Here is a 54,905-nt window from a genome sequence, read left to right as displayed (position 1 = left end):
CCGCATTGCCTCTACATTCAAGCTCCCGCGAACATGCCCAGCGAAGTGGCGCTTAAAAGGATCCCTTACCGGGCCGCTATATAAAAAATATTTATATTTTTTCTTCACGGCATCAAAGCGGGCATGGAAATCGGAGCTGGCTTCCTCAGCTTTTAAAAAGGAAATGTCGTCCGGAAGGAGGCTGTTAAACGCTTTGATCCACTGATCACCTGAAAGCCTCAGAGGCGAATCAAAATGAATGACCTGGCCGCGGGCATGGACGCCGCTGTCCGTGCGCCCGGAAGCCGTCACACCAACGGCATGGCCTTTATGCAGTTTTTGGAGTACCTGTTCGATTTCTCCTTGGACCGTCCGCCCTTTCGGCTGGATTTGGTAGCCGGAAAAACCGGAGCCGTCGTAGGCGACGGTCGCTTTATAACGCTGCATATTTTTCCCCTCACAAATATCCTTTTTACGTCCTCAACCAGATCAGCACTCCTGTTAAAATGACAAACACGACAGCTGTTGCCGTATCACGGCCTTTCCATTCCAGCAAACGGTATTTCGTCCGCCCTTCTCCTCCGCGGTAGCCTCTCGCTTCCATGGCTGTCGCCAATTCCTCCGCCCGTTTAAAAGAGCTGACAAATAGCGGGATGAGCAAAGGCACGATGGCTTTGATCCGGTCCTTGATGGGACCGCTGGAAAATTCCACGCCCCTTGCCATTTGCGCTTTCATGATTTTATCCGTCTCATCCATCAAGGTAGGAATGAACCGCAAAGAAATGGACATCATGAGCGCCAGCTCATGGACTGGAAAATTGACCCGTTTTAAGGGGTTCATCAGGCTTTCAAGCCCGTCTGTCAATGTGATCGGCGTTGTTGTCAAAGTCATCAGGGTTGTTACAAATACGAGGAGGAAAAACCGTATGGAAATGAATATGGCCATTCGCAGCCCTTCCTCATAAATATGAAACTTGCCGATACTGAAAATGATCTCGCCTTCTTTGTTAAAAAAAAGCTGTAAAATGAAAGTGAAAATAATCAGGTAAATGACCGGCTTCAAACCATTCACCAGGAATTTGATATTCATTTTGGAAAGAAGGATCACCATAATGACAAAGCCTACAAGGATACTATAGGTAAAGACATTATTCGCCAAAAATACAATAAGTATAAAGCCGAATACAAATAATAGTTTTGAACGGGGGTCCATCCGATGAAGGATAGAATCGCCTGGAATGTAACGCCCGAAAATCATTTTTTCCATCATGAGACGCCACCGTCCTGCTCTTTCAATCTTGCCAATGCATCGGTCAGTTCCCCTAATGCCAGGTAAGTCTTTTCAAACTTGATATTCATCCGCTGTTCAAGCTCATATTGAAATTTGACAACCTGGGGAACATCCAGGCCCAATTCCAGCAGTTCTGCAGGATTTGAAAAAATATTTTGCGGATCACCGGTTCTTTGTACCTTCCCTTTATGCATGATGACGATTTGGTCCGCGTATTTCGCCGCATCTTCCATGCTGTGGGTTACTAGAATGGTAGATAGATTCTCTTTTTTGTGCAGACGTTGAAACATGTCCATGATTTCTGTACGTCCTCGAGGATCGAGCCCAGCGGTCGGCTCATCCAACACCAATACATCTGGTTCCATAGCGAGCACTCCGGCAATGGCCACCCTTCTCATCTGGCCGCCTGACAAGTCAAAAGGGGACTTCTGAAGAACGTCCTCCGGCAGTCCGACTTCTTTTATAAGCCTTCTGGCCCTTTGTTTTGCTTCTTCTTCCGAAACGCCAAAGTTCATCGGACCGAAACAAATATCCTTCTCTACCGTTTCATCAAAAAGCTGATGTTCCGGAAACTGGAAGACGATTCCGACCTTTTGGCGGATACCTCGAAGGTTTTTCTCCTTCTTCCCGCCTTCAATCGTTCTGTCGCCTATGATCACCCGGCCTTTTGTCGGCTGCAGCAAGGCATTCAAATGCTGAAGGATCGTCGACTTGCCGGAGCCCGTATGCCCGATCAGCGCCATAAACACACCTTGTTTAATGTTCAAATTGACATCTTGGATGGCCAGCCGCTCAAACGGCGTACCAGCCGAATACCGGTATTCTACTTCTTGAAATGTAATTTCCACAGATCATTCACCAACTCTTCATCTGTCAGGTACATTTTAGGCAAGTCCAGACCTGCGTTTCGCAATAAATGGCTCATTTTTACAGGAAAAGGGATATCCAGTCCCAAAGTGATCAGTTCCTCTTCCAGTTCAAAAATCTCCTCAGGCTTCCCTTCCTTGTACACCTGGCCCTTATTCATGACAATGATTCGGTCCGCCCTTGCCGCTTCTTCCAAATCATGCGTGATTGAAATGACTGTCAACCCCTGTTCCTCTTTCAACTCCCTGATGGTCTGCAGCACTTCCTCACGTCCAAGGGGATCCAGCATGGAAGTCGCTTCATCCAGGATAATGACCTTAGGGCGGAGCGCTATGACCCCAGCAATCGCCACCCTCTGCTTTTGGCCGCCGGAAAGATGGTGTGGCTCTTGGTTGAGAAATTCACCCATATGAACACGCTCCAATGCCTCTTGGACACGGCCGACCATTTCATCGTGCGGCACTCCGTTATTCTCCAACCCAAAAGCCACATCATCTTGTACTGTTGTTCCGACAAACTGGTTGTCCGGATTTTGGAAAACCATCCCTACCATCCGGCGGATATCCCAGATCGCCTCTTCGCTTAAAAGAAGATTCTGAACCTTGACCGTTCCTTGTTCCGGGAACTGCAATCCGTTCAAAATTTTTGCAAGAGTAGATTTTCCTGATCCGTTATGGCCGACCACTGCCAGCCACTCCCCTTCAGCTACTGAAAAAGAAACATCCTTTAAGGCATACGCCTCCTGTCCATTATAGCGGAAGGAAACATCTTCAATGGTAATCACCGGACCGGGCATCCCTTATTCCTCCTCGTTGCTTCGTAGGTTGATTTTAAAAAAATGCCTATAAATAGAAAAAAGCCTGCACCTTCCTCCAGGCGCCGGGCAGCCGGTACCTTGGCCCGGGCAGTTAAGCCGGGGGAGAAGGTGCATGGAGCTAGACAGGATCACTTTCTATTTGTTTGTGCCTATCGTAACGCTCACTGAAGCTTTATCGAAAAGCGGAAGCGCAGATACGCTGACGCTTCGCTATTAACTTTCCTTAAAGAAAAAGGGCGAGACTCGCGCGCCCTGCCCTTTTTCATCGCGAATTAAACTAATTCGATGATAACCATTGGGGCTCCGTCTCCACGGCGAGGTCCCAATTTCATGATTCGAGTGTATCCGCCTTGACGTTCAGCATAACGAGGTGCGATGTCAGAAAACAGTTTTTGCAATGCATCTTGTTTTTCTTCCGCGTTGGCTATCTCTTTGCGGATGAATGCCGCTGCCTGACGTCGCGCATGCAAGTCGCCGCGTTTTCCAAGCGTGATCATTTTCTCAACAACGGAGCGGAGTTCTTTCGCGCGTGCCTCAGTTGTTTCGATTCGTTCACTGATGATTAAATCTGTTGCCAAGTCTCGAAGCATAGCTTTGCGCTGAGAGCTTGTGCGTCCTAATTTACGATAAGACATTCTGGTTTCCCTCCTTCACGGTGACGTGTATTTTCGATTAGTCGTCTTTGCGAAGTTCGAGGCCAAGCTCATCCAGCTTCCCTTTTACTTCCTCCAACGATTTTCTTCCAAGGTTGCGCACTTTCATCATATCTTCTTCCGTTTTGTTGGCCAGCTCCTGGACCGTATTGATTCCTGCACGCTTCAGGCAGTTGTAGGAACGGACAGAAAGGTCCAGCTCTTCAATCGTCATTTCCAGAACCTTTTCCTTTTGGTCTTCCTCTTTTTCCACCATGATTTCAGCATGCTGAGCTTCATCCGTCAAACCGACGAAGATATTTAAGTGCTCTGTTAAAATTTTCGCACCCAAAGAAATGGCTTCTTCCGGGCTGATGCTGCCATTTGTCCAAACATCGAGCGACAGTTTATCGTAGTTCGTCATTTGGCCCACACGAGTATTTTCCACCTGATAGTTTACACGGGATACAGGTGTATAAATAGAGTCGATAGGAATGACGCCGATCGGAAGGTCGTCACGTTTGTTCATATCAGCAGGTGTATAGCCTCTTCCGCGCTGGGCGGTCATGCGGACACGAAAATTCGCATTGGCTGCAAGGTTGGCGATATGAAGTTCAGGATTCAAAATTTCCACATCGCTGTCATGCATGATGTCGGAACCTTTCACTTCCCCTTCGCCCTGCACATCGATTTCCAATGTCTTCTCTTCGTCCGAATATATTTTCAAAGCTAGTTTTTTAAGATTAAGGATGATAGAGGTAACATCTTCGACTACACCTTCAACGGTTGAAAATTCATGTTGTACACCTTCTATTTGAATAGAAGTGATCGCCGCACCCGGGAGTGAAGATAGTAAAATACGACGCAAGGAGTTACCCAAAGTTGTACCATATCCACGCTCAAGCGGTTCAATCACAAATTTTCCGTGTCTGGCGTCTTCGCTGATCTCAATCGTTTCTATTTTTGGTTTTTCAATCTCGATCATTCACATATACCCTCCTTCAAAACGTCGAAACTCCGGTCACTTTCCATAGATACTGACCGAAATTCCCCATGTTACATTTCATCTTTGCAACAACTGGTGAGGAAAAATCGAATTTTCACGATAAATTCATATATTACCCCATTATAGACAAGTAATACAGAATTTATACAAATTCATTATACACGACGACGTTTTGGCGGACGGCATCCGTTGTGAGGTACAGGAGTTACGTCCCTGATGGCTGTTACCTCAAGTCCGGCAGCTTGAAGTGCACGAATGGCAGCTTCACGTCCTGCGCCAGGTCCTTTTACGGTTACTTCAAGAGTCCTCATTCCATGCTCCATGGATGCTTTTGCAGCTGTTTCGGCAGCCATTTGGGCAGCGAATGGAGTGGATTTACGGGAACCTTTGAATCCAAGCGCTCCGGCAGAAGACCAGGATACTGCGTTACCTTGAGAATCAGTGATCGTTACGATTGTATTGTTAAAAGTGGAGCGGATGTGCGCAATACCACTTTCAATATTCTTTTTCACACGACGTTTACGAGTGTTAGTTCTGCGTGCCATTGATTAAAAACCTCCTTTACTGATTATTTTTTCTTACCTGCTACAGTTTTCCGCGGTCCTTTTCGTGTACGCGCGTTGTTCTTCGTGTTTTGTCCACGTACAGGAAGTCCGCGGCGGTGGCGAAGACCACGATAAGAACCGATTTCCATCAAGCGTTTGACGTTCAAAGACACTTCACGGCGAAGGTCACCTTCGACTTTCAATGTGTCAATGATCCCGCGGATTTTATCAAGTTCGTCGTCAGTCAAGTCGCGTACGCGTGTATCCTCGGAAACACCTGCTTCTGCAAGAATTTTGGAAGCTGTGTTTTGACCGATTCCATAAATATATGTCAATGCAATTACTACGCGTTTTTCACGTGGAATATCTACACCAGCAATACGTGCCATGCGTTAGCACCTCCTTCATTATCCTTGTTTTTGCTTATGCTTAGGGTTTTCACAGATCACCATGACTTTGCCTTTTCTACGGATGATTTTGCACTTCTCGCAGATCGGCTTTACTGATGGCCGTACTTTCATTTTTTAAAAACCTCCTTAAGAGCCTGAAGTGCACACTTATTTAAAACGGTAAGTGATTCTTCCTCTGGTTAAATCGTACGGAGAAAGTTCCACGGTTACTCTGTCACCAGGCAAAATTCGAATGAAATGCATGCGGATTTTCCCTGAAACATGTGCAAGCACCGTATGACCATTTTCTAATTCTACCTTAAACATGGCGTTTGGCAAAGTATCAACTACCTTGCCTTCAACTTCAATTACATCTTCCTTCGCCATCAAACTCGTCTCCCTTCTGTAATTCCAGAACATCATCCATGAATTTTCCAAGAGCCCATCGCAACTTCCCGTTAGTGACTTTGCCGGTATCCAGCATACTGCTCCGCACCTCCGGAGAAATATAGTCACAACACTCCAGGTGTTGAATGTTTTTCTTTTTGGGGCGGTCAAATTTTCGCTTGTCGCCATCCGCAATTAAAACAAACCGTTCATCAATGAGTTGAATAACAATCGCGAACTGCCCGGTATCTCGCCCTTTATTAATACTGACCACCTGGCCGATTTGAGGGTTCGAATCAGACTCTTTCAACCCGATCACCTGCGCTCACAATCTTGTTAATATCTCAAAACCTGCATCTGTAATGGCAATTGTATGTTCAAAGTGCGCACACATTTTGCCGTCAACCGTCACGACTGTCCAATTGTCCGCCAATGTTTTTACATAGCGGCTGCCGGCATTCACCATCGGTTCAATGGCTAGCACCATGCCAGGTCGTAAACGAGGCCCTTTATTAGGAGGTCCGTAGTTCGGGATTTGTGGATCTTCGTGTAAGCTTTGACCAATACCATGCCCTACATACTCACGGACTATGGAAAATCCATTGGATTCCACATACGCTTGAACCGCATGGGAAATGTTTGAAAGACGAGCCCCCGGCTTCGCTTCTTCTAAGCCTTTATAGAGGGATTCCTCTGTGACATCAAGCAATTGTTTCGTTTCGTCATCGATTTTGCCTACTGCATACGTCCACGCGGAATCACCATGGTAGCCGTTGTATTCAGCTCCGATGTCCAATGTGATGATGTCGCCATCCTTGAGGACACGTTTGCCGGGTATTCCGTGAACCAGCTCTTCATTTACAGATGCACAGACACTTCCTTTAAATCCGTTATACCCAAGGAAAGATGGATATGCATCATGCTGTTTAATAAATTTTTCGGCAATCGAATCGATTTCTTTTGTTGTGATCCCCGGCTGAATATGCTTTACCAGTTCTTGATGAGTCAGCGCAACAATTCGCCCTGCTTCTCTCATGATTTCTATTTCTCGTGGTGTTTTGCAAATAATCATTATTTCAAATCCCTTAGAAGTGAATCGATATCAGAGAAGACCTGGTCAATATGCTGCTGGCCATTGATGTTTTTCAAATAGCCTTTTTCCTTATAAAAATCAAGAAGCGGCTGGGTCTGTTTCACATTTACTTCCAGTCTGTTCTGAACCGTTTCTTTATTATCATCAGGACGCTGATACAGCTCTCCGCCGCAGCGATCACAAGTGCCTGTTTCGGCAGGCGGGTTGAAGACTAAATGATAAGTGGCACCGCAGCTCTTGCAAATACGACGCCCCGTCAGTCTTTCCATCAAAATTTCCTGGTCTACTTGAATATTGATCACATAATCCATTTTTCTTCCCAGCTCTGCGAGGATATTTTCAAGAGCTTCGGCCTGCGGCACTGTTCTCGGGAAGCCGTCCAGAAGGAATCCGTTGTCGCAATCCGCTTTGCTCAAGCGTTCGCGGACAATTCCGATCGTCACTTCATCCGGAACAAGTTCGCCTTTATCCATGAAGGATTTGGCCTGCATGCCAAGCTCCGTACCTTCGTTCATCGCAGCCCGGAACATATCTCCTGTAGAAATGTGCGGAATCCCGTACTTAGCCACAATTTTTTCAGCTTGTGTACCTTTTCCCGCCCCAGGAAGTCCCATCAATACTAAATTCATTCATACCGCCCCTTGCTTTCATCCGGGTCATTACCCGTCTGTTATTTAATGAAGCCTTTATAGTGGCGCTTGACCAGTTGAGCCTCCAGTTGTTTCATCGTCTCCAGCGCAACACCGACAACAATTAACAATCCTGTTCCACCAATTTGGGCAGCCTGGGGCAATCCTGCGAATTTGATAAAAAATACCGGCAAGATTGAAATGAGTGCCAGAAAAAGTGCCCCGACAAAAGTCAGTCTGTACAAAACGCGTGTCATGTACTCCTGCGTATTTTTGCCTGGCCGTATTCCCGGTATATAACCGCCCTGCTTCTTCAGATTTTCAGCAACCTGTTCAGGATTGACCTGAACAAATGCGTAAAAATAAGTAAAGGCAATAATCAATGCAACATAGATGATCATTCCGACTGGTTTCGTATGGTCAAAAAACGATTGAATCGTGCTTGCCAGTTCACTGGAACCAAAGAATGTCGTAATCGTTTGTGGAGTAACAATAAACGCGCTCGCGAAAATGACTGGAATAACTCCAGCGGCATTCACCTTTAAAGGCAAATGTGTATTTTGTCCTCCGACAGGGCTGCGTCCATCCATACGTTTTGCATATTGGATTGGAATTTTACGCAATGCCTGCTGGACAAATACGACGCCAACAATGATGGCAATAACAGCAAGCAGGATGAGCAGCATGACGACAATTCTAATAAACAATTGGTCTCCTGCACCTTCAAACTGCTGAGCATAGATCTGGTTCACGGCGTTTGGAATCCCAGCGACAATCCCGGCAAAGATGATGATCGAGATGCCGTTTCCGACGCCATGTGATGTGATTTGCTCGCCCAGCCACATCAAGAAAGACGTGCCAGCAGTCAAGACGATGGCAATGGTGATATACGTGCTGAACCCGGGATCTTTGATGAGCTGAAGCTGTGTCATCCGATTGAACCCGAAAGACATGCCCAACGCCTGGATGAAAGCAAGAACAATTGTGAAGTAGCGGGTAAACTGTGCCAGTTTACGCCTTCCCACTTCACCTTGCTTGGACCATTCAGTGAATTTTGGCACGACATCCATTTGCAGCAGTTGGACGATAATGGATGCCGTAATGTATGGCATGATACCCATTGCAAAAATAGAGAAGTTTTGCAGGGCACCGCCGCCAAAAATATTCATAAAGCCAAACAGACTGGCTTGATCTTGCATTTTCAGTACGTTTGCATCAACGTTCGGAACCGGAATGAAAGCCCCGATCCGAAAGACGATCAGCATCAATAGGGTGAAAATAATTTTTCTTCTTATATCCCGCACACGCATAAGGTTGGAGATCGTTTGAAACATTAAACCACCTCAGTTGAACCGCCGGCAGCTTCAATGGCTTCTTTTGCAGCAGACGAGAATTTATTCGCTTTTACAGTCAGCTTTTTCTCGATGTTACCTTTCGCAAGAATTTTGATGCCGGACTTTTCGTTCCGAACAACTCCCGTTTCAATCAAAAGCTCAGGAGTTACTTCAGTTCCGTCTTCAAAGCGGTTTAGTGCGTCCAGGTTCACAACCGCATACTCTTTGCGATTAATGTTTGTGAAACCGCGTTTAGGCAAACGTTGGAATAAAGGCGTTTGGCCACCTTCAAATCCAGGGCGCACGCCGCCGCCTGAGCGGGCATTTTGCCCTTTATGTCCTCTTCCGGCTGTTTTGCCGTTTCCTGAACCGATGCCGCGTCCTACACGGTTGCGCTCCTTACGAGCCCCTTCAGCAGGTTTTAACTCATGAAGTTTCATTTCGCGCACCTCCTTCATTCTTTGGTGATTATTGCTCTTTTACTTCTACAAGATGGGAAACTTTGTTGATCATTCCCCGAATAGCCGGATTGTCATCGTGCTCGACTGTTTGGTGAATCTTGCGCAATCCAAGTGCTTTCACAGTATCACGCTGATCCTGTGTCCGTCCAATCAAGCTGCGTTTGAGGGTGACTGCTAATTTTTGTGACATGATCTTCCCCTCCTTAACCTAACAGTTCTTCTACTGATTTATTGCGAAGCTTCGCTACATCTTCAGCACGTTTTAAGTTTTTGATTCCTTCAACCGTTGCACGAACCATGTTGATCGGTGTGCTGGATCCAAGTGATTTTGATGTGATGTCTGCTACTCCGCCAAGCTCAAGCACCGCACGGACAGGTCCTCCGGCAATAACTCCGGTACCTGCAGAGGCCGGTTTAAGCAATACTTGCCCGCCGCCGTAACGGCCGATGATTTCATGCGGAATGGTTGAGTCGACCAAAGGCACTTCAACCATGTTCTTTTTAGCATCTTCAATGGCTTTGCGGATCGCTTCCGGTACTTCTTGTGCTTTTCCGGTTCCGAAGCCGACATGGCCATTTCTGTCACCTACTACAACCAATGCGGTAAAGCGGAAACGCCGTCCACCTTTCACAACTTTTGCCACACGGTTTACTGTAACTACGCGTTCTTCCAGTTCAAGTTTGTTCGCATCAATTTGACGCATGTAGTCCGTCCCTCCTTTTATTAAAATTCCAGTCCATTTTCACGTGCTGCATCAGCCAATGCTTTTACACGCCCGTGGTAAAGGTATCCGCCGCGGTCAAATACTACTGATTTGATGTTTTTATCCGCTGCTCGCTTTGCGATGAGCTCTCCCACTTTCTGGGCAGCCTCTGCATTGCCGGCAGACTCGATTTCAAGCTCTTTGTCAAGAGTAGAGGCACTTGCCAATGTTACCCCATTTTCATCGTCGATCAATTGAGCGTAAATGTTTTTATTGGAACGGTATACGCTTAGACGCGGACGCGATTCTGTTCCGCTGATTTTCGTACGGACGCGTGCATGTCTTTTCTTGCGCACCTTGTTCTTATCAAGCTTAGTAATCATGCGAGTCACTCCTTTCAATGCCTAGCGGCTTTATTTACCTGTTTTACCTTCTTTGCGGCGTACATATTCGCCTTCGTAGCGAATTCCTTTGCCTTTGTAAGGCTCAGGCGGACGTACAGCACGAATGTCAGAAGCCAATGCTCCGACTCTTTCCTTGTTATAACCTTTAACAATCACTTTTGTGTTGGATGGTACATCGATTTCGATACCGTCCTCCGGTTCAAATTCTACAGGATGGGAATAGCCGACGTTCAGTACAAGCTTCTTGCCCTGTTTTTGCGCACGGTAACCAACACCGACAAGCTCAAGTGATTTTTCAAAGCCTTTAGAGACGCCCTCTACCATGTTTGCGACTAGGGAACGTGTTGTTCCGTGCAGGGAGCGGTGTTCTTTTGCATCGGATGGACGAGTCACGTTGATGACATTGTCTTCGATGCTGATATTGATATCTGAATTGAATGTATTGCTCAGTTCACCTTTTGGCCCTTTGACAGTCACTTTATTACCGTCTTTTGTCACTGTTACACCAGAAGGGATTTCAATTGGTTTATTGCCTATACGGGACATTGTATTGCACCTCCGTTCTTTCTGCTAGATTACCAAACGTATGCGAGTACTTCTCCGCCGACTTGTTTCGCTCTTGCTTCTTTGTCGGTGAGTACTCCCTGAGAAGTTGATACAAGCGCAATTCCAAGACCGTTCAATACTTTTGGAACTTCGTTTGCCTTCGCGTAAACACGCAGACCGGGCTTGCTGATACGCTTTAATCCGGTAATAACGCGCTCGTTATTCGCTCCATATTTAAGAAAAATGCGGATGATACCTTGCTTGTTGTCTTCGATGAATTCTACATCGCGGATGAAACCTTCTTTTTTAAGGATTTCGGCAATGTCCCTCTTGATTTTAGAAGCTGGAATTTCCAATTTCTCGTGGCGGACCATGTTCGCGTTTCGAATTCTTGTAAGCAAGTCTGCAATTGGATCAGTCATAACCATTAATATTTACCTCCTTCCCAATATCGGGCTTACCAGCTGGCTTTTTTGACGCCTGGAATTTGGCCTTTGTAGGCTAATTCACGGAAACAGATACGGCATAATTTGAATTTGCGAAGAACAGAATGCGGACGGCCGCAACGTTCACAGCGTGTATATTCTTGAACTTTATACTTAGGCGTACGCTTCTGCTTGACTACCATTGATTTCTTAGCCACTATTTCGCCTCCCTTTTACGATTACTTTTGAAATGGCATTCCAAATCCAGTTAATAGCTCGCGCGCTTCTTCATCGGTGTTGGCTGTCGTTACGATGACGATGTCCATTCCGCGAACTTTGTTTACTTTATCGTAATCAATTTCTGGGAAAATGAGCTGTTCTTTGATTCCGAGTGTATAGTTGCCGCGTCCGTCAAATGCCTTCTTGGAGATTCCACGGAAGTCACGTACACGTGGCAATGATACAGAAACCAATTTGTCAAAAAACTCATACATGCGCTCGCCGCGAAGTGTCACTTTTGCACCGATCGGCATTCCTTCACGCAGGCGGAATCCCGCAATGGATTTTTTCGCTCTTGTCACAACCGGTTTTTGGCCTGTGATCAAAGAAAGTTCTTCCACTGCATTATCCAGTGCTTTGGCGTTTTGAACAGCGTCGCCGACGCCCATGTTGATTACGATCTTTTCAATTTTTGGTACTTGCATGACAGATTTATAGTTGAACTTGCTCATCAGAGCAGGAGTGATTTCTTTTTGATATTTTTCCTTTAGGCGGTTCATATTGTGTACCTCCCTTCTTCTGCTTACTGGCTAATAATCTTGTCTTTTACGTCTGTGTCTAAAACTTCCCCGGATTTCTTGGATACCCGGACACTTTTCACTTTTTCTATACCATCTTTGCCTTTGATCGTTACTTTTTTATAGCCGATTCTTGTTGGCTCATTTGTTTTTGGATCGATGACCATAACGTTTGAAACATGAATGGCCGCTTCCTTGTCAAAAATTCCGCCTTGCGGATTTTCCTGGGAAGGCTTCGCATGTTTCTTCACGATGTTAACCCCTTCGACAAGCACACGTTCTTTTTTTGGGAATGCAGCAAGCACCGTGCCTGTTTTCCCTTTATCCTTGCCGGTAAGGACCATCACTTTGTCGCCTTTTTTAACGTGCATTTGAGAATCGCACCTCCTTGAGTGACCAAGTCTGATTTATATTAAAGAACCTCTGGAGCCAGAGAAACAATTTTCATGAAGTTTTTATCACGCAGCTCGCGGGCCACTGGTCCGAAGATCCGGGTTCCTCTTGGAGCCTGGTCGTCACGAATAATGACGCATGCATTTTCATCAAATTTAATGTAGGAACCATCCGGACGGCGTGCACCTGTTTTGGAGCGGACGATAACAGCTTTCACAACGTCCCCTTTTTTGACAACGCCACCGGGTGTTGCATTTTTCACCGCACATACAATGACATCACCGATGTTTGCCGTTTTGCGACCGGAACCGCCGAGCACCTTGATCGTCAACACTTCACGTGCTCCGGAGTTGTCAGCTACTTTCAAACGGGATTCTTGTTGGATCATTTGTATTTACCTCCCTTCGGATTTATCTATCCGAAAAAATTAAATGATAACCGCTTTTTCAACTACCTCTACAAGACGGAAGCGTTTTGTAGCCGATAGAGGGCGAGTCTCCATAATACGGACAATGTCCCCAACTTTAGCTTCATTATGCTCATCGTGAGCTTTGAACTTCTTGGAATACTTCACGCGTTTGCCGTACAAACTGTGTTTTTTATAGGTTTCAACCATTACTGTAACAGTTTTATCCATTTTATCGGAAACAACACGACCTGTGTACACTTTGCGCTGATTGCGTTCAGCCATATCCGCAACCTCCTTTCACCTATCGATTGGTTATGCCGATCTCTCTTTCGCGAATGATCGTTTTCATACGGGCGATCCCTTTGCGGACCTCACGGATGCGGGCGGTATTTTCCAATTGCCCTGTAGCTAGCTGGAAGCGAAGGTTAAATAATTCTTCCTTTAAAGACTTGATGTTCTGTTCAATTTCGGCAGTGGTCAAATCACGGATTTCTTTAGCCTTCATTTCGTTCACCACCAATTTCTTCTCGTTTGACAAACTTACATTTTACTGGAAGTTTGTGGGATGCAAGTCGAAGTGCTTCACGAGCCACCTCTTCTGAGACTCCGGCAATTTCAAACATGATCTTGCCCGGTTTTACAACAGCTACCCAGCCTTCAGGCGCCCCTTTACCGGAACCCATCCGTACTTCCAAAGGCTTAGCTGTAAAAGCTTTATGAGGGAAAATTTTGATCCATACTTTACCGCCACGCTTCATGTAGCGCGTCATGGCAATCCTTGCTGCCTCAATTTGGCGGTTTGTGATCCAGGAAGCTTCAAGAGCTTGAAGACCGTACTCACCAAATGCTACTTCAGTGCCGCCTTTTGCTTTGCCGCGCATTTTTCCACGGTGTGGACGGCGGTATTTGACTCTTTTAGGCATTAACATGATTAATTTCCTCCTTCCTCAGACTTTTTCTTTTCTGGAAGGACCTCTCCACGGTAAATCCAGACTTTGACGCCAAGCTTACCGTATGTTGTATCTGCTTCAGCATGTGCATAGTCGATATCTGCGCGAAGTGTATGAAGTGGAACAGTTCCTTCGCTGTAATGTTCCGAACGAGCGATATCCGCTCCGCCAAGCCGGCCGGAAACCATTGTTTTGATACCTTGTGCACCTGCACGCAATGTACGTTGAATCGCCTGCTTTTGCGCACGGCGGAAAGAGATCCGGCTTTCCAATTGACGAGCGATGTTTTCAGCAACAAGCTTCGCGTCCAAATCAGCTTTTTTGATTTCAACGATGTTGATGTGAACCCTTTTGCCTGTAAGCTTGTTCAATGCTTTTCTGAGTGCTTCTACTTCACTTCCACCTTTACCGATAACCATTCCGGGCTTGGCTGTGTGGACAGTGATGTTGATGCGGTTTGCAGCACGCTCGATTTCAATTTTGGAAACCGATGCATCTTTGAGCCGGTTTTCAATATATTCACGAACCTTGATGTCTTCGTGAAGTAAAGTTGCATATTCTTTGTCTGCGTACCATTTTGATTCCCAATCACGGATAATGCCGATACGCATTCCAATAGGGTTTACTTTTTGACCCACGAACTACCCCTCCTTCTGTTCTGATACCACAATCGTAATGTGGCTTGTGCGTTTGTTGATTTGGCTGGCTCTGCCTTGAGCACGCGGTCTGAAACGTTTCATTGTCGGACCTTCATCAACATATACTTTCGATACTAAAAGGTTGTTAACGTCCATATCATAGTTATGCTCTGCATTTGCTACAGCAGACTTCAAAAGCTTTTCTACAATCGGAGAAGCCGCTTTTGGAGTGTGCTTTAAGATGGCAATTGCTTCGCCTACTTGCTTTCCTCGAATAAGATCGACGACCAGGCGTGCTTTACGAGGAGCAATTCTAACTGTTCTGGCAACAGCTTTTGCTTGCATTAGGATGCCCTCCTCTCATTAGCGTCTTGTTTTTTTGTCATCTGCGGCATGACCTCTATAAGTACGAGTTGGCGCAAATTCACCGAGCTTGTGGCCAACCATATCTTCACTGATGTATACAGGAACATGCTTGCGTCCATCGTAGACTGCGATGGTGTGTCCGACAAACGCCGGGAAAATTGTTGAACGGCGAGACCAAGTTTTGATCACTTGCTTTTTGTCAGACTCATTCAAGTTCTCGACTTTTTTCATCAAATGCTCATCTACAAAAGGTCCTTTTTTCAGGCTGCGACCCATGCTGGTACCTCCCTTCGTGATTGTGCTACGGTCCGATAGAAGAACCGTAGGACAACCTCGTTATTTTTTGCGGCGGCGTACGATAAATTTATCCGACTTGTTCGTTTTCTTCCTTGTCTTGTAACCGATTGTCGGTTTACCCCAAGGAGTAACAGGGGATTTAAGACCGATCGGTGCTTTTCCTTCCCCACCACCATGCGGATGGTCGTTAGGGTTCTTAACAGAACCGCGGACGTGAGGGCGTCTGCCCAACCAGCGTGAACGGCCTGCTTTACCAATTGTTACAAGTTCGTGCTGCTCATTGCCCACTTCACCGATTGTTGCACGGCAAGTAGCAAGGATCATGCGCACTTCTCCGGAGTTCAAGCGGACAAGTACATATTTTGTTCCTTCTTTACCAAGAACCTGGGCAGAAGTTCCAGCAGAACGGATGAGTTGCCCGCCTTTGCCCGGTTTCAACTCGATGTTGTGTACGACTGTACCTACTGGAATAGAGGAAAGCGGTAGAGCATTCCCTACTTTGATGTCAGCCTCAGGGCCAGACATGACTTCCATACCTACTTGAAGATTTTTTGGAGCCAGAATATAACGCTTCTCCCCATCTTTATAGTGGATCAAAGCAATGTTTGCGGAACGGTTCGGATCGTATTCGATAGTAGCAACGCGTCCGGGTATACCATCTTTGTTGCGTTTGAAGTCGATAATACGGTATTGACGCTTATGACCGCCTCCGCGATGACGAACTGTGGTCCTACCTTGGCTGTTGCGGCCGCCTTTTCTATTAATAGGCGCAAGCAATGTCTTTTCCGGCTTGTCAGTAGTGATCTCGGAGAAATCCAAGCTTGTCATGTTGCGCCGCCCGTTGGAGGTAGGTTTGTATTTTTTGATCGCCATTTCTTTCCCTCCTCTGCTTTTATTGAAAGATTAAAGATTAAATTTCAAAAATCTCGATTTCTTTGCTGTCTTCGGTCAAAGTGACCACTGCTTTGCGGCGTTTGTTTGTATAGCCCGCAAAACGGCCCATTCGTTTGAATTTACCTTTGTAATTCATGACATTGACTTTTGCAACTTTCACATCGAAGATGCTTTCGACTGCGTCTTTCACCTGTGTTTTGTTGGCTTTGACGTCAACTTCGAAAGTATACTTTTTGTCAGCTGTCAAATCCATGGAACGCTCTGTGATTACGGGGCGCTTTATAACGTCACGTGCATCCATTACCCAAGCACCTCCTCCACTTTTTCAACTGCTGCTTTCGTCAGGATCAATGTTTCATGCCCTACAACATCAAGCACGTTAATGCTGTTCGCATCGATCACTGTAACCCCAGGGATATTTCTTGCTGAAAGTGCCACATTGTCTTCAGGAACATCTGTAACAACCAACGCTTTTTTGCCGACCGGAAGGTTTTTCAAAACCTTGGCAAATTCCTTTGTTTTTGGAGCATCGAAAGCCAATGCTTCTACTACAAGGATGCTTTCTTCCAATGCTTTTGCAGACAGCGCTGATTTGATGGCCAGACGGCGTACTTTCTTAGGAAGCTTGTAGCTGTAGCTGCGTGGAACCGGTCCGAATACCGTTCCGCCGCCGCGCCATTGCGGTGAGCGTATAGATCCTTGGCGTGCTCTGCCTGTGCCTTTTTGGCGCCATGGCTTGCGTCCGCCGCCGCGCACTTCCGAACGTGTTTTTACTTTAGATGTACCTTGTCTTAATGAAGCTTGCTGCATAACAATCGCTTCAAATAAAACATGGTTGTTTGGCTCGATTCCGAAAATAGAATCGTTGAGATCCAATTCTCCAACCTTAGAACCTTCTTGATTATATACGGCTACTTTTGGCATTTCATTTCCTCCTTTCCTTACGAAAATATTTATTTAACCTTGATTCCAGTTTTGATTTCAAGCAATGCTTTTTTCGGTCCAGGAACATTTCCTTTGATCAAAAGAAGATTGCGGTCTGCATCAACCTTGACAATTTGAAGGTTTTGAACAGTGATTTTCTGTCCGCCCATTTGTCCAGGCAGTTTCTTTTGCTTGAATACACGGGCCGGGTCAACAGCACCCATTGATCCAGGGCTGCGGTGGAAGTGGGAACCGTGGGACATTGGTCCGCGGCCTTGGCCGTGGCGCTTGATAACACCCTGGAAACCTTTCCCTTTGGAAACTCCTGTTACATCCACTACATCGCCTTCTGCGAAAATATCAACTTTGATCTCTTGACCAATTTCATATTCATCTAGATTAACGTTTTTCAACTCACGTACGAAGCGCTTAGGTGCAGTTTCCGCCTTGGCAACGTGCCCTTTTTCAGGTTTATTGGCCAGCTTTTCGCGCTTGTCTTCAAAACCAATTTGAACAGCTTCATATCCGTCCGTCTCAACTGTTTTCTTTTGAAGAACAACGTTGGGAGCGGCCTCTACTACTGTTACAGGGAGCAGTCGTCCGTCTTCAGCAAAAATCTGCGTCATACCGATTTTTCTACCTAAGATTCCTTTAGCCATGAGTCACACCTCCTGGTTTCTTTCATTCATATTTATTAAAGTTTGATTTCAATGTCTACGCCGGATGGCAAGTCGAGTCTCATCAATGAATCAACAGTTTGCGGTGTTGGGCTGATGATGTCGATCAGGCGTTTATGTGTCCGCATTTCGAATTGCTCGCGGGAGTCTTTGTATTTATGGACCGCACGCAAGATTGTGTAAACAGATTTCTCTGTCGGAAGCGGAATCGGTCCCGATACATTTGCACCTGAGCGTTTTGCCGTTTCTACAATCTTTTCTGCAGACTGATCCAAAATTCTGTGATCATAAGCCTTCAATCTAATCCGGATTTTTTGTTTTGCCATTACTTTCCCTCCTTTTCGCCTATTTTTAAAAAATAGACATACTCCGCGGAAATTTCCCCCACACTCGCCATGGCAAAGCGGCCGGGTGTGTCGGCAACCTTCCGCATCATTGCTGTCAAATGACCAACATTATACATTATACATACAATAGATAGCCATTGCAATATGAAACAACAAATAATGCCGTTAATTTGACTGTTTCATTATACAGACGTTCCGGCAATTTTTCAACATCGGAATTTCTGCTGCTTTTTCCGGGTGCGTTGCCCGAAAAAGAGTATATCGCCTCCCATCCAATATGACGATTTTTTATCTGAAAGGTGTTTACAAAACAGCTTGCATTGTATATTATGGTTAATAAGTTTCCCTAGGGCAACTATTTGTCTTTCGACCAATATATCGGCGTTAGGCTAAATGCTTTAAATATACAGTTATGGAAAAGAAGGTGAATCATGATGAACAAAAAGAAATTGACAGTCAGTCACCTCTATGTTTCCTATCACGGGACCGAAGTGCTTCGAGATATCAATTTTACTATTGAAAAAGGCAAGCTGATCGGCATCATCGGGCCAAACGGCGCCGGAAAATCAACGATGATGAAAGCGATGCTCGGACTAATACCGAAAGACAGCGGCAGCATCGAGTTTGGCGGAAGTCCCATTCGAGAAATGAGGAAAAAAATTGCATATGTGCCGCAGCGTTCCAATATCGATTGGGATTTTCCGATTGTCGTAAAAGATACGGTACTACTTGGCACCTATCCCAAGCTCGGGCTTTTCCGCCGTCCAACAAAGAATGACAAGGAATGGGCGCTGGAGTGCCTCGCAAAAGTCGGGATGGAAAACTTTGCGGACAGCCAAATCGGCGAATTGTCCGGGGGACAGCAGCAACGTGTTTTTCTCGCCCGTTCCCTTGCCCAAAAGGCAGATCTTTTCTTCCTGGATGAGCCGTTTGTCGGTATTGATGTATCCAGTGAAGATGTCATTATCAACATATTAAAAACCCTCAGGGATGAAGGAAAGACTGTGTTCGTTGTCCATCATGACCTGACAAAGGTTGAGAATTATTTCGATGATCTGATTCTCATTAATAAGGAATTGATCGGGGCTGGACCTGTAAATCATGTCTTCCGTCCGGAACTGATGCAGGCGGCCTACAAAGCGCCGCTTGGCATGCTGGAAAGTCTGGGGGTCGGTATATAGTGGAATTCATAAATGATCTGATGACTTATGGGTTTTTGCAGAAAGCATTCATCACGTCTGTCATGGTCGGGATTATTTGCGGCGTGATCGGCAGCTTTATTATCCTGCGCGGAATGGCACTGATGGGAGATGCCATCTCACATGCCGTCCTTCCCGGCGTTGCCATATCTTATATGCTGGGAATCAACTATTTCTATGGGGCGGTTGTGACTGGTGTGCTTACGGCCCTTGGTATCGGTGTGATCAGCCAAAACAGCCGGGTGAAAAATGATTCTTCGATCGGGCTTGTTTTTTCCGCCATGTTCGCTTTAGGAATTATCCTGATCACCGAGGCTAAAAGTGCGACAGATCTGACACAAATTCTTTTTGGAAATGTCATTTCCGTCCGTTCTTCGGATATGTGGCTTACATTGATCGTCGGAAGTATTGTCATCTTGGCTGTCATACTCTTTTACAAGGAGCTGCTTGTTTCCAGCTTCGATGAGACGATGGCTGCTGCATACGGTTTGAAAACACGCTTGATTCATTACGGCATCATGGTTCTTCTGACTCTTGTAACAGTCGCTTCCTTACAAACGGTAGGTGTTATTCTGGTGGTTTCCATGCTGATCACACCGGCATCAACCGCTTATCTTTTAACAAATCGTTTATCGACAATGATTGTTCTTGCATCAGTCTTTGGGGCCCTGTCATCGATCATCGGGCTGTATTTCAGCTTTGTCCACAATTTGCCTTCAGGGCCTGTCATTGCCTTGGCTACGACAGCTATTTTTACAGTCGCTTTTATCTTTTCACCAAAGCAGGGGGTACTTTGGCGGATGATCAAAGGAAACAAGAAAAAAGCAGCAATAGGCTAATGGTTTGGGTTCCTCGCAACTTCATTTTTTAATAAAAGGCAGGCGAAAAGTATGAGGCTATTAAAATGTTTTTTTATAACAGGGCTTGCAGTATGGCTGCTGGCCGCATGCGGCAGCAATAGCGATTCAGATGAAGCCGCAAAAGATAGACCATTAAAAGTTGTTACGTCTTTTACAATCATTGAAGACCTGGCCAGGGAAATCGGCGGCGATGACGTGGAAATTCATAACCTTGTGCCTACAGGAACCGACCCGCATGAATATGAGCCCCTTCCGGAAGATATTAAAAAAGCCACGGATGCGGATATCCTTTTTTACAACGGATTGAATCTGGAGGGCGGAAAAGACGGCTGGTTTTTTAAAATGATTGATTCAGTCGGACAAAAGAAAGAGAATATTTACAGTTTAACAGAACGTGTGGATCCAATGTATTTGACTGATGAAAGCGGAAAAGAAGAGGAAGTCAATCCTCATGCATTCATAGACCCGGCGGTCGGCATCAAAATGGCTGAGGATATGCGCGACGCCTTGATGGAAAAAGATCCTGAGCGTAAAGAAGATTATAAAAAAAGAGCAGATGCCTATATCAGCCGGCTTCATGAAATAGATAAAGAGTACGAGGAAAAGATTAATGACATTCCAAAAGAAAAGCGCATCCTTGTGACAAGTGAGAGGGCCTTCCAGTACATGACGGCACATTACGGATTGAAAGAGGGGTACATCTGGGAAATCGATACCGAAGAAAACGGCTCACCCCAGCAAATTAAATCATTGGTACATTTCATCAAAGAACACAATGTTCCGGTACTATTTATCGAATCCAATGTAGATCCCCGTCCAATGGAGACCGTTTCAAAAGAAACCGGCGTTCCTTTCTCCAAAAAGCCGATTTACTCTGATGAAATCGGAAAACCCGGTGAGGAAGTCGATACGTACGTGAAGTATTTGAATTACAATATTAAACTGATTCATGATGAATTAAGCAAATAGAAACCAAAAGCGCAAGCGCCTGTTTATAGACGTACAGACTGAAATGCGGAAGACGGCCGTTTAGGGGCGACAAGCGCTGGAGGGCAAACCTGTGAAGTCGTTCTTTGACTTCATTGGTTTGACCGAAGCGACCTCGAGCCCCTGCCGTCTGAAGCTAGACACTGGAGTGCTTCTGACGAGATAAAGGAAACACGGCGACGAAGGAGCCGATGTTGACTTATCGTAGGAGGAAGCGCGAAGTCTGCTAGTCGATAGGCGCTGGAGCTAGACGCAGCATTTAGTAAAAACAAGTTTCACGGGTATGAAATTTTAAAGTGTCCTTAACAACATAAAAAACGCGCAGAGCCGATCTCTGCGCGTTTCGCTTTAAAAGTGCACTTTTTTTAAAGCTTTATTATTTTTCGATGGAAGCAACGACTCCAGCGCCTACTGTACGGCCGCCTTCACGGATTGAGAATTTAGTTCCTTCTTCAATCGCGATCGGAGAAATAAGTTCTACTGACATTTCTACGTTGTCGCCAGGCATAACCATTTCTACTCCCTCTGGAAGGTTGATGATTCCAGTTACGTCAGTTGTACGGAAGTAGAACTGAGGGCGGTAGTTAGAGAAGAATGGAGTGTGACGTCCACCTTCTTCTTTGGAAAGAACGTATACTTCTGATTTAAATTTAGTGTGCGGCGTGATGGATCCAGGTGCTGCCAAAACTTGGCCGCGTTGGATGTCTTCACGTGCTACACCGCGGAGAAGTGCTCCGATGTTGTCTCCGGCTTCTGCATAGTCAAGAAGCTTACGGAACATTTCAACTCCAGTAACCGTTGTTTTCTTGGACTCTTCAGCAAGACCGATGATTTCTACTTCGTCACCGACTTTTACCTGTCCGCGCTCAACACGTCCAGTTGCAACTGTTCCACGACCTGTGATAGAGAATACGTCCTCAACAGGCATCATGAATGGTTTGTCAGTTTCACGCTCTGGAGTTGGGATGTATTCGTCAACAGCGTTCATTAATTCAATGATTTTATCTTCCCACTCAGCGTCTCCTTCAAGAGCTTTAAGAGCAGAACCTTTAATTACTGGAAGGTCGTCTCCAGGGAACTCATATTCAGAAAGAAGATCACGGATCTCCATTTCAACCAATTCAAGAAGTTCTTCGTCGTCAACCATGTCGCATTTGTTCATGAATACAACGATGTAAGGAACACCTACTTGACGGGAAAGAAGGATATGCTCACGAGTTTGTGGCATTGGGCCGTCAGCAGCAGATACAACAAGGATAGCTCCGTCCATTTGCGCTGCACCAGTGATCATGTTTTTAACATAGTCAGCGTGTCCTGGGCAGTCAACGTGCGCATAGTGGCGTTTTTCAGTTTCATACTCGATGTGGGAAGTAGAAATTGTAATTCCACGCTCTTTTTCTTCAGGAGCGTTGTCAACTTGGTCGTAAGACTTAGCTTCTCCACCTAATTTTTTAGAAAGAACTGTAGCAATAGCAGCAGTCAAAGTTGTTTTACCATGGTCAACGTGACCGATTGTACCGATATTCGCATGTTCTTTGGAACGATCAAATTTTTCCTTAGCCATTAGGAAATCCTCCTTTAAATTTAAAAAATAGTAAGTATAGGCGAGCGCTTCAAAGGAAGAGTTCTCCCCGCTTCAAAGCCGCCCGAATATCATCTATTAGTAGTTATACTTGATAGATGCAATAAAATCAATTATTCACCGCTATTTTTTTTGATGATCTCTTCAGCGATGGATTTTGGCACTTCTTCGTAGTGGTCAAAGTGCATTGTGTACGTACCGCGTCCCTGTGTATTGGAACGGAGAGATGTCGCATAACCGAACATTTCGGAAAGTGGAACGAATGCTTTCACCACTTGCGCGTTTCCTCTTGCTTCCATACCTTCAACGCGTCCGCGGCGTGAAGTAACGTCTCCCATTGTATCTCCCAGATATTCTTCCGGAACGACAACTTCGACTTTCATGACAGGTTCCAATAAAACCGGATCACATTTTTTCGCTGCGTTTCTTAAAGCAAGGGAAGCAGCAATTTTAAATGCCATCTCACTGGAGTCAACATCGTGGTAAGAACCGTCATAAAGTTTGGCCTTCACGTCAATGAGCGGATATCCCGCAATGACACCGTTAGCCATTGCATCTTCCAATCCTGCTTGGACAGCCGGGATGTATTCACGGGGAACAACACCACCGACAATGGCATTTTCAAATTCAAAGCCTTTACCGGCTTCGTTTGGAGAGAATTCTATCCAAACGTGGCCGAACTGTCCGCGTCCACCTGACTGGCGTACGAACTTACCTTCGACTTGAGCCGCAGTACGGAAAGTTTCACGGTAAGAAACCTGTGGTGCACCAACGTTAGCTTCTACTTTGAATTCACGCTTCAAGCGGTCAACGATAATGTCAAGGTGAAGCTCACCCATTCCGGCAATAACGACTTGTCCTGTCTCGACATTTGTTTCTGCACGGAAAGTCGGGTCTTCTTCCTGCAATTTCGCAAGTGCAGCACCCATTTTATCCTGGTCCGCTTTGGATTTTGGTTCAATGGCAACTGAAATAACCGGCTCAGGGAATTCCATGGACTCAAGAATTACGAGGTTCTTTTCGTCACAAAGCGTATCTCCTGTACCTGTATCTTTCAAACCTACTGCAGCCGCGATATCACCGCTGTAAGCAGTTGTGATCTCTTCACGGTGGTTTGCGTGCATCTGAAGGATACGGCCGATTCTTTCACGTTTTCCTTTAGTGGAGTTTTGTACATAAGAACCGGATTCAAGTGTACCTGAGTACACACGGAAGAATGTCAAACGACCGACATAAGGGTCTGTCATGACTTTAAATGCAAGAGCTGAGAATGGCTCATTGTCATCGGCATGACGCTCTACTTCTTCTTCTGTGCCAGGTACGATCCCTTTGATTGATTCGATATCTATCGGGGCAGGCAAATAGTCAACAACCGCATCAAGCACAGGCTGTACACCTTTGTTTTTGAAAGCTGTTCCGCAAAGTACAGGGTAGAATTCTACTTTCAAAGTTGCTGCACGGATTGCCGCTTTAAGCTCTTCGTTGGTGATTTCTTCGCCCTCAAGATATTTCATCATAAGCTCTTCATCAAAGTCTGCGACCGCTTCAATCAAGCTTGCACGCATTTCTTCCGCTTGATCTTGAAGATCTTCCGGAATCTCTGATTCAGTGGCATCCAGCACGTCGCCTTCATAGATCCAAGCTTTCATCTCAACGAGGTCTACGATACCTTTGAAAGTATCTTCCGCGCCGATTGGAAGCTGGATTGGATGTGCATTAGCATCCAGACGATCATGCAGAGTTTTTACAGCGTATAAAAAGTCTGCACCGATTTTATCCATTTTATTGACGAAAACAATTCGTGGAACTCCGTAAGTTGTTGCCTGGCGCCAAACTGTTTCAGTTTGCGGTTCAACACCTGATTGTGCATCAAGGACAGTCACAGCTCCGTCAAGGACCCTTAAGGAACGTTCAACTTCAACAGTGAAGTCTACGTGGCCAGGAGTGTCAATGATATTGACGCGGTATCCTTTCCACTGTGCCGTTGTAGCAGCGGAAGTAATCGTGATTCCGCGTTCCTGCTCTTGTTCCATCCAGTCCATTTGTGAAGCACCTTCGTGAGTTTCGCCCACTTTATGGATTCGCCCTGTATAGAAAAGGATGCGCTCGGTTGTCGTTGTTTTACCGGCATCAATGTGAGCCATGATTCCGATATTACGAGTCTTTTCTAAGGAGAACTCTCTAGGCATCTCGTCTTTCTCCTTCCTAGTTTATAAATAATAATGATCTTACCAGCGATAGTGAGCAAATGCTTTGTTTGCCTCAGCCATTTTATGCGTATCTTCACGCTTCTTAACTGAAGCTCCGCTGTTGTTTGCAGCATCAAGAATTTCATTGGCTAGACGCTCTTCCATGGTTTTTTCTCCACGAAGACGTGCGTAGTTCACCAACCAGCGAAGACCTAATGTTGAACGGCGCTCCGGACGCACTTCAACTGGCACTTGGTAGTTGGCTCCACCCACACGGCGGGCTCTTACTTCCAAGACCGGCATGATGTTTTTCAAAGCCTGGTCGAAAACCTCCATTGGGTCTTTACCGCTTCTTTCTTGAACTAGATTAAATGCTGAATATAGGATAGATTGTGCTTTTCCTCTCTTACCGTCGACCATCAATTTGTTGATCAGGCGTGTAACGAGTTTAGAGTTGTACAATGGATCAGGAAGCACATCTCTTTTTGCGACTGGTCCTTTACGTGGCATTGGGGTTCCTCCTTTCACAAACAGTGAATATATCTAAATCTTATTTTTTGTCTTTTGGACGTTTTGTACCGTATTTGGAACGGCTTTGTGCACGGTTTTCAACGCCGGCAGTGTCAAGCGCGCCGCGAACGATGTGATAACGCACACCAGGCAAGTCTTTTACACGTCCACCGCGGATCAATACAACGCTGTGCTCTTGAAGGTTATGGCCGATTCCAGGAATATAGGCAGTTACCTCAATTCCGTTTGTCAAACGAACACGGGCATATTTACGAAGCGCAGAGTTCGGTTTTTTAGGTGTCATTGTACCAACACGAGTACATACGCCCCGCTTTTGTGGAGAAGAAACGTTAGTGCTCGTTTTCTTGAAGCTGTTGTACCCTTTGTTAAGTGCTGGTGAGTCAGAAGTAGTCACTTTTGACTTTCTTGGTTTGCGTACCAATTGGTTAATTGTAGGCATGAATGCTTCCTCCTTTCCGGTTTTCTGTAGACCCACACATCCAGGTGGTTCTTTTTTAAAGAAAAAAAACAAGTTTTTGCGGACAACATACGCGTCCTTCGCAAAAACGCCTTTAGTGAATGATGGCAACAGCTGCCGCCCCTACATCAATACCGCATGCTTTGCCAAGTTTTTTCATGGAGTCGACCCTGGTTACGGGCACATCCAGCTCTTTCGCTGTATCAATGATGTTATCCGTGATTCGCGGATCGGCATCCTGCGCAACGAAAACTTCCTTCGCATGGCCTGATTTCAGAGCCCTTACTGTTTGCTTTGTTCCTATTATCACATTTGCATCCTGCAGTACTTTTTCATAAGACAATTTTACGCATCCTCCAAAGCAACAGGTTATTATGATAGGATCACCTTGAATATATTATCATCTGATATTTTCAATGTCAACAATAAAAGAGATTTTCTTTACAAGAATCCGCCGGCAGTTTTGCCGGCGGCCCCTCTGTTATTCTACGTTGACTGCATCGTCTTCTTCTCGCTTCAATACGGCGCCCGCTCTTCTGTAGCGCTGCATTCCGGTTCCGGCCGGAACCAGTTTTCCGATAATGACGTTCTCTTTCAGGCCGAGCAGCTCATCCCGCTTGCCTTTGATGGCAGCGTCGGTCAACACGCGTGTTGTTTCCTGGAATGATGCTGCTGACAGGAAGGAATCCGTCTCAAGCGATGCTTTTGTAATACCGAGCAATACCGGACGTCCGGTTGCCGGCTGATTTCCTTCAAGCAGCACTTTTTTGTTCGCATCCGTAAACTGGTGAATGTCAAGCAATGTTCCCGGCAGTACATCGGTGTCTCCTGCATCCGTGACTCTCACTTTCCGCAGCATCTGGCGAACCATCACTTCGATATGCTTGTCGCCAATTTCAACACCCTGCATCCGGTAAACCTTTTGCACTTCAAGTAAAAGATACTCTTGTACGGCCGCCACATCTTTGGCACGCAGCAATTCCTTCGGATCGATGGACCCTTCGGTCAATTCCTGCCCGCGCTCCACCCGGTCATTCACTGCTACACGCAGACGGGCTGTGTATGGGGCATTATATGTTTTGCTTTCAATTTCGCCTTGGATGACAATTTCATGCTGGCGGTCCCTGCCTTCATTGATGGCGGTGACCACGCCGCTGATTTCGGAAATGACAGCCTGGCCTTTAGGGTTACGGGCTTCGAACAATTCCTGAATACGCGGAAGACCCTGCGTGATATCGTCCCCGGCAACCCCTCCGGTATGGAAGGTCCTCATCGTAAGCTGGGTACCCGGCTCTCCGATTGATTGAGCGGCGATGATTCCCACCGCTTCCCCGACATCCACTACTGAACCGGTTGCCAGGTTTCGGCCGTAGCATTTTTTACATACGCCATGGCGGGTGTTACATGTGAACGCAGAGCGGATCCATACTTTTTCAATTCCTGCGTTGACGATTTCCTTCGCTGTATCTTCCGTGATAAGCGTATTCTCATTAATGATAATGTCCCCTGTTTCAGGATGAACGATCTTTTTGCGGGTAAAGCGGCCAATCAGCCTTTCTTCCAAAGACTCGATTTCTTCTGTACCGTCTTTAAGCGCTGAAACAAGGAGTCCTCGGTCTGTACCGCAGTCATCTTCACGGACAATGACATCCTGCGCAACGTCAACCAGCCTTCTTGTCAGGTAACCTGAGTCGGCTGTCTTCAGTGCTGTATCCGCCAATCCTTTACGCGCTCCATGGGTGGAGATAAAGTACTCGAGTACTGTCAATCCTTCCCGGAAGCTTGATTTGATCGGAAGTTCGATGATCCGTCCAGCCGGGTTGGCCATGAGTCCGCGCATACCCGCCAACTGTGTAAAGTTGGATGGGTTACCCCGCGCACCGGAATCACTCATCATGTAAATCGGATTAAGATTTTCCAGGGACTCCATCAGCTTATCCTGAATTTCATCCTTTGCGGAACTCCAGATGGAAATGACACGATCATAGCGCTCTTCATCTGTAATCAGCCCCCGCTTGAACTGCTTCAGGACATTGTCAACCTTTGTCTGGGCTTCCTCAAGGATTGTTTCTTTCTCCGCAAGTACAACAATATCGGATACTCCGACCGTAATCCCTGCTTTAGTCGAATATTTGAATCCAAGATCTTTCATGCTGTCGAGCATTTTTGAAGTCTCGGTGATTTGGAACCTTTTAAAAATCTCGGCAATGATATTCCCAAGAATTTTCTTTTTGAATGGTTTAACAAGCGGCTGCTTTTTAATGAATTCCGCAACGTTTTCTGTTGTATCAACAAAATACTTCTCCGGCGTATTTTGTTCAAGATTCTCCCTTGTCGGCTCATTGATATATGGGAACGAATGAGGCAAAATTTCATTGAAAATGATTTTACCCATGGTCGTAACCAGCAATTTCTTCCGCTGCTCCTCAGAAAATCTCTCATTTGGCAGAGAATCCACATGAATCGCAATCCGGGAATGCAGGTGGATATATCCGTTATGGTATGCGAGCAGCGCCTCATCTGCATTGCCGAAGACCATGCCCTCGCCTGCAGCGCCTTCACGCTCCAATGTCAGATAATAGTTCCCGAGGACCATATCCTGGGAAGGTGTAACGACCGGTTTGCCGTCCCTTGGGTTTAAGATGTTCTGCGCAGCCAGCATCAGCAGCCTTGCTTCCGCCTGGGCTTCGGCGGATAACGGAACATGGACAGCCATTTGGTCGCCGTCAAAGTCCGCATTATAAGCTGTACATACAAGCGGGTGAAGGCGGATCGCCCTTCCCTCGACAAGAGTCGGCTCAAATGCCTGAATTCCCAGCCTGTGCAATGTCGGTGCACGGTTTAGGAGCACCGGATGTTCGCGGATGACTTCTTCAAGCACATCCCAAACTTCGGGATGAACACGCTCAATTTTACGCTTGGCGCTCTTAATATTGTGAGCAAGGCCTTGTTCAACCAGTTCCTTCATGACAAACGGCTTGAACAGTTCTAATGCCATTTCTTTCGGAAGGCCGCATTGATACATTTTAAGGCTCGGTCCGACGACGATAACGGAACGGCCTGAATAATCGACCCGTTTACCAAGCAAGTTTTGGCGGAAGCGCCCTTGCTTTCCTTTCAGCATGTGTGAAAGGGATTTGAGCGGACGGTTGCCGGGTCCGGTCACCGGGCGCCCTCTCCGTCCATTATCGATGAGAGCATCGACAGCTTCCTGAAGCATACGCTTTTCATTTTGGACAATGATGCCGGGCGCTCCGAGGTCCAAGAGCCTTTTCAGGCGGTTGTTCCGGTTAATGACACGACGGTACAAGTCGTTCAGGTCCGATGTAGCGAACCGGCCGCCTTCCAGTTGAACCATCGGGCGTAATTCCGGCGGAATGACCGGAAGGACATCCAGCACCATCCAATCCGGATGGTTTCCGGAGTGGCGGAATGCTTCCAGCACTTCAAGCCTTCTGATGGCACGCGTACGCCGCTGGCCCTGCGCTGTCTTCAGCTCTTCTTTCAAAATCTCGACTTCTTTGTCAAGATCTACATCCTGCAAAAGCTTTTTAATAGCTTCCGCTCCCATTCCCGCATTGAAAGATGAACCGTACTTTTCACGATAAGCACGATATTCCCTTTCAGATAAAAGCTGTTTCTTCTCAAGTGTAGTGTCGCCCGGGTCTGTCACTACGTAAGAAGCGAAATAAATGATCTCTTCCAATGCGCGGGGGGACATATCCAATAAAAGACCCATCCGGCTCGGAATTCCCTTGAAGTACCAAATGTGAGAGACAGGGGCAGCAAGCTCAATGTGCCCCATTCGCTCACGGCGGACTTTCGCCCTCGTCACTTCAACGCCGCAGCGGTCACAAACGACTCCTTTATACCGTACACGTTTGTATTTTCCGCAATGGCATTCCCAGTCTTTTGTCGGTCCGAAAATCCGCTCACAGAAAAGACCGTCCTTCTCGGGTTTTAAAGTTCTATAGTTAATCGTTTCCGGCTTTTTAACCTCGCCAAAAGACCATGAGCGGATCTTATCCGGCGATGCGAGGCCGATTTTCATATACTCGAAATTATTTACATCCAGCAAGGGGCCTACCTCCCTTTTCATATACAGGTTTTACCCTATTTGCCTTGTCTGACATCATTTACTCCTTCGTCGCTGCTGTTTCTTCCACTTTCGTTTCAGGAGCAATATTCAAAGTATCTGCCTGGTGAAGATCATCGTCGTCCTCAAGTTCGCGCATTTCAATTTCCTCTTCGTCCCCGGATAGGATTTTGACATCCATTCCAAGGCTTTGCAGCTCTTTGATCAAAACTTTGAATGATTCAGGAACACCCGGCTCTGGGACGTTTTCACCTTTGACTATGGACTCATATGTTTTCACACGTCCGACCACATCGTCAGATTTAACCGTAAGGATTTCCTGAAGAGTGTATGCTGCACCGTATGCCTCAAGCGCCCATACTTCCATCTCCCCGAAACGCTGGCCACCGAACTGGGCTTTACCGCCAAGCGGCTGCTGGGTGACGAGTGAATAAGGGCCAGTTGAACGGGCATGCAGCTTATCATCAACCATATGCGCCAGTTTCAGCATATACATGACACCAACGGAGACACGGTTATCAAAAGCTTCCCCTGTCCTTCCGTCATAAAGGACTGTTTTCGCATCGGAAGCCATGCCGGCTTCTTCGATCGTTGCCCATACATCCTCTTCGGTCGCACCGTCAAATACTGGGGATGCCATATGAAGTCCCAAGTATCTGGCTGCCATTCCCAAGTGAAGCTCAAGCACCTGGCCGATGTTCATCCTTGAAGGAACACCAAGCGGGTTGAGCATGACATCGATAGGTGTGCCGTCAGGCATGAATGGCATATCCTCTTCCGGAAGAATACGGGAAATAACACCTTTGTTACCGTGGCGTCCCGCCATTTTGTCCCCTTCGGATATTTTCCTTTTCTGAACGATATATACACGGACAAGCTGGTTCACACCCGGTGAAAGCTCGTCGCCGTCTTCACGGTTGAACACTTTTACATCGAGGACGATTCCGCCGCCTCCATGAGGCACTCTGAGAGATGTATCCCGGACTTCACGCGCTTTTTCACCAAAGATGGCATGAAGCAGGCGCTCTTCAGCCGTCAGTTCCGTTACGCCTTTTGGCGTTACTTTTCCGACGAGCAGATCGCCGTCCTTGACTTCCGCACCAATCCGGATTATCCCGCGCTCGTCGAGATTTTTCAGTGCATCTTCCCCGACATTCGGAATATCCCTTGTCATTTCTTCGGGGCCAAGCTTCGTATCCCTGGCTTCAGATTCATATTCTTCAATATGAATCGATGTATAGACATCATCTTTCACAAGCCTTTCGCTCATGATGATTGCATCTTCGTAGTTATAACCTTCCCATGTCATGAATCCTACGAGGACGTTTCGGCCGAGTGCCAATTCCCCTTGGTCCATGGATGGGCCGTCAGCAAGGATTTCACCTTTGACAACGCGGTCGCCGACACTTACGATCGGACGCTGGTTGTAACAGGTTCCCTGGTTGGAACGGATGAATTTTTGAAGGCGGTATTTATCAAGGTCACCTTTTATTTCCTGCCCGTCAATCTCCTGGATTCTGCGCACCCAAATTTCGCGTGCTTCGATGTGTTCGACAACACCGCCATGTTTACAGATGACAGCAGCACCCGAATCCTTCGCCGATACATACTCCATTCCAGTACCGACAAGCGGAGCTTCCGGCTGCATAAGCGGAACAGCCTGCCTCTGCATGTTCGCTCCCATCAGGGCACGGTTGGAGTCATCGTTTTCCAGGAAAGGAATACATGCTGTCGCTGCGGATACGACCTGCTTCGGAGAAACGTCCATATAATCAATCCGGTCTTTTTTGATCACGGTGTTTTCTCCCCGGAAGCGGGCAATGACTTCGTCATTTGCGAAAGTGCCTTCCTCCGTTAATGGAGCGTTTGCCTGCGCAACAACATAGTTATCCTCTTCATCAGCAGTCAAATAGTCGATTTGGGACGTGACAACACCTGTCTCGGGGTCGACACGGCGGTAAGGTGTTTCAATAAAACCAAAGCGATTCACCTTCGCAAAAGTGGACAGCGAGTTGATCAACCCGATGTTGGGTCCTTCCGGTGTCTCAATCGGACACATCCGCCCATAATGGGAATAGTGGACATCCCGGACTTCCATCCCGGCACGTTCACGTGTCAAACCGCCTGGCCCGAGGGCAGAAAGTCTCCGTTTATGGGTCAATTCCGCCAACGGATTCGTCTGGTCCATGAATTGCGACAGCTGGGAGCTTCCGAAAAACTCTTTGATCGATGCAATAACCGGGCGGATATTGATCAATTGCTGCGGCGTGATTGTATTGATGTCCTGGATGGACATCCGCTCACGAACAACCCTCTCCATACGTGACAGTCCGATTCTGAACTGGTTTTGAAGCAGCTCTCCGACTGAACGCAGACGGCGGTTGCCGAGATGGTCGATATCATCCGTATCACCGACTCCGTAAAGAAGGTCAAAGAAATAGCTGATGGAAGCAATGATATCAGCAGGTGTAATATTCTTGATTTCTTCCTCAATGAAAGAGTTGCCGATGACATTGATTTCTTTTTCCTCATCGTCATTCGGAGCATATATTTTAATAGTTTGGACGGTGATATCCTCTTCCAGCACACCACCATGATTGTTGTATGTTTTGAATCCCGCGCCTTTTTCGAGGTAGGGGATTAATTTGTCTAATGTACGGCGGTCAAGCAAGGTGCCTTTTTCCGCAATGATTTCGCCTGTTTCCGGATCGGCTAATGTTTCCGCCAGCCGCTGGCCGAAAAGGCGATTTTTAATATGGAGCTTCTTGTTAATTTTATAACGCCCAACGTTGGCCAAATCATATCTTTTCGGATCGAAAAAGCGGGAAATAAGAAGGCTTTTCGCATTTTCGACTGTCGGGGGCTCACCTGGACGGAGACGTTCATAGATTTCAAGCAAAGCTTTTTCAACGCTCTCCGTATTGTCTTTTTCCAATGTGTTGCGGAGATATTCGTTATCTCCTATTAATTCGATGATTTCTTGATCAGAACCAAAACCCAGTGCACGCAAAAGAACCGTTACCGGCAGTTTCCTTGTCCGGTCGATACGGACATACACAACATCTTTCGCATCTGTTTCATATTCCAGCCATGCACCCCGGTTCGGAATGACAGTGGCGGTGAAGCCTTTCTTGCCATTCTTATCAATTTTGGCGCTGTAATAAACGCTTGGAGAACGTACTAGCTGCGAAACAATGACACGCTCTGCTCCATTGATGATGAATGTTCCCATTTCTGTCATCAGCGGGAAGTCTCCCATGAACACATCCTGGTCCTTCACTTCGCCGGTCTCTTTATTTAAAAGACGCAGTTTGACACGAAGCGGAGCAGAATATGTGGCATCACGCTCTTTGGATTCTTCCACAGAGTATTTTGGCTCACCGAGACTATAATCGATAAATTCTAATGATAGATTCCCGGCGAAATCTTCAATTGGGGAGATGTCCTGAAACATTTCCTTTAAGCCCTCATCAAGAAACCATTGATAAGAGGAAGATTGAATTTCAATAAGGTTTGGCAGTTCCAATACTTCACTGATCCGAGCAAAGCTTCTGCGCTGGCGGTGCCGTCCATACTGAACAAGTTGACCTGTCAACTGATTCACCCCTCAAAAATCATGCATTTTATTCATTCTATCCGCTCTTAGGTCGAGCAGGATACGAATCATCAGACAAAAAGAAAAGCGTAAGGCGCGCAGCCTTAGGAGGCAAGCACAAGACGAATTGCGAGGAGGCAGCTTTTCAGCCACCACAGCAATTTGGCTTGTGACCTCGAGCCGATGGCGCCTGAAGCTAGACCTACCATATCAAAATTCGAATAAAAAACTTAGTCTAACTTTACACTTTTTTTCTTACAAAAAGAAAAATGGTTTTACTTTGAAAACCACAATTTCCCGAGACGAACCTATATTTAATAATTTTTCCCATAATAGCCGATAAATATACAACTATCAGCTATTTTATGGAAAGCATGGTATTAGCATCTTACAATATTAGCACAAGAGTCAAAACGATGCAAACTTTTTTGCTTGAAAAATATAATAGCCTTTTTTCTTGCCCGCTGTCTCCACTTCAGTAAAAATCTCTTCCAATTTTACTTTTGTTGAAGGGGCTCCCTGTTTTTTCTGGATAACAATCCACAGTTCGCCATTATCAGCGAGATGATGAAAGGCATTTTCGAACATGTTGAAGATGATCCGCTTTCCGGCCCTGATAGGCGGGTTGATCAATATGGCAGCAAAGCCTTTTTCGTCAACACTTTGAAAACCGTCACTTTCATAGATTTTTACATTTTCGATTTGGTTTGCTGCTGCATTTTCTTTCGCCAGTCCGACTGCCCGCTCATTAATATCAGCCATGTGGATCATTCTGGCAGGAAAATCCTTGGCAAGGCTCAAACCGATGGGACCATAGCCGCACCCAAGATCAAGCAAAGGCCCGTCTGTATCCGGCATTGCAAAAGTATCGATCAGAAGCCTTGAACCAAAATCCACTTCCTGCTTTGAAAAAACACCGCGGTCTGTTTTGAAGCGAAAGGAATGATTCCGCAGATTCGCATCCCAATATATGGGATCACTATCCACTTGGGGATTACGCGAATAATAGTGCTCTGTCATTTGGGGGAAACCTCCGTTTTATAGTTAATAAACAGGCGCCTCCGCTTTTTTTGTCCAGCTCCAGCGCCTAGTAGCCCCTCGAGGTCATAAGCCAATTGCTGCTGAAGGCAAATTACGCCTTTTTCAGCACTCGTCTTATGCTTGTCGGGGCTGAGCAGGGCACCTCCGCTTTTCTATACACGAAAAAGCCCGCCTATTTAAGCGAGCTTTTGTATCAGTATACGATTACTTAACTTCGACTTCTGCTCCAACTTCTTCAAGTTTCGCTTTGAGCTCTTCAGCTTCTTCTTTAGATGCGCCTTCTTTGATTGGTTTAGGAGCGTTGTCAACAAGCTCTTTCGCTTCTTTCAAGCCAAGGCCTGTTGCTTCGCGGACAGCTTTGATGACTTTGATTTTTTGTGCACCAGCGCTGGCAAGAATTACATCGAATTCTGTTTGCTCAGCTGCGGCATCTGCAGCAGCAGCTCCACCAGCAACAGCTACAGGAGCAGCAGCAGTTACGCCAAATTCTTCTTCAATTGCTTTTACAAGATCGTTAAGCTCAAGAACTGTCATTTCTTTGACAGCTTCAATGATTTGTTCTTTCGTCATGATTTATTCCTCCAGATTTTTTTAAAATTTTATATGACTATGGCCAGTTTACGCTTCTTCTTTTTGGTCAGCGACAGCTTTTGCAGCGAGTGCGAAGTTGCGCATTGGAGCTTGGAGAACACTAAGAAGCATAGAAAGCAATCCTTCGCGGGAAGGCAGGCTTGCAAGCGCCTTGATTTCCTCAACTGAAGCAATGTTTCCTTCGATGACGCCAGCTTTGATTTCCAATGCATCGTGTTCTTTTGCGAAATCATTCAAGATTTTCGCAGGCGCCACTACATCTTCCGTACTGAACGCAATCGCGTTTGGACCTACAAGCTGTTCGTTAAGACCAGCAAGGTCAGCTGCTTCAGCTGCACGGCGTGTCATGGAGTTTTTGTAAACTTTGTATTCCACGCCCGCGTCACGAAGCTGTTTGCGAAGTTCAGTCACCTCAGCCACGTTTAATCCGCGGTAGTCTACGATAACAGTAGATACGCTGGATTTCAGTTTGTCTGCAATTTCTTCAACGATTTGTTTCTTTTGCTCAATTACTTTGCTCATCCTTACACCTCCCAATTCTCAGATGAACATTCATACCGGGCAAATATAAAAAACCTCCAGCCAGCAGACATGGAGGTTTTGCGTCCAATCCGCACAAACAGATTGGATATGGTATATCGCAATGACCTCGGCGGGATATTAAGCTCCAGGGAGCACCTGCTGTCTACGGTACAAATGTTATTTTCAGCTTTTATATCTTATCAAACAGATAAAATGTTGTCAACTTACGCTTTAACAGCAACTGTGGAAGGGTCGACCTTGATTCCAGGCCCCATCGTGGATGTGATGGAAACATTTTTCATAAACGTCCCTTTGGCAGCTGCCGGCTTAGCTTTTAAAACTGTATCAAAGATCGTTGCAAAGTTTTCTTGAAGCTTTTCGTTTTCAAAGGAAACCTTTCCGATCGGCACATGGATGATACCGGCTTTATCCAAGCGGTACTCCACTTTACCTGCTTTGATTTCTTTCACAGCTTTTTCAACATCAAATGTAACTGTGCCAGTTTTCGGGTTCGGCATTAAGCCTTTTGGCCCAAGCGTACGTCCAAGTTTACCAACTTCGCCCATCATGTCCGGAGTGGCAACAACTACATCGAAATCAAACCAGCCTTGGTTGATTTTATTGATGTATTCTGCATCTCCTACATAATCAGCTCCGGCCGCTTCAGCCTCTTTCGCTTTTTCCCCTTTTGCAAAAACAAGGACACGCTGAGTTTTTCCCGTACCGTTGGGAAGTACAACCGCACCGCGGATTTGTTGGTCCGCTTTTTTCGGATCTACTCCAAGACGGAATGCCGCTTCAACAGTAGCATCAAACTTAGCGAAGTCTGTTTTTTTGACAAGTTCAATAGCTTCGTCGATCGCGTAAGCTTTAGAACGGTCGACAAGCTTTAAAGCTTCGAGATATTTCTTGCCTTTCTTAGCCATCATTAATCCTCCTATATTGTGGTTTTAGCGGAAAAACCTCCCACGAATAGAGGTTGCAGGGTACAAAATGCAGCTCTGCAACCTCCCAAACAATCAGTCTTCAATCTTGATTCCCATGCTGCGCGCAGTGCCCTCAACCATTTGCATGGCTGCTTCTACACTAGCTGCATTTAGGTCGGGCATTTTCAATTCAGCGATCTCACGTACTTTATCACGCTTCACGGTAGCTACCGAGTTTTTATTCGGCTCTCCGGAACCTGACTCAATGCCAGCCGCTTTCTTCAAAAGAACAGCCGCAGGCGGAGTTTTTGTAATGAATGTAAACGATCTGTCTTCAAATACAGTGATTTCAACCGGAATGATCAAACCTGCCTGGTCTGATGTACGGGCATTGAACTCCTTACAGAATCCCATGATATTTACACCTGCCTGACCCAATGCCGGTCCAACTGGCGGTGCCGGGTTTGCTTTGCCCGCGGGAATTTGAAGTTTTACTACTTTGATAACTTTTTTAGCCACGAGACACACCTCCTTAAGTCCGTGATGTGGTAATAGGGGCCTTTCCCCTCCCACTCATCTTACTAACATCTCTTTCGAGAGCTAACCTAAAAAATATTATCACTTTTGATGTCAAAAAACAAGTTGTTTTAAGTTATTTTTTCAATTTGTGCAAAGTCGAGTTCCACAGGGGTCTCACGGCCGAACATGTTGACAAGCACCTTCGCTTTGCCCTTGTCCGCATCAATCGAATCAATTTTGCCAGTATAATTTGCAAACGGCCCTTCTTTGACTGTCACGGCTTCCCCTTCATCAAACTGAACATCGACAGGAGTCTTTTCCATGCCCATTCTTCTTAAAATATAATTGATTTCTTCCGGCAGAAGCGGAGTCGGCTTGGAACCGGATCCTGCTGAACCGACAAATCCTGTCACTCCCGGAGTGTTCCTTACGACGTACCAGGAATCATCTGTCATAATGAGCTCTACCAATACATACCCGGGGAAAACCTTTTTCTTTACCGTTTTTGTCTTTCCGTTTTTCGTGGCTGTTTCTTCATCCTCCGGAACAATGACGCGGAAAATCTTGTCTTGCATCCCCATGGATTCTACTCTTTTTTCAAGGTTCGTTTTCACCTTGTTCTCGTATCCGGAATATGTGTGGACAACGTACCAATTTTTTTCCATTGAGCGGGACTTAACGTCCTTCCCTCCCTATATAATCTGAATTTAGAGCTGTACGCCGCTAAACGGGCGCTTTCGCTTTTCTTATTGTCTAGCTCCAGCGCCCAGCGACTAGCAAACTTCGCACTCCTCCACTACGATAAGTCAACATCGGCTCCTTCGTCGCCGTGTTTCCTTTATCTCATTGCGGAGTGCTCCAGTTTGTACGTCGCTAAACGGGCGCTTTCGCTTTTCTTAGCCAAATGAAAAAACCCGTTGACCGGGCTTTTGAAAATACGGCGGCATTTTATTGTTGTTATATTATACCACGGGCAGTATGCTTATATACAAGTTTATCAATATAAGTCAGTTGTTTTTATAGATCAAGGATAAATCGGACGGATCTGGAAATCCCCAGATCGACAAGCGCAAAAAATAGAGCGAGTATCACGACTGTAGTAATGACTGTTATAGTGTATCCTACTAGTTCTTTCCGTTTCGGCCAGCTCACCTTTCTCATTTCCGAGCCGACGTTGCGGAAAAATTGAGTTATGCTTGACATGATCGAACCTCCAACATCTGTAAATAAACGGACACTCTTTAAAAGGGTTATTTGGTTTGCTGATGGACTGTGTGTGCATTGCAGCTTTTACAATATTTCTTAATTGTCAACCGCTCGGATGATTTTTCTCTGTTGTCCGTCGTATAATTTCTGGAACCGCAATCACTGCAAGCCCATATGATTTTGTTTTTCATCACTACCGCACCTTATATCAACATATCTTTTAAAAAATACCACGAAAAGACAGTGCCGTCAATATGGCACGGATGTTCAGAAGGTGATTTCACGCAATTCAAGGTAGCGTTCCAGCTTCCTTTTCACCCTTTGGAGAGCATTGTCGATTGATTTCACATGCCGGTCCAGTTCGTCGGAAATTTCCTGGTAGGTGCGGCCGTCCAAATAGAGGGCCAGCACCTTCCTTTCCAAGTCACTCAGCAGTTCAGTCATTTTATCCTCTATACTATTAAACCTTTCCCTATGAATGAGCAGTTCTTCCGGGTCCAAGATTTTCGCTCCGGAAATGACATCCATGAGTGTACGGTCTGACTCTTCATCGTAAATGGGCTTGTCCAAGGAAACATATGAGTTAAGTGGAATATGTTTTTGACGGGTAGCAGTTTTGATGGCGGTAATGATTTGCCTTGTAATGCAAAGTTCCGCAAAAGCTTTGAATGAGGCGAGTTTCTCTTCCTTAAAATCTCGGATTGCTTTATAAAGTCCAATCATGCCTTCCTGTACAATATCTTCGTTGTCCGCTCCGACCAGAAAATAGGACCGGGCTTTTGCCCTTACAAAATTTCGGTATTTTTTAATTAGATAATCAAGAGCTTCACTATCACCGTCGTGTACCAGTTCAATCAGCGCTTCATCTTCCAGCAAGTCAAAAACTGTGTCTCTTTCTAGTTTAATGTATGAAATCACTCTGATCCCCCGCTCCTGTAAAAACCGTCGATAGAATTATTATACATGACAGAATTTTCTAACGTCAACTGGTCATTTTTTGCCACGTCTCCACTTTTCAAAGATTTCTGTCATATCTTGGCTTAAAACTATCTTTTGTAAGGGAGCCTTTTCCCGCGTTTTTTCGACTTTCTTCTCAATCTTGCGCTCTGTGTCCAATACTTCTTCCAATAACTCCCGGGCTGATATTCTTAAAGCCCCCTGTCCAAAAATCGCCCATTGTTCCGTAAAATCGGAGGTGGCAACATAAATCTGCGTTGTTCGGCTGTTCAGCTCGTTAGCCAATTTTTCAATCCGTTCATCGGCAGTCTCCTCCGACTTTGTGTAAATCACCTCAACGCGATGCTGCCGATTCTTTTTTTCAACCCCTTTGACATCATAAGCATCAAAAACGACAATTACTTTGAAACCGGTAAATCCCTGATATTCTGCCAATATTTCTATGAGCCTGTCCCTTGCCGCTGCCAGGTCCCTTTGTTTCAGCTGAACGAGCTCGGGCCATGCACCGATCATGTTATATCCGTCGACGATCAAAATATCCATCGGTCACCTCTCAAGCGGCTGGCGCTTGCGGTACACTTCATACATTAAGAGAGCGGCCGCTACAGAGGCGTTTAATGATGTTACATGCCCGGCCATCGGCAAATGTACACGAAAATCGCACTTTTCTTTAATCAGCCGGCTCATTCCTTTGCCTTCGCTGCCGATGACGACGGCCAGGGGAAGGGAAGCGTCCATCCGGCGGTAATCGGTGCTTTCCTCTGCATCTGTACCAAATATCCAAATGCCCCGTTCCTTTAACTCCTCAATCGTTCTGGCGAGATTCGTGACGCGGGCAACCGGGATGTGTTCAATGGCACCGGTCGATAGTTTTGCAACCGTTGATGTCAGGCCGACTGCACGCCTTTTGGGGATGATGACCCCATGAACCCCCGCTGCATCCGCTGTCCTTAAAATGGAACCAAGATTATGGGGATCCTCCAGCTCATCCAGTATAAGGAAAAAGGGATCTTCTCCCTGTGAGGCCGCCCGTTCAAACAGTTCTTCCAAATCGGCATACCGGTAAGCGGCCACTTCCGCAATGACGCCTTGGTGATTTTCTTCCGTCATTTGATCAATTTTTTTCCTTGGGACATATTGAATCTGGACCCGCTTTTCTTTTGCCAGCTTAGCGATGGCTTGCATCTGCCCTTTTTGGGATCCTTCGGCTATCAAGATTTTATGAATGTCCCTTTCTGACCTGAGCGCTTCCAAGACGGGGTTTTTTCCTGCAATCCACTGCTGGCTCATGTTGCTCCTCCTCTTTCTTTGTCTATGGCCTCCATGATCTTTTCTATCAACTCTTCTAACCGTTCTTGTTCGTTAGCCAGGTAAAGCCAGCCGATCAATGCCTCCAGAGCCGTGCTGTGCCTATATGTTTGAACGTCCGTATTTTTGGGGACTGTTCCGGATTTGGCGTTTCTGCCGCGCCTGGCGATTTCCAGTTCTTCATCGGATAAAAAACCGCTGTTTATCAAATTTTTTAAAGCGGCCGCCTGGGCTTTTGCCGAGACGTAGCGGGTGGCCTCCAAATGCAGCTTGTTCGGCCTTGTTTTTCCGCTTTCCAACAAGCGGCCGCGGATGAACACATCATAAACGGCATCGCCCATATAGGCGAGTGCCAAACTGTTCAATTGTCTATATTCCACTTTTGGCGGAAGATTCATATAAGTCATCCCCGCTTCCATCTGGTGCCTTGTGCCGTGTCTTCCAGAATAATATTCCTGTCTTTTAACTGGTCACGGATTTGATCCGCCAGTTGGAAATTGCGTTCTCTTCTGGCCTGGTTGCGCCGTTCAATGAGTTGTTCGATATCCTCATCAAGCAGCTCTTCCGTTTCCAGCTCAAGCCCCAACACAGGGAACAGATCTTCAAATTCTTTCATGAATGCACGGATGACAGCAACGGATGTGTTTTTTTCCATCAAATAATAATTGGCCTGCTTTGCCAGTTCAAACAGGACGGAGATGCCATCAGCAGTGTTGAAGTCGTCATCCATCTTGGCTATGAACTCCTGATGCAGATCTTTGATGGTATCTGTCCATTCCTTTCCGTCATCCGCCAGGTCGGCGCTTGTTTCCAGCCGGTGCTTCAGGTTTTGATAAGATGTTTTCAGCCTTTCAAGTCCCGCACCCGCATCCGCAACGAGATTTTCCGAGTAGTTGATTGGATTGCGGTAATGGACAGACAGCATGAAGAACCTGAGAACCTGCGGGTCGATCTGCTTGATGATGTCATTGACCAGTACAAAATTCCCGAGTGATTTGGACATCTTTTCATTGTCAATATTAATATAGCCGTTATGCATCCAGTAGCGGGCAAAAGGCTTGCCGGTCATGGCTTCGGATTGGGCAATCTCATTTTCATGATGGGGGAATGTCAAATCCTGCCCTCCCGCATGGATATCGATTGTATCGCCGAGATACTCCCTCGCCATTGCGGAGCATTCAATGTGCCAGCCGGGGCGGCCTTTTCCCCACGGACTGTCCCAGGAGATCTCCCCTTCCTTTGCCGCTTTCCAAAGGGCGAAATCAAGCGCGTCTTCCTTCAATTCACCGGGCTGGATCCGGGCGCCGACCTTTAAATCATCAATCGATTGATGCGACAGCTTCCCATACCCGTCGAATCTTCTTGTCCGGTAATAAACATCTCCGCCGGATTCATAGGCATAGCCTTTTTCAATGAGCGTTTCAATGAATTCGATGATGATGTCTATATTTTCGGTCACCCGCGGGTGGTCGTCCGCCTTTTTGCAGCCCAAGGCAAGAATGTCCTCGAAAAAAGCATCAACAAACCGGTTGGCTACCGTGAGTGCATCTGTTTGAAGCGCTTTGGCCGTATTGATGATTTTGTCGTCAACATCGGTGAAATTGGAGACATAATGGACATCATAGCCCCTATATTCCAAATAGCGGCGGACTGTGTCGAATACAATCGCCGGGCGGGCATTCCCGATATGAATATAGTTATAGACAGTCGGTCCGCAAACATACATTTTGACCTTTCCTTCTTCAAGCGGAACGAACGTCTCTTTTTTCCGTGTCAATGTATTATAAATCCTGATTGTCATCCTGAATGACTCCTCTCTTTCTTTATGGCAGAAAGCTCCATATTTAAGCGTGCAATTTCCTGTTCCATGGCCGCCAATTTATCCGAAATCGGATCCGGAAGATCGCTGTGATTCAGGTCCTTCCTCACCTTTACTCCATCTTGTACAACAACCCGGCCGGGAATCCCGACTACTGTCGAATTGGGAGGAACGTCTTTTAAAACGACCGAGCCTCCGCCTACTTTTGAGTTTTCCCCAATAGTGATATTGCCAAGCACTTTTGCACCGGTGGCAATCAAAGCATTGTCCTTTATAGTCGGGTGCCGCTTCCCTTTTTCCTTCCCTGTTCCTCCGAGTGTCACCCCTTGGTAAACGGTGACGCCGTCACCGATTTCGCAAGTTTCACCGATAACCACTCCCATCCCGTGGTCAATAAAGAAACGGCGGCCGATTTTCGCTCCAGGATGAATCTCTATCCCGGTAAAAAAACGGTTGATCTGTGAAATCAGCCTTGCAATAAAGAACATCTTTCTTTTAAAGAACGCATGGGCAACTCTGTGAGCCCAAATGGCATGCAGGCCGGAATATGTCAGAATGACTTCAATGCTTGTGCGGGCAGCCGGGTCCTGATCAAACACTGTTTCAATATCTTCCTTCATTCGTTTGAACATGGTGATCACTCCTCTCTTTTGTTGGAAAATAAAAAAACGCCTCTATATACAGAGACGCTTACGGCGCGGTTCCACTCTGGTTGGGTGTTTTTTGAAAAAATTCCACACCCCAACTTATCCCCTCTAACGGAAGGTGTCCGCTTGCGTTTAATTGGCGGGCTGCCGTTCAACGCAAGGCTCCGGGGTGCATATTCAAAAAACGAGTGGCTCAAACCGCTCTCAGCCGTCGGCGGTTCTCTCTGATCAGCATCGATTTCCTACTTTTCCCCGTCATTGCTTTTACTATGACTATAATATATTACATTTTATTCGATTTGTTAACAAGAAAAGCGGAGGCACCTTGTTTAGCCCCGACAAGCACAAGACGCAGCCCTTCAGCCACCACAGGAAAGCGGCTTGATCCTTGCGGGGCTAAGCGCCGGAGCTTGACAAAGCGGAAACTAGTCCTAATCAATCTTATTTAAAAAAAGAATTTTTCCTTATCCTTGAATCAAACGCTCCAAACGCAATTTTACTTTTTCCTTCCCTAACAATTCAATGGCATTCGGAAGTTCAGGGCCTCGCATTTCGCCTGTCACGGCAACCCTGATCGGCATAAACAGCTTCTTGCCTTTATGTCCGGTTTCCTTTTGGACGGATTTCATGGCCTTTTTAATTTCAGACGCTTCAAACGGCTCCAAATCTGAAATTTGGTTATAAAATGCCTGCAGCACTTCCTGCACCTGCTCTTCCTCCAACACAGCCTTTTCCTCTTCTCCGAATTGAATGTCATCCTGGAAGAACTGCTTGGACAACTCGACGATTTCAGCCCCGTAGCTCATCTGCTCCTGGTACAGGGCAATGAGGCTCCGAGCCCATTTTTGTTCTTCCGGCGACGGCTCTTCGGGGACCAAGCCTGCCTTTTTCAAGTGCGGCATGGCCAATTCGACAACTCTGTCCAAATCCTGCTTTTTCATGTACTGATTATTCGTCCAGGCAAGCTTATGTTTGTCGAACAAAGCTGGAGATTTCGACAAGCGGCTGGCATCGAAAATGTCGATTAATTCTTGTCTTGAAAAAATCTCTTCCTCCCCTTCAGGCGACCATCCGAGCAAGGCAATAAAGTTGAATAGGGCTTCCGGAATATAGCCAAGGTCCGCATATTGCTCAATAAACTGGATGATCGTCTCATCCCGCTTGCTGAGCTTCCTGCGGTTTTCATTGACAATGAGCGTCATGTGGCCGAATACCGGCGGTTCCCATCCGAAAGCATCATAGACCATCAGCTGTTTCGGTGTATTGGAGATGTGATCATCTCCACGTAAAACATGGCTGATTTCCATTAGATGGTCATCAACGGCAACGGCAAAGTTATATGTTGGAATGCCGTCTTTTTTAACAATGACAAAATCACCGATTCCATCAGAGTCAAAGGAAACTTCATTTTTGACCATATCGTTAAAAGCAAATACTCTGCCTGAAGGGACCTTGAAGCGAATGCTGGGCTCCCTGCCTTCCGCCTCAAGTCTTTTCCGGTCCTCCGCTGTTAAGTGGCGGCATTTTCCGGAATACCGCGGCATTTCCTTGCGGGCTATCTGTTCTTCCCTTTCCGCTTCCAATTCCTCCGGTGTACAGTAGCATTTATAGGCCTGTCCGCTTTCAAGCAATTGATTATAATATTTTTGATAGATGTCATTGCGTTCCGATTGCCGGTACGGGCCATAACCGCCGTCTTTGTCAATGCCCTCATCCCAATCGATGCCGAGCCATTTCAAATAGGTCAGCTGGCTTTGCTCCCCGCCTTCTATATTTCTCTTTTGGTCCGTATCTTCAATCCGGATGATAAACTTTCCGCCCTTATTGCGGGCAAATAAATAGTTGAACAGTGCTGTACGTGCATTTCCTATATGAAGGTGCCCTGTCGGGCTTGGCGCATAGCGTACCCGTATGTCATTTGACATGTTAATGCCTCCTCAAAATTTCCAACAAGTTTCTTCTTACGCTTTTATGAAGCTCTTGCCCTATTTTACAATAACCTTGGCATACTTAAAAGCAACTGTTCCTATTCAGCGGATTTTCCGATTAAAACAACTGCCTGTGCGGCGATGCCCTCTTCCCGGCCAACAAAGCCAAGACGCTCTGTTGTCGTTGCTTTTACGTTCACCTGAGCTTTGTCCGCCTCAAGCAATTCGGCAATCCTCTCTCTCATCTGTTCAATATAAGGCGCCATTTTAGGTTTCTGGGCCATGATTGTGCAGTCGGCGTTCACGAGCTTATAGCCTCTTTCTTTGACAAGCAGCCATACATCCGCAAGCAGGCGGGCCGAATCCAGGTCCTTATTTGCCATGTCCGTATCCGGAAAGTGCCGGCCGATGTCACCTTCTCCAATTGCCCCCAGGCAGGCGTCAGCAACGGTATGCAGCAATACATCTGCATCTGAATGCCCTATAAGCCCTCTGTGGTGAGGAATGTGGATGCCGCCAATAATAAGCGGCCTGCCTTCGGCAAATTCATGTACGTCAAACCCTTGCCCAATTCTAAACATATGTATTTTTCTCCCCTCACTCATCCCAAATTCCTTCTTTTTGCCAATATGGCTTCAGCAAAGTATAAATCCTCGGGAGTCGTCAATTTAATATTATCGTAGTCGCTTTCTATAATCATGACAGGCTGGCCGGCTTTTTCAACAAGCGAGGCTTCATCCGTACCTACATAACCTTGTTCCTTCGCCTGTTCATGCGCACTCATTAAAATTGGCAAACGAAAGGCTTGTGGAGTTTGTATTTGCCACAAGCCCGATCGATCGACCGTTTCAACCACTTGATTCCGGTCCGCTCTTTTAATTGTATCTTTTACAGGGACCGCCGCTATGGCGGCGCCGTTGTCATGTGCCGCCTGAACAAGCCGGCTGATCGTATGCTGGCGGATGAAAGGGCGGGCGCCGTCGTGAACGAGGATGATCTGGCCGCCGGCTGCCTTCAATCCATTATAGACGCTGTGCTGGCGTTCATCCCCCCCGTAAACATAAGCGATTTTTCCATTGCCCGGATGACCGGCCAGTATGTTCCTAAATTGGCTTTCATCGTTTGGCTGGATGGCAAGAATTATTTTTTTACAGTAAAGGTCGGACGCAAATACATCTAATGTATGCAGGATGACCGGCCGCCCCGCAACTTCAATAAATAACTTATTTCGGCCGGCCCCCATTCTTTTCCCCGATCCCGCAGCGGGGATGATCACCTGATATTCCAACTGAAATTCTCCTGTCCCTATAAAGCTTTTTCCAATAATTTAGGCTTGGCAAAAATCATCCGGCCCGCAGATGTCTGCAAGACGCTTGTGACGATGACATCAATTCTTTTGCCAATGTAATCTCTTCCCTCTTCAACAACGATCATCGTACCGTCATCAAGATAAGCAACGCCCTGATTGTATTCTTTGCCGTCTTTAATGACCTGGACATTCAGCTCTTCCCCAGGCAATACGACCGGCTTCACTGCATTTGCAAGATCATTGATATTTAACACGGGAACGTCTTGGATTTCACACACTTTATTTAAGTTGAAGTCGTTTGTGACAACTGTCCCGTTCATTAACTTGGCCAGTTTCACAAGCTTGCTGTCCACTTCCTGGACATCTTCGAAATCTCCTTCGTACATTTCCACCTCAATGTTGATTTCCTTCTGGATCCGATTCAACGTATCAAGCCCGCGTCTTCCCCGGTTCCTCTTCAAAGCATCCGAGGAGTCCGCAATATGCTGCAGCTCTGCAAGAACAAAATGAGGAATGACGAGAACTCCGTCCAAAAAGCCTGTCTGGCATATATCGGCGATTCTCCCGTCGATGATGACGCTTGTATCAAGGATTTTCAGCCTTCTTGAAGAGTATTTGGGCTGATCGGCGGAATCTTCTTTCTTTTTATTTGATCGGTTGAAGGAAAAGAAATTCATCAACTCTTCTTTCTTTTTAAAGCCCACCTGAAAACCGAGATATCCAATCAGCAGGGTCAATAATATCGGAACAACTTCATTTACGATAGGCAATTCGGTCTGGTTGATGGCCAATCCTGCCAGGAAGGCAATGATCAGTCCGAAAATCAGCCCCAGGCTACCAAATAAAATATCTGAGACAGGAGCCTTGACAATACGGTCTTCGAACCATTTGACAAAGTGGACAACATGGTCAACCGCCCAAAAAGTAATGACATAAAATATGATTGCACCTATAAGAGCATTAACCAACGGATTATTAATTAAAACGATCTGATCAAGAGAAGCTAATTTTAAAAGTTCAGGAACGAAGAGTACTCCCAGGGTTCCCCCCATAAGTAAAAAACAAGCCTGAACTATTCGTTTTAACATGCTCTCACCTCCTTATCCTAATTATAAGCAACTTGCCTATTTTAAAAACATGAAGGCCCCAATTTATTACAGAATCATTCTTAATTCCCACAAAATATTATATTAATATAACTTCAGCGGATTCTATCCCTTTACTATTACTTTAGCAAAATGGATGCAGTGAGTCTATTTCACTTATGTGACAATTATCGTTCATACCGCTCAGTTAAAAGCTTGCCTCAAAGCTTCTTCAACCGTTGCCACACCGATCAGTTCAATTCCTTCCGGTACCTTCCATCCGCCAATATTTTTATCAGGAACAAGCACTCGGGTAAAGCCCAATTTGGCAGCTTCCTGCACCCTCTGTTCAATCCTTGAGACACGGCGCACTTCCCCGGTCAATCCAACTTCGCCAATGATGCAGTCGGCCGGTCTTGTCGGATGGTCCCGGAAGCTTGAAGCAATGCTCACGGCTATGGCCAAGTCAATCGCCGGCTCATCCAGCTTCACTCCGCCGGCAACTTTTAAATAAGCGTCCTGGTTCTGCAGCAGCAGACCCACCCGCTTTTCCAATACAGCCATCAACAGGGAGACCCTGTTGTGATCGATGCCGGTGGCCATCCGCCGGGGATTTCCGTAGCTAGTCGGAGAAATCAATGCCTGTATTTCCACTAACACCGGCCTTGTTCCTTCCATTGATGCCACAACAGTCGAGCCTGATGAGCCCTTGGACCGCTCTTCAAGGAAAATTTCTGATGGATTTTCCACTTCATCGAGGCCAAATTCCTTCATTTCAAAAATGCCGATTTCATTCGTGGATCCGAAACGGTTTTTTACCGCCCTGAGGATGCGGTACGTATGGTGCCGTTCCCCCTCAAAATACAGAACAGTGTCAACCATGTGCTCCAAAAGCCGGGGCCCTGCAATAGCCCCTTCCTTCGTTACGTGCCCTACTATGAAAATGGCAATCCCTTTCGTTTTCGCAATTTTCATCAGTTCGGCTGTACATTCACGAACCTGGGAGACACTCCCCGGTGCAGAAGTGATCTCAGGATGATAGACGGTTTGAATCGAATCAACCACTACAAAATCCGGCGATAAATCTGAAATCGTCTGGTGAATCAATTCAAGGTTCGTCTCGGCATAAATATATAGGCTGGGCGAAGAGACATTTAGCCGCTCCGCTCTTAATTTTGTCTGTTTGACAGATTCCTCACCCGAAATATAAAGCACCTTTTTATCCGTATCAGCCAGTTGTGAGGACACCTGCAAAAGCAGGGTTGATTTCCCGATTCCCGGGTCACCGCCTATTAACACTAAAGAGCCGGGGATAACGCCGCCTCCCAGCACGCGGTTGAACTCTTTCAGTTTTGTTTCCACCCTCGGTTCATTTTCGGTTTGAATGGCGTTGATCGGCTCGGCTTTGGACCTGCCTTCATCAGATGGGCTTAAGGATCCTTTTCTTCCCTTTCCAATGATTTCAACCTCTTCCACCATTTGATTCCATTCCCCGCACCCGGGACAGCGCCCCATCCATTTGGGGGACTCATATCCGCAGTTTTGACACATGAATTTTGTCTTTTTTTTCGCCAACTACTTTCTTCCCCCTCATCTTCTGTTACTTATATCTCCATTGTAAAGGACCAGTGTGTCAGGCAGATGTCAAAACGGCTGTTTCAACAACAAAAATGTTGCATTAGCTTTTCCTGTCTTGATTCAGGCTCCTGCTAAAAAGCCCTATCGCGTCGACTGTTCTGTTCGTCTGAGCTGACAAACAAAGGTTGGGGTACACGGCTTTCGTTCTCCATGTACCCCTCCAGATTAGGAAATAGCAGTTTCCTCTTCTTCTTTTGCTTTCACTATGAATTCCCCGTCCTGAACATCGACGACAACTTGTTGGCCCATTTTGATCGTTCCTTTCAGCAGTTCCTCTGACAGGCGGTCCTCTATAAACTTCTGGATGGCCCTTCTGAGCGGACGGGCCCCATATTCCGGATCGAAACCTTCCTCCGTTATTTTATCTTTTGCCGCTTCGGTCAACTCAAGATCCATATCCTGTTCCTTCAAGCGGGAGATCAATTGATTCGCCATCAATGTGGCAATTTCCTTCAGATGTGGTTTCTCCAAGGCATGGAAGACGATAATTTCATCAACTCTGTTCAAAAACTCAGGACGGAATGCCTTTTTCAATTCTTCCATGACCTGGCTTTTCATGTCTTTATAATCCTGCTCTCCATCCTGGATGGCAAAGCCTACATATTTATTGCGTTGCAAGGCCTGGGCTCCGACGTTCGATGTCAAAATGAGAACAGTGTTTCGGAAGTCAACCGTTCTTCCTTTCGAATCAGTCAAACGGCCATCTTCAAGCACTTGGAGCAAAATATTAAATACATCTGGATGGGCCTTTTCAATTTCATCCAGCAGAATGACGGAATAGGGCTTGCGGCGGACCTTTTCGGTCAGTTGGCCGCCTTCTTCAAATCCGACATATCCCGGAGGCGAGCCGACGAGGCGTGACGTAGAATGTTTCTCCATATACTCAGACATATCGAGACGGATGATAGCATCCTCGTCTCCGAACATGGATTCTGCAAGCGCCCTTGCAAGCTCCGTTTTCCCTACACCGGTTGGACCCAGGAAGATAAAGGAACCGATCGGCCGCTTCGGATCTTTCAGCCCCGCTCTTGCTCTTCGCACCGCCTTCGCAACAGATTTAACGGCTTCCTCCTGTCCGATGACCCGTGAATGCAGAATTTCTTCCAGTTTCAACAATCTTTCCGTTTCAGTCGAAGCCAGTTTCGATACTGGGACACCAGTCCAGCTGGATACGACTTTGGCGATATCCTCTACCGTCACTTCCGTATTTTCCTGTCCCTGTTTTTCTTTCCAAGTTTTTTTCGTTTCTTCCAGTTCTTCCCGGAGCTTTTGTTCTGAATCCCTTAAAGAAGCAGCTTTTTCAAATTCCTGGCTTTGGACGGCTGCATCTTTCTCTTTGCGGATGGATTCAAGCTTCACTTCCAATTCTTTTAGATTCGGCGGCGTCGTATAAGAACGGAGCCGGACTTTGGAACCAGCTTCATCAATCAGGTCAATCGCTTTATCAGGAAGGAAGCGGTCCGAGATATAACGGTCAGCCAATTTCACTGCTGCTTCAATTGCCTCATCCGTAATGGATACACGGTGGTGGGCTTCATAGCGGTCGCGGAGTCCTTCCAGTATTTGAATGGATTCTTCAACCGTCGGCTCATCCACTTGTATAGGCTGGAAGCGCCGCTCAAGCGCTGCGTCCTTTTCAATATATTTGCGGTATTCATCCAATGTCGTGGCACCGATACATTGAAGTTCTCCGCGGGCAAGCGACGGTTTTAAAATGTTTGATGCATCAATGGCACCTTCCGCTCCCCCTGCACCAATCAATGTATGAAGTTCATCAATAAATAAAATGATGTTGCCTGCCTGCCTGATTTCATCCATTACCTTCTTCAGACGGTCTTCGAATTCTCCGCGGTATTTTGTGCCTGCCACGACAGTTCCCATATCAAGGGTCATGACACGCTTGTCGCGCAGGGTTTCAGGCACTTCGTTATTGATGATTTGCTGTGCCAGGCCTTCCGCTATCGCAGTTTTACCAACCCCGGGTTCGCCGATCAGGACCGGATTGTTCTTAGTCCGTCTGCTTAATACTTCAATGACCCTTTGGATCTCTTTGTTGCGGCCAATAACAGGGTCAAGGGTCCCTTCTCTTGCTATCGCAGTCAAATCCCTTGCCAGGCTGTCTACCGTAGGAGTATTGGCACTTGCAGAAGCCCCGCCGTGGGTGCTTGCCTCATTGCTTCCCAAAAGCTGGAGCACCTGCTGGCGGGCTTTATTCAGACTGACACCCAAATTATTCAATACTCTTGCAGCTACACCTTCCCCTTCACGAATGAGGCCAAGCAGGATATGTTCCGTGCCGACGTATGAATGACCGAGCTTTCTGGCTTCGTCCATCGACAGCTCAATCACTTTTTTGGCACGCGGCGTATAATGAATCGTTTGTGAAGTATCTTTCCCTCGGCCAATTAAGTTTTCTACTTCTTTTTGAATCTTTTCGGGACCCAGGCCGAGTCCATATAACGCCTTAGCCGCTATTCCTTCTCCTTCCCTGACCAGTCCCAGCAAAATATGCTCAGTTCCGATATTGCCGTGGCCAAGGCGGACTGCTTCTTCCTGTGAAAGGGCCAATACCTTTTGAGCTCTCTCTGTAAAACGACCAAACATCATACTAATCTCCTCCTGTCCGTCTCTCTTCTAGTTTCAATCTTTCCCGTATCAATGCCGCCCTTTTAATATCCCGTTCAACAGGACGAAGCGGCCCCCCTGCATATTGCTGTAAAAATCCCGGCTGCGTCAAGATCATCAATTCATTTAGAATATTTCTGGAAAGATGAGTAATGTATCCTGTATCTATGCCCAATCTGACATCAGATAAACATTCAGATGCCTCTTTTGTTTCAATGATCCTGCTGTTGGCCAATATTCCGTAGGAACGAAATACCTTATTTTCCAATTGAATGCCTGATGTTTTTATTAATGCTTCCCTTGCCGCTCTCTCCTGAGCAACAATTTGCTGGACGACGCTAATCAAATCGCCTATGATATCCTCTTCCGACTTCCCAAGTGTAATCTGATTGGATATTTGGAATATATTTCCCAAAGCTTCGCTGCCTTCTCCATAAATCCCCCGTACGACAAGCCCGAGCTGGTTAATTGCAGGAATAATGCGGTTCATCTGTCGTGTCAGGATAAGTGCAGGCAGATGAACCATGACGGATGCCCGAAGTCCGGTCCCCACATTTGTCGGACAGCTTGTGATATACCCCAGCTTTTCATCGAATGCATAATCGACTTTTGCTTCCAGGATATTATCAATGACATTTGCCCGTTCCAGCGCTTCACTTATTTGCAGGCCCGGAAACAGACATTGGATCCTGATATGATCTTCTTCATTGAGCATGATGCTTATATCTTCCTGACCGGACAGCAAAACTGCACCATGTGTGGCATGTTCAGCCAATCGGGGACTGATTAAATGCTTTTCCACCAACACCCTTTTTTCCAGTGCCTTTAAATCATCAATTTCCAAAAATTCCAGCTGGCCGAAGCCATGATCATTTTCTTGTACAAAAATATTTTTAGTTTTGCTAATGATTTCCCGTGCTTCATCATTAGTAAACAAAGTCGGGAACTTAAAGTTTCGTAAATTCCTTGCCAATCTTATCCGGGAGCTGAGAATGATATCGGAATCAGGTCCTTCTGAACTCATCCAAGAACTGACAGCCTGATTAAGAAACTTTTCGAGGCTCATTCCATTTTCTCCTCCCCTTCTGCCAATTTTTTTTCAAGGGAGCGGATTTGGTCGCGTACTTCTGCAGCTTTTTCAAACTCTTCTTGTTCGATCAGAGCTGCAAGCTCACTTTTGCATTCCTGTATTTTCTTTTTTAAATGCAAAGACCCGCCCATCCTCGCCGGAACCTTCCCTCCGTGGACTATATTGCCGCTGTGCAGCTTTTTCAATATGGGAATCAGTTCTTTTCTGAAGGCGTTGTAGCAATTGGCACAGCCAAAACGTCCGATATTCGCAAATTGCTGATAGGTCATACCGCAAACATCACATTGGACAATTTGGCTTCCAAGCGCTGTATGGGGCGAAGCATTTTGAAAGGAGGATGGATTCAACAGTCCGGCAAGCAGATCATTGATGGAAAAGCCTGCTCCTCCTTCCAGCAGAAACATTTCACCTTTTTCCTGCGCGCATCTTTCACATAGTTGTATAACCGTTTTCTCTCCGTTCACTACTTTTGTAAAATGCAGAGAGGCCGGCCTTTCTTTACATTCTTGACAAATCATCAAAGCCCTCCTCCTTTTCCCTAATCAAATTTTATCGTCCGAAGCATGGCCTTCAGCATCCTGGCCCTTAATTCATCCCTATCCGGCAGATCGATATATAATACTGAACGGTCAATGACATTTAACATGATCTTTGCCTCACGTTCTGATATGATTTCTTCTTCCAGCAGCCTCATGATGACATCCTCTGCTCTGCTTTGGGAAATTTTTTGGCCAATTAAAACTTTCAATTGGTCGATCAGATGAGCCTGATTATGAAGTTTAACCTTGGAAATGCGGATATAGCCGCCCCCGCCCCGTTTACTTTCAACCATGTATCCCTTTTCCATTGTGAACCGGGTATTTATGACATAGTTTATTTGTGAAGGGACACACTGAAATTTATTTGCCACTTCGCTTCTTTTTATTTCTACGATTTCGCTTTCACTTAGTTCCAAAACCTGCTTTAAATAATTTTCAATAATATCGGATATATTCCGCATCATCAAGCACCTCCTTACCTTGCTTGACTTTGACTATATTTGACTTATATTATACAAAATTTAATGCCCCGTTGACAATCAATTTTATCTTACCCATCCTTTTATGGAATCAACACCCCAAAAGGCAAATTGGGACCAAAGACTTGGAAGCTGCAGATTGATTGATTTTTGTACTTCGGCAAAACTTCTATAATAGCGCCTCGAGATTCTTTTTAACTTTCGGAGGTTTTGTCTGCGGGGCGTATCTTTTTACGACGAATCCCTGTCGATTGATCAGGAATTTTGTGAAATTCCACTTGATTTCCTTTGTCAAAAATCCCTGCTTTGAACCTGTCAGAAACTTGAATAGCGGATGGGCATTCTCGCCTTTTACCTGGATTTTGGCGAAAATCGGAAAAGTGACACCATAATTCGTTTGACAAAAATCCAAGGTTTCCTGAATATCATCGAATTCCTGGTTCATGAATTGATCGCTCGGAAAGCCGAGAACAGCGAAACCTTGATCTTTGTATGTATCATGAAGCAGCTGCAACTCTTTCAGTTGGGGGGTAAATCCGCATTTACTGGCTGTATTGACAATAAGCAGCACTTTACCTCGAAATTCGTTTAAGGAAACTTTTTTCCCATCGGCGCTTCGGACACCAAAATCATATATGGACATGACTCCCCCTCCACAGTTTGTAGTTTATTTTAATTTTAGGAAAGGATCCCGACGAAAACAATCTTTATGACTTTTGCAGGTAAATTGGAAATGTTATCGAGTTGCATGAATTGCGGGGGATTGCACGAAATGAGGGTGTGATTGCACGAACTCAGGCGGAATTGCACGAATTGGGAGCGTAATTGCACGAACTGGACCTGGAATTGCACGAATTCCGGCTCGAATTGCACGATTGGACATTTTGATCCAGTCAACCGGCTCCATATTGTCCGAGCCCCTAGGAACACAAAAAAACATGAAGCCTTCTGGCCCCATGTTCTGTCTTTGCCCGGCGGC

General features: G+C 46.2%; 70 protein-coding genes and 2 other annotated features (1 of these 72 running past the window's edge). Of the genes, 3 read left to right on the top strand and 67 right to left on the bottom strand.

Features of this window, described 5'->3' with window-relative positions; translation table 11 throughout:
* The 35 genes from truA to rpsJ form a co-directional block, all read right to left on the bottom strand.
* A protein-coding gene (truA, locus tag D4N35_RS09585) for a tRNA pseudouridine(38-40) synthase TruA (protein WP_120072891.1) crosses the window boundary here: on the bottom strand, nt 1–426 show its 5' portion. Its footprint begins 315 nt before the window's first position; only the first 426 of its 741 coding nucleotides appear in the window; its start codon is at nt 424–426; its stop codon lies off the left edge, out of view.
* A gap of 25 nt (nt 427–451) precedes the next feature.
* Complete coding sequence (locus D4N35_RS09580; protein ID WP_120072889.1) at nt 452–1,249, bottom strand: energy-coupling factor transporter transmembrane component T family protein; 798 nt, start codon at nt 1,247–1,249, stop codon at nt 452–454.
* On the bottom strand, nt 1,246–2,118 hold the full coding sequence (locus tag D4N35_RS09575) for an energy-coupling factor ABC transporter ATP-binding protein (protein WP_120072886.1): 873 nt from the start codon (nt 2,116–2,118) through the stop codon (nt 1,246–1,248). Before D4N35_RS09575 ends, D4N35_RS09580 begins: the two co-directional genes overlap by 4 nt.
* Complete coding sequence (locus D4N35_RS09570) at nt 2,094–2,933, bottom strand: energy-coupling factor ABC transporter ATP-binding protein (RefSeq protein ID WP_120072884.1); 840 nt, start codon at nt 2,931–2,933, stop codon at nt 2,094–2,096. Before D4N35_RS09570 ends, D4N35_RS09575 begins: the two co-directional genes overlap by 25 nt.
* Before the next feature lie 293 nt (nt 2,934–3,226).
* Complete coding sequence (rplQ, locus tag D4N35_RS09565) at nt 3,227–3,589, bottom strand: 50S ribosomal protein L17 (protein ID WP_120072882.1); 363 nt, start codon at nt 3,587–3,589, stop codon at nt 3,227–3,229.
* 37 nt (nt 3,590–3,626) lie between these two features.
* Nucleotides 3,627–4,571: a DNA-directed RNA polymerase subunit alpha gene (locus D4N35_RS09560; RefSeq protein ID WP_120072880.1), complete on the bottom strand. Its 945-nt coding sequence runs from the start codon at nt 4,569–4,571 to the stop codon at nt 3,627–3,629.
* Between the two features lie 176 nt (nt 4,572–4,747).
* Nucleotides 4,748–5,137 carry a 30S ribosomal protein S11 gene (gene rpsK / locus D4N35_RS09555; protein WP_120072878.1) on the bottom strand — a complete coding sequence of 130 codons (390 nt, stop codon included), beginning with the start codon at nt 5,135–5,137 and terminating at the stop codon, nt 4,748–4,750.
* Between the two features lie 23 nt (nt 5,138–5,160).
* Nucleotides 5,161–5,526 carry a 30S ribosomal protein S13 gene (gene rpsM, locus D4N35_RS09550; RefSeq protein WP_120072876.1) on the bottom strand — a complete coding sequence of 122 codons (366 nt, stop codon included), beginning with the start codon at nt 5,524–5,526 and terminating at the stop codon, nt 5,161–5,163.
* Between the two features lie 18 nt (nt 5,527–5,544).
* Nucleotides 5,545–5,658, bottom strand: a complete 114-nt coding sequence (rpmJ, locus tag D4N35_RS09545) for a 50S ribosomal protein L36 (protein ID WP_016205879.1) — start codon at nt 5,656–5,658, stop codon at nt 5,545–5,547.
* Between the two features lie 36 nt (nt 5,659–5,694).
* Nucleotides 5,695–5,913, bottom strand: a complete 219-nt coding sequence (gene infA / locus D4N35_RS09540; RefSeq protein ID WP_018708754.1) for a translation initiation factor IF-1 — start codon at nt 5,911–5,913, stop codon at nt 5,695–5,697.
* Complete coding sequence (locus D4N35_RS09535) at nt 5,891–6,223, bottom strand: KOW domain-containing RNA-binding protein (RefSeq protein WP_120072874.1); 333 nt, start codon at nt 6,221–6,223, stop codon at nt 5,891–5,893. Before D4N35_RS09535 ends, infA begins: the two co-directional genes overlap by 23 nt.
* A 15-nt stretch (nt 6,224–6,238) precedes the next feature.
* Nucleotides 6,239–6,985, bottom strand: a complete 747-nt coding sequence (map, locus tag D4N35_RS09530; protein ID WP_120072872.1) for a type I methionyl aminopeptidase — start codon at nt 6,983–6,985, stop codon at nt 6,239–6,241.
* The gene (locus D4N35_RS09525) at nt 6,985–7,635 is read right to left on the bottom strand and encodes an adenylate kinase (protein WP_120072870.1); all 651 of its coding nucleotides are present in this window, start codon (nt 7,633–7,635) and stop codon (nt 6,985–6,987) included. Before D4N35_RS09525 ends, map begins: the two co-directional genes overlap by 1 nt.
* A gap of 41 nt (nt 7,636–7,676) precedes the next feature.
* Nucleotides 7,677–8,969: a preprotein translocase subunit SecY gene (gene secY, locus D4N35_RS09520; protein WP_120072868.1), complete on the bottom strand. Its 1,293-nt coding sequence runs from the start codon at nt 8,967–8,969 to the stop codon at nt 7,677–7,679.
* Nucleotides 8,969–9,409 carry a 50S ribosomal protein L15 gene (gene rplO / locus D4N35_RS09515; RefSeq protein ID WP_120072866.1) on the bottom strand — a complete coding sequence of 147 codons (441 nt, stop codon included), beginning with the start codon at nt 9,407–9,409 and terminating at the stop codon, nt 8,969–8,971. Before rplO ends, secY begins: the two co-directional genes overlap by 1 nt.
* A gap of 28 nt (nt 9,410–9,437) precedes the next feature.
* Nucleotides 9,438–9,620 (bottom strand): 50S ribosomal protein L30, encoded by a 183-nt coding sequence (rpmD, locus tag D4N35_RS09510; protein WP_120072864.1) that lies wholly within the window; start codon nt 9,618–9,620, stop codon nt 9,438–9,440.
* Between the two features lie 13 nt (nt 9,621–9,633).
* Nucleotides 9,634–10,134 (bottom strand): 30S ribosomal protein S5, encoded by a 501-nt coding sequence (gene rpsE, locus D4N35_RS09505; protein WP_120072862.1) that lies wholly within the window; start codon nt 10,132–10,134, stop codon nt 9,634–9,636.
* Nucleotides 10,135–10,154: 20 nt separating this feature from the next.
* Complete coding sequence (gene rplR, locus D4N35_RS09500) at nt 10,155–10,517, bottom strand: 50S ribosomal protein L18 (RefSeq protein ID WP_120072860.1); 363 nt, start codon at nt 10,515–10,517, stop codon at nt 10,155–10,157.
* A gap of 30 nt (nt 10,518–10,547) precedes the next feature.
* Nucleotides 10,548–11,084 (bottom strand): 50S ribosomal protein L6, encoded by a 537-nt coding sequence (gene rplF, locus D4N35_RS09495; RefSeq protein ID WP_120072858.1) that lies wholly within the window; start codon nt 11,082–11,084, stop codon nt 10,548–10,550.
* Between the two features lie 29 nt (nt 11,085–11,113).
* Complete coding sequence (gene rpsH, locus D4N35_RS09490) at nt 11,114–11,512, bottom strand: 30S ribosomal protein S8 (protein ID WP_120072856.1); 399 nt, start codon at nt 11,510–11,512, stop codon at nt 11,114–11,116.
* A gap of 29 nt (nt 11,513–11,541) precedes the next feature.
* A complete protein-coding gene (locus tag D4N35_RS09485; RefSeq protein ID WP_018708743.1) occupies nt 11,542–11,727 on the bottom strand; it encodes a type Z 30S ribosomal protein S14 in 186 nt (61 codons plus the stop codon).
* Between the two features lie 21 nt (nt 11,728–11,748).
* Nucleotides 11,749–12,288: a 50S ribosomal protein L5 gene (gene rplE / locus D4N35_RS09480; protein ID WP_018708742.1), complete on the bottom strand. Its 540-nt coding sequence runs from the start codon at nt 12,286–12,288 to the stop codon at nt 11,749–11,751.
* A 23-nt stretch (nt 12,289–12,311) separates the two neighbouring features.
* Nucleotides 12,312–12,677: a 50S ribosomal protein L24 gene (gene rplX, locus D4N35_RS09475; protein ID WP_120072854.1), complete on the bottom strand. Its 366-nt coding sequence runs from the start codon at nt 12,675–12,677 to the stop codon at nt 12,312–12,314.
* Between the two features lie 41 nt (nt 12,678–12,718).
* Nucleotides 12,719–13,087, bottom strand: a complete 369-nt coding sequence (rplN, locus tag D4N35_RS09470) for a 50S ribosomal protein L14 (RefSeq protein WP_120072852.1) — start codon at nt 13,085–13,087, stop codon at nt 12,719–12,721.
* Between the two features lie 39 nt (nt 13,088–13,126).
* Nucleotides 13,127–13,390: a 30S ribosomal protein S17 gene (gene rpsQ, locus D4N35_RS09465; RefSeq protein WP_120072850.1), complete on the bottom strand. Its 264-nt coding sequence runs from the start codon at nt 13,388–13,390 to the stop codon at nt 13,127–13,129.
* Between the two features lie 19 nt (nt 13,391–13,409).
* Complete coding sequence (gene rpmC / locus D4N35_RS09460; protein WP_120072848.1) at nt 13,410–13,613, bottom strand: 50S ribosomal protein L29; 204 nt, start codon at nt 13,611–13,613, stop codon at nt 13,410–13,412.
* Nucleotides 13,603–14,037, bottom strand: a complete 435-nt coding sequence (rplP, locus tag D4N35_RS09455; protein ID WP_120072845.1) for a 50S ribosomal protein L16 — start codon at nt 14,035–14,037, stop codon at nt 13,603–13,605. Before rplP ends, rpmC begins: the two co-directional genes overlap by 11 nt.
* A gap of 2 nt (nt 14,038–14,039) precedes the next feature.
* The gene (gene rpsC / locus D4N35_RS09450; RefSeq protein WP_018708736.1) at nt 14,040–14,696 is read right to left on the bottom strand and encodes a 30S ribosomal protein S3; all 657 of its coding nucleotides are present in this window, start codon (nt 14,694–14,696) and stop codon (nt 14,040–14,042) included.
* Nucleotides 14,697–14,699: 3 nt separating this feature from the next.
* Nucleotides 14,700–15,041, bottom strand: coding sequence for a 50S ribosomal protein L22 (gene rplV / locus D4N35_RS09445; protein WP_120072843.1), 342 nt, complete (start codon nt 15,039–15,041; stop codon nt 14,700–14,702).
* A gap of 18 nt (nt 15,042–15,059) precedes the next feature.
* Nucleotides 15,060–15,338: a 30S ribosomal protein S19 gene (rpsS, locus tag D4N35_RS09440; protein ID WP_120072841.1), complete on the bottom strand. Its 279-nt coding sequence runs from the start codon at nt 15,336–15,338 to the stop codon at nt 15,060–15,062.
* Nucleotides 15,339–15,398: 60 nt separating this feature from the next.
* Complete coding sequence (gene rplB, locus D4N35_RS09435; RefSeq protein ID WP_120072839.1) at nt 15,399–16,232, bottom strand: 50S ribosomal protein L2; 834 nt, start codon at nt 16,230–16,232, stop codon at nt 15,399–15,401.
* Nucleotides 16,233–16,269: 37 nt separating this feature from the next.
* Nucleotides 16,270–16,554 (bottom strand): 50S ribosomal protein L23, encoded by a 285-nt coding sequence (gene rplW / locus D4N35_RS09430; protein WP_120072837.1) that lies wholly within the window; start codon nt 16,552–16,554, stop codon nt 16,270–16,272.
* Nucleotides 16,554–17,177 carry a 50S ribosomal protein L4 gene (gene rplD / locus D4N35_RS09425; RefSeq protein WP_120072835.1) on the bottom strand — a complete coding sequence of 208 codons (624 nt, stop codon included), beginning with the start codon at nt 17,175–17,177 and terminating at the stop codon, nt 16,554–16,556. The genes rplW and rplD overlap by 1 nt, the downstream gene beginning before the upstream one ends.
* A 29-nt stretch (nt 17,178–17,206) precedes the next feature.
* On the bottom strand, nt 17,207–17,836 hold the full coding sequence (gene rplC, locus D4N35_RS09420) for a 50S ribosomal protein L3 (protein WP_120072833.1): 630 nt from the start codon (nt 17,834–17,836) through the stop codon (nt 17,207–17,209).
* Between the two features lie 35 nt (nt 17,837–17,871).
* Complete coding sequence (gene rpsJ / locus D4N35_RS09415; protein ID WP_018708729.1) at nt 17,872–18,180, bottom strand: 30S ribosomal protein S10; 309 nt, start codon at nt 18,178–18,180, stop codon at nt 17,872–17,874.
* Nucleotides 18,181–18,632: 452 nt separating this feature from the next.
* Here rpsJ and D4N35_RS09410 point away from each other — a divergent pair, with 452 nt between their 5' ends.
* Genes D4N35_RS09410 through D4N35_RS09400 form a run of 3 tightly spaced genes read left to right on the top strand, consistent with a single transcriptional unit; the run spans nt 18,633 to nt 21,229 of the window.
* Nucleotides 18,633–19,382, top strand: a complete 750-nt coding sequence (locus D4N35_RS09410; protein ID WP_120072831.1) for a metal ABC transporter ATP-binding protein — start codon at nt 18,633–18,635, stop codon at nt 19,380–19,382.
* 20 nt (nt 19,383–19,402) lie between these two features.
* A complete protein-coding gene (locus tag D4N35_RS09405) occupies nt 19,403–20,239 on the top strand; it encodes a metal ABC transporter permease (protein ID WP_208646290.1) in 837 nt (278 codons plus the stop codon).
* Between the two features lie 51 nt (nt 20,240–20,290).
* A complete protein-coding gene (locus D4N35_RS09400; protein ID WP_120072827.1) occupies nt 20,291–21,229 on the top strand; it encodes a metal ABC transporter solute-binding protein, Zn/Mn family in 939 nt (312 codons plus the stop codon).
* Nucleotides 21,230–21,623: 394 nt separating this feature from the next.
* On the opposite strand, the gene tuf is transcribed toward D4N35_RS09400, so the two are convergent.
* From tuf to D4N35_RS18285, 32 genes are all read right to left on the bottom strand, one after another.
* Nucleotides 21,624–22,811, bottom strand: coding sequence for an elongation factor Tu (tuf, locus tag D4N35_RS09395; RefSeq protein ID WP_120072825.1), 1,188 nt, complete (start codon nt 22,809–22,811; stop codon nt 21,624–21,626).
* 131 nt (nt 22,812–22,942) lie between these two features.
* The gene (fusA, locus tag D4N35_RS09390) at nt 22,943–25,018 is read right to left on the bottom strand and encodes an elongation factor G (RefSeq protein ID WP_120072823.1); all 2,076 of its coding nucleotides are present in this window, start codon (nt 25,016–25,018) and stop codon (nt 22,943–22,945) included.
* Between the two features lie 39 nt (nt 25,019–25,057).
* Nucleotides 25,058–25,528 carry a 30S ribosomal protein S7 gene (rpsG, locus tag D4N35_RS09385; protein ID WP_120072820.1) on the bottom strand — a complete coding sequence of 157 codons (471 nt, stop codon included), beginning with the start codon at nt 25,526–25,528 and terminating at the stop codon, nt 25,058–25,060.
* A gap of 40 nt (nt 25,529–25,568) precedes the next feature.
* On the bottom strand, nt 25,569–25,988 hold the full coding sequence (gene rpsL / locus D4N35_RS09380; RefSeq protein WP_120072923.1) for a 30S ribosomal protein S12: 420 nt from the start codon (nt 25,986–25,988) through the stop codon (nt 25,569–25,571).
* Nucleotides 25,989–26,100: 112 nt separating this feature from the next.
* The gene (locus tag D4N35_RS09375; protein WP_120072818.1) at nt 26,101–26,349 is read right to left on the bottom strand and encodes a 50S ribosomal protein L7ae-like protein; all 249 of its coding nucleotides are present in this window, start codon (nt 26,347–26,349) and stop codon (nt 26,101–26,103) included.
* 138 nt (nt 26,350–26,487) lie between these two features.
* Nucleotides 26,488–30,105 (bottom strand): DNA-directed RNA polymerase subunit beta', encoded by a 3,618-nt coding sequence (rpoC, locus tag D4N35_RS09370; RefSeq protein ID WP_438944416.1) that lies wholly within the window; start codon nt 30,103–30,105, stop codon nt 26,488–26,490.
* Nucleotides 30,106–30,142: 37 nt separating this feature from the next.
* Nucleotides 30,143–33,697, bottom strand: coding sequence for a DNA-directed RNA polymerase subunit beta (gene rpoB, locus D4N35_RS09365; RefSeq protein ID WP_120072814.1), 3,555 nt, complete (start codon nt 33,695–33,697; stop codon nt 30,143–30,145).
* 408 nt (nt 33,698–34,105) lie between these two features.
* On the bottom strand, nt 34,106–34,717 hold the full coding sequence (locus D4N35_RS09360) for a class I SAM-dependent methyltransferase (protein WP_120072812.1): 612 nt from the start codon (nt 34,715–34,717) through the stop codon (nt 34,106–34,108).
* A gap of 225 nt (nt 34,718–34,942) precedes the next feature.
* A complete protein-coding gene (gene rplL, locus D4N35_RS09355) occupies nt 34,943–35,308 on the bottom strand; it encodes a 50S ribosomal protein L7/L12 (RefSeq protein WP_120072810.1) in 366 nt (121 codons plus the stop codon).
* 48 nt (nt 35,309–35,356) lie between these two features.
* Nucleotides 35,357–35,851 (bottom strand): 50S ribosomal protein L10, encoded by a 495-nt coding sequence (gene rplJ, locus D4N35_RS09350; RefSeq protein ID WP_120072808.1) that lies wholly within the window; start codon nt 35,849–35,851, stop codon nt 35,357–35,359.
* Nucleotides 35,852–35,889: 38 nt separating this feature from the next.
* Nucleotides 35,890–36,038, bottom strand: a sequence feature (ribosomal protein L10 leader region).
* 37 nt (nt 36,039–36,075) lie between these two features.
* The gene (gene rplA / locus D4N35_RS09345; RefSeq protein WP_120072805.1) at nt 36,076–36,777 is read right to left on the bottom strand and encodes a 50S ribosomal protein L1; all 702 of its coding nucleotides are present in this window, start codon (nt 36,775–36,777) and stop codon (nt 36,076–36,078) included.
* Nucleotides 36,778–36,870: 93 nt separating this feature from the next.
* Complete coding sequence (gene rplK / locus D4N35_RS09340) at nt 36,871–37,296, bottom strand: 50S ribosomal protein L11 (protein WP_144462708.1); 426 nt, start codon at nt 37,294–37,296, stop codon at nt 36,871–36,873.
* A gap of 128 nt (nt 37,297–37,424) precedes the next feature.
* Nucleotides 37,425–37,961: a transcription termination/antitermination protein NusG gene (gene nusG / locus D4N35_RS09335; protein ID WP_120072801.1), complete on the bottom strand. Its 537-nt coding sequence runs from the start codon at nt 37,959–37,961 to the stop codon at nt 37,425–37,427.
* Nucleotides 37,962–38,313: 352 nt separating this feature from the next.
* Entirely contained in the window at nt 38,314–38,499 is a 186-nt protein-coding gene (gene secE / locus D4N35_RS09330; protein ID WP_120072799.1) for a preprotein translocase subunit SecE, read from the bottom strand.
* A 47-nt stretch (nt 38,500–38,546) separates the two neighbouring features.
* Entirely contained in the window at nt 38,547–38,693 is a 147-nt protein-coding gene (gene rpmG, locus D4N35_RS09325; protein ID WP_120072797.1) for a 50S ribosomal protein L33, read from the bottom strand.
* 76 nt (nt 38,694–38,769) lie between these two features.
* Nucleotides 38,770–39,420: an RNA polymerase sporulation sigma factor SigH gene (sigH, locus tag D4N35_RS09320; protein WP_120072795.1), complete on the bottom strand. Its 651-nt coding sequence runs from the start codon at nt 39,418–39,420 to the stop codon at nt 38,770–38,772.
* Nucleotides 39,421–39,492: 72 nt separating this feature from the next.
* Complete coding sequence (locus D4N35_RS09315) at nt 39,493–40,002, bottom strand: NYN domain-containing protein (protein ID WP_120072793.1); 510 nt, start codon at nt 40,000–40,002, stop codon at nt 39,493–39,495.
* 3 nt (nt 40,003–40,005) lie between these two features.
* Nucleotides 40,006–40,749: a 23S rRNA (guanosine(2251)-2'-O)-methyltransferase RlmB gene (gene rlmB, locus D4N35_RS09310; protein WP_120072791.1), complete on the bottom strand. Its 744-nt coding sequence runs from the start codon at nt 40,747–40,749 to the stop codon at nt 40,006–40,008.
* Nucleotides 40,746–41,174 (bottom strand): Mini-ribonuclease 3, encoded by a 429-nt coding sequence (locus D4N35_RS09305; RefSeq protein WP_120072789.1) that lies wholly within the window; start codon nt 41,172–41,174, stop codon nt 40,746–40,748. Before D4N35_RS09305 ends, rlmB begins: the two co-directional genes overlap by 4 nt.
* The gene (gene cysS, locus D4N35_RS09300) at nt 41,171–42,568 is read right to left on the bottom strand and encodes a cysteine--tRNA ligase (RefSeq protein WP_120072787.1); all 1,398 of its coding nucleotides are present in this window, start codon (nt 42,566–42,568) and stop codon (nt 41,171–41,173) included. Before cysS ends, D4N35_RS09305 begins: the two co-directional genes overlap by 4 nt.
* Nucleotides 42,565–43,218, bottom strand: coding sequence for a serine O-acetyltransferase (gene cysE / locus D4N35_RS09295; protein ID WP_120072781.1), 654 nt, complete (start codon nt 43,216–43,218; stop codon nt 42,565–42,567). The genes cysS and cysE overlap by 4 nt, the downstream gene beginning before the upstream one ends.
* A 47-nt stretch (nt 43,219–43,265) precedes the next feature.
* Nucleotides 43,266–43,501, bottom strand: a binding site (T-box leader).
* A gap of 196 nt (nt 43,502–43,697) precedes the next feature.
* Nucleotides 43,698–45,158, bottom strand: coding sequence for a glutamate--tRNA ligase (gene gltX / locus D4N35_RS09290; protein ID WP_120072778.1), 1,461 nt, complete (start codon nt 45,156–45,158; stop codon nt 43,698–43,700).
* 101 nt (nt 45,159–45,259) lie between these two features.
* On the bottom strand, nt 45,260–45,742 hold the full coding sequence (gene ispF, locus D4N35_RS09285; protein WP_120072921.1) for a 2-C-methyl-D-erythritol 2,4-cyclodiphosphate synthase: 483 nt from the start codon (nt 45,740–45,742) through the stop codon (nt 45,260–45,262).
* A 20-nt stretch (nt 45,743–45,762) separates the two neighbouring features.
* On the bottom strand, nt 45,763–46,449 hold the full coding sequence (gene ispD, locus D4N35_RS09280; RefSeq protein WP_120072776.1) for a 2-C-methyl-D-erythritol 4-phosphate cytidylyltransferase: 687 nt from the start codon (nt 46,447–46,449) through the stop codon (nt 45,763–45,765).
* A 17-nt stretch (nt 46,450–46,466) separates the two neighbouring features.
* Nucleotides 46,467–47,558 carry a PIN/TRAM domain-containing protein gene (locus D4N35_RS09275; protein WP_120072774.1) on the bottom strand — a complete coding sequence of 364 codons (1,092 nt, stop codon included), beginning with the start codon at nt 47,556–47,558 and terminating at the stop codon, nt 46,467–46,469.
* Nucleotides 47,559–47,759: 201 nt separating this feature from the next.
* The gene (gene radA, locus D4N35_RS09270) at nt 47,760–49,130 is read right to left on the bottom strand and encodes a DNA repair protein RadA (RefSeq protein ID WP_120072772.1); all 1,371 of its coding nucleotides are present in this window, start codon (nt 49,128–49,130) and stop codon (nt 47,760–47,762) included.
* A 228-nt stretch (nt 49,131–49,358) separates the two neighbouring features.
* Nucleotides 49,359–51,800, bottom strand: a complete 2,442-nt coding sequence (gene clpC / locus D4N35_RS09265) for an ATP-dependent protease ATP-binding subunit ClpC (protein WP_120072770.1) — start codon at nt 51,798–51,800, stop codon at nt 49,359–49,361.
* 1 nt (nt 51,801) lies between these two features.
* Nucleotides 51,802–52,884: a protein-arginine kinase McsB gene (mcsB, locus tag D4N35_RS09260; RefSeq protein WP_120072768.1), complete on the bottom strand. Its 1,083-nt coding sequence runs from the start codon at nt 52,882–52,884 to the stop codon at nt 51,802–51,804.
* A complete protein-coding gene (gene mcsA, locus D4N35_RS09255) occupies nt 52,881–53,426 on the bottom strand; it encodes a protein-arginine kinase activator protein McsA (RefSeq protein ID WP_120072766.1) in 546 nt (181 codons plus the stop codon). Before mcsA ends, mcsB begins: the two co-directional genes overlap by 4 nt.
* 20 nt (nt 53,427–53,446) lie before the next feature.
* Nucleotides 53,447–53,908 carry a CtsR family transcriptional regulator gene (locus D4N35_RS09250; protein WP_120072919.1) on the bottom strand — a complete coding sequence of 154 codons (462 nt, stop codon included), beginning with the start codon at nt 53,906–53,908 and terminating at the stop codon, nt 53,447–53,449.
* A gap of 187 nt (nt 53,909–54,095) precedes the next feature.
* Nucleotides 54,096–54,569: a glutathione peroxidase gene (locus D4N35_RS09245; protein ID WP_120072765.1), complete on the bottom strand. Its 474-nt coding sequence runs from the start codon at nt 54,567–54,569 to the stop codon at nt 54,096–54,098.
* A 93-nt stretch (nt 54,570–54,662) separates the two neighbouring features.
* The coding region (locus tag D4N35_RS18285; protein WP_208646289.1) for a hypothetical protein at nt 54,663–54,905 on the bottom strand (243 nt) is incomplete at its 5' end.

Source organism: Siminovitchia fortis (assembly GCF_003605365.2).
Classification (GTDB): domain Bacteria; phylum Bacillota; class Bacilli; order Bacillales; family Bacillaceae_C; genus Siminovitchia; species Siminovitchia fortis.
Note: the sequence above shows the minus strand (reverse complement) of the source record. Positions and strands in the feature narration are given on the sequence as shown.

Coding starts and splice junctions, on each gene's coding strand:
- rplA (WP_120072805.1), bottom strand. CDS start 36,777: ATGGCTAAGAAAGGCAAGAAATATCTCGAAGCTTTAAAGCTTGTCGAC.
- D4N35_RS09305 (WP_120072789.1), bottom strand. CDS start 41,174: ATGACTTATATGAATCTTCCGCCAAAAGTGGAATATAGACAATTGAAC.
- D4N35_RS09250 (WP_120072919.1), bottom strand. CDS start 53,908: ATGCGGAATATATCCGATATTATTGAAAATTATTTAAAGCAGGTTTTG.
- rpoC (WP_438944416.1), bottom strand. CDS start 30,105: ATGAAAAGGGAGGTAGGCCCCTTGCTGGATGTAAATAATTTCGAGTAT.
- D4N35_RS09560 (WP_120072880.1), bottom strand. CDS start 4,571: ATGATCGAGATTGAAAAACCAAAAATAGAAACGATTGAGATCAGCGAA.
- map (WP_120072872.1), bottom strand. CDS start 6,985: ATGATTATTTGCAAAACACCACGAGAAATAGAAATCATGAGAGAAGCA.
- rplC (WP_120072833.1), bottom strand. CDS start 17,836: ATGGCTAAAGGAATCTTAGGTAGAAAAATCGGTATGACGCAGATTTTT.
- D4N35_RS09400 (WP_120072827.1), top strand. CDS start 20,291: ATGAGGCTATTAAAATGTTTTTTTATAACAGGGCTTGCAGTATGGCTG.
- rpsK (WP_120072878.1), bottom strand. CDS start 5,137: ATGGCACGCAGAACTAACACTCGTAAACGTCGTGTGAAAAAGAATATT.
- D4N35_RS09245 (WP_120072765.1), bottom strand. CDS start 54,569: ATGTCCATATATGATTTTGGTGTCCGAAGCGCCGATGGGAAAAAAGTT.
- rplV (WP_120072843.1), bottom strand. CDS start 15,041: ATGCAAGCAAAAGCTGTTGCCAGAACAGTTAGAATTGCTCCTCGTAAA.
- fusA (WP_120072823.1), bottom strand. CDS start 25,018: ATGCCTAGAGAGTTCTCCTTAGAAAAGACTCGTAATATCGGAATCATG.
- rplW (WP_120072837.1), bottom strand. CDS start 16,554: ATGGATGCACGTGACGTTATAAAGCGCCCCGTAATCACAGAGCGTTCC.
- rpsH (WP_120072856.1), bottom strand. CDS start 11,512: ATGGTTATGACTGATCCAATTGCAGACTTGCTTACAAGAATTCGAAAC.
- rplD (WP_120072835.1), bottom strand. CDS start 17,177: ATGCCAAAAGTAGCCGTATATAATCAAGAAGGTTCTAAGGTTGGAGAA.
- ispF (WP_120072921.1), bottom strand. CDS start 45,742: ATGTTTAGAATTGGGCAAGGGTTTGACGTACATGAATTTGCCGAAGGC.
- rpsM (WP_120072876.1), bottom strand. CDS start 5,526: ATGGCACGTATTGCTGGTGTAGATATTCCACGTGAAAAACGCGTAGTA.
- rpsS (WP_120072841.1), bottom strand. CDS start 15,338: ATGGGTCGCAGCCTGAAAAAAGGACCTTTTGTAGATGAGCATTTGATG.
- D4N35_RS09410 (WP_120072831.1), top strand. CDS start 18,633: ATGATGAACAAAAAGAAATTGACAGTCAGTCACCTCTATGTTTCCTAT.
- D4N35_RS09570 (WP_120072884.1), bottom strand. CDS start 2,933: ATGCCCGGTCCGGTGATTACCATTGAAGATGTTTCCTTCCGCTATAAT.
- D4N35_RS09405 (WP_208646290.1), top strand. CDS start 19,403: ATGACTTATGGGTTTTTGCAGAAAGCATTCATCACGTCTGTCATGGTC.
- D4N35_RS09525 (WP_120072870.1), bottom strand. CDS start 7,635: ATGAATTTAGTATTGATGGGACTTCCTGGGGCGGGAAAAGGTACACAA.
- cysE (WP_120072781.1), bottom strand. CDS start 43,218: ATGTTCAAACGAATGAAGGAAGATATTGAAACAGTGTTTGATCAGGAC.
- clpC (WP_120072770.1), bottom strand. CDS start 51,800: ATGATGTTTGGTCGTTTTACAGAGAGAGCTCAAAAGGTATTGGCCCTT.
- rpsJ (WP_018708729.1), bottom strand. CDS start 18,180: ATGGCAAAACAAAAAATCCGGATTAGATTGAAGGCTTATGATCACAGA.
- rplP (WP_120072845.1), bottom strand. CDS start 14,037: ATGTTAATGCCTAAAAGAGTCAAATACCGCCGTCCACACCGTGGAAAA.
- secE (WP_120072799.1), bottom strand. CDS start 38,499: ATGTCAAGCATAACTCAATTTTTCCGCAACGTCGGCTCGGAAATGAGA.
- cysS (WP_120072787.1), bottom strand. CDS start 42,568: ATGACAATCAGGATTTATAATACATTGACACGGAAAAAAGAGACGTTC.
- rpmJ (WP_016205879.1), bottom strand. CDS start 5,658: ATGAAAGTACGGCCATCAGTAAAGCCGATCTGCGAGAAGTGCAAAATC.
- rplB (WP_120072839.1), bottom strand. CDS start 16,232: ATGGCGATCAAAAAATACAAACCTACCTCCAACGGGCGGCGCAACATG.
- rpsQ (WP_120072850.1), bottom strand. CDS start 13,390: ATGGCTGAACGCAATCAGCGCAAAGTGTACACAGGTCGTGTTGTTTCC.
- tuf (WP_120072825.1), bottom strand. CDS start 22,811: ATGGCTAAGGAAAAATTTGATCGTTCCAAAGAACATGCGAATATCGGT.
- D4N35_RS09580 (WP_120072889.1), bottom strand. CDS start 1,249: ATGATGGAAAAAATGATTTTCGGGCGTTACATTCCAGGCGATTCTATC.
- rplL (WP_120072810.1), bottom strand. CDS start 35,308: ATGACGAAAGAACAAATCATTGAAGCTGTCAAAGAAATGACAGTTCTT.
- rplJ (WP_120072808.1), bottom strand. CDS start 35,851: ATGAGCAAAGTAATTGAGCAAAAGAAACAAATCGTTGAAGAAATTGCA.
- rplO (WP_120072866.1), bottom strand. CDS start 9,409: ATGAAACTTCATGAGTTAAAACCTGCTGAAGGGGCTCGTAAGGAGCGC.
- rplQ (WP_120072882.1), bottom strand. CDS start 3,589: ATGTCTTATCGTAAATTAGGACGCACAAGCTCTCAGCGCAAAGCTATG.
- secY (WP_120072868.1), bottom strand. CDS start 8,969: ATGTTTCAAACGATCTCCAACCTTATGCGTGTGCGGGATATAAGAAGA.
- nusG (WP_120072801.1), bottom strand. CDS start 37,961: ATGGAAAAAAATTGGTACGTTGTCCACACATATTCCGGATACGAGAAC.
- D4N35_RS09275 (WP_120072774.1), bottom strand. CDS start 47,558: ATGTTAAAACGAATAGTTCAGGCTTGTTTTTTACTTATGGGGGGAACC.
- gltX (WP_120072778.1), bottom strand. CDS start 45,158: ATGTCAAATGACATACGGGTACGCTATGCGCCAAGCCCGACAGGGCAC.
- mcsA (WP_120072766.1), bottom strand. CDS start 53,426: ATGATTTGTCAAGAATGTAAAGAAAGGCCGGCCTCTCTGCATTTTACA.
- D4N35_RS09315 (WP_120072793.1), bottom strand. CDS start 40,002: ATGGATATTTTGATCGTCGACGGATATAACATGATCGGTGCATGGCCC.
- rplE (WP_018708742.1), bottom strand. CDS start 12,288: ATGAACCGCCTAAAGGAAAAATATCAAAAAGAAATCACTCCTGCTCTG.
- rpmG (WP_120072797.1), bottom strand. CDS start 38,693: ATGAAAAACAAAATCATATGGGCTTGCAGTGATTGCGGTTCCAGAAAT.
- rpmC (WP_120072848.1), bottom strand. CDS start 13,613: ATGAAGGCTAAAGAAATCCGTGATTTGACCACTGCCGAAATTGAACAG.
- mcsB (WP_120072768.1), bottom strand. CDS start 52,884: ATGAGCCTCGAAAAGTTTCTTAATCAGGCTGTCAGTTCTTGGATGAGT.
- rpmD (WP_120072864.1), bottom strand. CDS start 9,620: ATGTCACAAAAATTAGCAGTCACCCTCAAACGCAGCTTGATTGGACGG.
- rplX (WP_120072854.1), bottom strand. CDS start 12,677: ATGCACGTTAAAAAAGGCGACAAAGTGATGGTCCTTACCGGCAAGGAT.
- rplN (WP_120072852.1), bottom strand. CDS start 13,087: ATGATCCAACAAGAATCCCGTTTGAAAGTAGCTGACAACTCCGGAGCA.
- infA (WP_018708754.1), bottom strand. CDS start 5,913: ATGGCGAAGGAAGATGTAATTGAAGTTGAAGGCAAGGTAGTTGATACT.
- rplR (WP_120072860.1), bottom strand. CDS start 10,517: ATGATTACTAAGCTTGATAAGAACAAGGTGCGCAAGAAAAGACATGCA.
- D4N35_RS09360 (WP_120072812.1), bottom strand. CDS start 34,717: ATGACAGAGCACTATTATTCGCGTAATCCCCAAGTGGATAGTGATCCC.
- rpsG (WP_120072820.1), bottom strand. CDS start 25,528: ATGCCACGTAAAGGACCAGTCGCAAAAAGAGATGTGCTTCCTGATCCA.
- rpsL (WP_120072923.1), bottom strand. CDS start 25,988: ATGCCTACAATTAACCAATTGGTACGCAAACCAAGAAAGTCAAAAGTG.
- rpsE (WP_120072862.1), bottom strand. CDS start 10,134: ATGCGTCAAATTGATGCGAACAAACTTGAACTGGAAGAACGCGTAGTT.
- rlmB (WP_120072791.1), bottom strand. CDS start 40,749: ATGAGCCAGCAGTGGATTGCAGGAAAAAACCCCGTCTTGGAAGCGCTC.
- rplF (WP_120072858.1), bottom strand. CDS start 11,084: ATGTCCCGTATAGGCAATAAACCAATTGAAATCCCTTCTGGTGTAACA.